At 70.3% G+C, this 56,290-nt stretch carries 57 protein-coding genes, 1 tRNA gene and 1 other RNA gene (2 of these 59 running past the window's edge); 37 read left to right on the top strand and 22 right to left on the bottom strand.

Going from position 1 to position 56,290, the window contains the following annotated elements; all coding sequences use genetic code 11:
- Positions 1–858, bottom strand: the 5' portion of a protein-coding gene (locus O7626_RS24340) for an alkaline phosphatase D family protein (RefSeq protein WP_278063425.1). It extends 795 nt beyond the left edge of the window; 858 of the gene's 1,653 nt are visible here — the first part of the coding sequence; the start codon lies at positions 856–858; the stop codon falls past the left edge of the window.
- A 202-nt stretch (positions 859–1,060) separates the two neighbouring features.
- Here O7626_RS24340 and O7626_RS24335 point away from each other — a divergent pair, with 202 nt between their 5' ends.
- The 5 genes from O7626_RS24335 to O7626_RS24315 all read left to right on the top strand — a co-directional run bounded on the left by O7626_RS24335 (position 1,061) and on the right by O7626_RS24315 (position 5,899).
- On the top strand, positions 1,061–3,562 hold the full coding sequence (locus O7626_RS24335; protein ID WP_278063424.1) for a transketolase C-terminal domain-containing protein: 2,502 nt from the start codon (positions 1,061–1,063) through the stop codon (positions 3,560–3,562).
- 110 nt (positions 3,563–3,672) lie between these two features.
- Complete coding sequence (locus O7626_RS24330; protein WP_278063423.1) at positions 3,673–4,110, top strand: DUF3052 domain-containing protein; 438 nt, start codon at positions 3,673–3,675, stop codon at positions 4,108–4,110.
- Positions 4,111–4,213: 103 nt separating this feature from the next.
- Positions 4,214–4,678 (top strand): peroxiredoxin, encoded by a 465-nt coding sequence (locus O7626_RS24325; RefSeq protein ID WP_278063422.1) that lies wholly within the window; start codon positions 4,214–4,216, stop codon positions 4,676–4,678.
- Positions 4,679–4,761: 83 nt separating this feature from the next.
- A tRNA-Val gene (locus O7626_RS24320) sits at positions 4,762–4,833 on the top strand.
- 367 nt (positions 4,834–5,200) lie between these two features.
- On the top strand, positions 5,201–5,899 hold the full coding sequence (locus O7626_RS24315; RefSeq protein WP_278063421.1) for a DUF4142 domain-containing protein: 699 nt from the start codon (positions 5,201–5,203) through the stop codon (positions 5,897–5,899).
- Between the two features lie 99 nt (positions 5,900–5,998).
- Here the strand turns inward: O7626_RS24315 and O7626_RS24310 are convergent, their stop codons facing one another.
- Together O7626_RS24310 and O7626_RS24305 are read right to left on the bottom strand one after the other, a co-directional pair.
- A complete protein-coding gene (locus O7626_RS24310) occupies positions 5,999–6,211 on the bottom strand; it encodes a hypothetical protein (protein ID WP_278063420.1) in 213 nt (70 codons plus the stop codon).
- Positions 6,212–6,268: 57 nt separating this feature from the next.
- Positions 6,269–6,592: a zinc ribbon domain-containing protein gene (locus O7626_RS24305; RefSeq protein ID WP_278063419.1), complete on the bottom strand. Its 324-nt coding sequence runs from the start codon at positions 6,590–6,592 to the stop codon at positions 6,269–6,271.
- A 270-nt stretch (positions 6,593–6,862) separates the two neighbouring features.
- On the opposite strand from O7626_RS24305, the gene O7626_RS24300 reads away from it, so the two are divergent.
- Together O7626_RS24300 and O7626_RS24295 are read left to right on the top strand one after the other, a co-directional pair.
- Positions 6,863–10,051 (top strand): DEAD/DEAH box helicase, encoded by a 3,189-nt coding sequence (locus O7626_RS24300; protein WP_278063418.1) that lies wholly within the window; start codon positions 6,863–6,865, stop codon positions 10,049–10,051.
- Positions 10,051–10,968: an SWIM zinc finger family protein gene (locus O7626_RS24295; RefSeq protein ID WP_278063417.1), complete on the top strand. Its 918-nt coding sequence runs from the start codon at positions 10,051–10,053 to the stop codon at positions 10,966–10,968. Before O7626_RS24300 ends, O7626_RS24295 begins: the two co-directional genes overlap by 1 nt.
- Before the next feature lie 60 nt (positions 10,969–11,028).
- Here O7626_RS24295 and O7626_RS24290 read toward each other — a convergent pair whose 3' ends face one another.
- Both O7626_RS24290 and O7626_RS24285 read right to left on the bottom strand, forming a co-directional pair.
- Complete coding sequence (locus O7626_RS24290) at positions 11,029–11,283, bottom strand: DUF3040 domain-containing protein (protein ID WP_278063416.1); 255 nt, start codon at positions 11,281–11,283, stop codon at positions 11,029–11,031.
- Between the two features lie 565 nt (positions 11,284–11,848).
- A complete protein-coding gene (locus O7626_RS24285) occupies positions 11,849–12,502 on the bottom strand; it encodes a bifunctional DNA primase/polymerase (protein WP_278063415.1) in 654 nt (217 codons plus the stop codon).
- 260 nt (positions 12,503–12,762) lie between these two features.
- Here O7626_RS24285 and O7626_RS24280 point away from each other — a divergent pair, with 260 nt between their 5' ends.
- From O7626_RS24280 to O7626_RS24260, 5 genes are all read left to right on the top strand, one after another.
- Positions 12,763–13,995, top strand: a complete 1,233-nt coding sequence (locus O7626_RS24280; RefSeq protein WP_278063414.1) for a helix-turn-helix domain-containing protein — start codon at positions 12,763–12,765, stop codon at positions 13,993–13,995.
- A 22-nt stretch (positions 13,996–14,017) separates the two neighbouring features.
- The gene (locus O7626_RS24275; protein WP_278063413.1) at positions 14,018–14,587 is read left to right on the top strand and encodes a flavoprotein; all 570 of its coding nucleotides are present in this window, start codon (positions 14,018–14,020) and stop codon (positions 14,585–14,587) included.
- Between the two features lie 155 nt (positions 14,588–14,742).
- The gene (locus tag O7626_RS24270) at positions 14,743–15,606 is read left to right on the top strand and encodes a Nif3-like dinuclear metal center hexameric protein (protein WP_278063412.1); all 864 of its coding nucleotides are present in this window, start codon (positions 14,743–14,745) and stop codon (positions 15,604–15,606) included.
- Positions 15,603–16,343 carry a C4-type zinc ribbon domain-containing protein gene (locus tag O7626_RS24265; protein WP_278063411.1) on the top strand — a complete coding sequence of 247 codons (741 nt, stop codon included), beginning with the start codon at positions 15,603–15,605 and terminating at the stop codon, positions 16,341–16,343. Before O7626_RS24270 ends, O7626_RS24265 begins: the two co-directional genes overlap by 4 nt.
- A gap of 33 nt (positions 16,344–16,376) precedes the next feature.
- A complete protein-coding gene (locus O7626_RS24260) occupies positions 16,377–17,546 on the top strand; it encodes a bifunctional RNase H/acid phosphatase (protein ID WP_278063410.1) in 1,170 nt (389 codons plus the stop codon).
- A gap of 24 nt (positions 17,547–17,570) precedes the next feature.
- On the opposite strand, the gene O7626_RS24255 is transcribed toward O7626_RS24260, so the two are convergent.
- Positions 17,571–18,431, bottom strand: a complete 861-nt coding sequence (locus O7626_RS24255) for an alpha/beta hydrolase (protein WP_278063409.1) — start codon at positions 18,429–18,431, stop codon at positions 17,571–17,573.
- 292 nt (positions 18,432–18,723) lie between these two features.
- Here O7626_RS24255 and O7626_RS24250 point away from each other — a divergent pair, with 292 nt between their 5' ends.
- Both O7626_RS24250 and O7626_RS24245 read left to right on the top strand, forming a co-directional pair.
- The gene (locus tag O7626_RS24250; RefSeq protein WP_278063408.1) at positions 18,724–18,975 is read left to right on the top strand and encodes a DUF3311 domain-containing protein; all 252 of its coding nucleotides are present in this window, start codon (positions 18,724–18,726) and stop codon (positions 18,973–18,975) included.
- Between the two features lie 6 nt (positions 18,976–18,981).
- Positions 18,982–20,694 carry a sodium:solute symporter gene (locus tag O7626_RS24245; RefSeq protein WP_278063407.1) on the top strand — a complete coding sequence of 571 codons (1,713 nt, stop codon included), beginning with the start codon at positions 18,982–18,984 and terminating at the stop codon, positions 20,692–20,694.
- A gap of 183 nt (positions 20,695–20,877) precedes the next feature.
- Here the strand turns inward: O7626_RS24245 and O7626_RS24240 are convergent, their stop codons facing one another.
- Entirely contained in the window at positions 20,878–21,741 is an 864-nt protein-coding gene (locus O7626_RS24240) for a LysR family transcriptional regulator (protein ID WP_278063406.1), read from the bottom strand.
- 104 nt (positions 21,742–21,845) lie between these two features.
- Between O7626_RS24240 and O7626_RS24235 the strand changes: the two genes are divergently transcribed.
- Positions 21,846–22,454: a dihydrofolate reductase family protein gene (locus O7626_RS24235; protein WP_278063405.1), complete on the top strand. Its 609-nt coding sequence runs from the start codon at positions 21,846–21,848 to the stop codon at positions 22,452–22,454.
- Between the two features lie 42 nt (positions 22,455–22,496).
- On the opposite strand, the gene O7626_RS24230 is transcribed toward O7626_RS24235, so the two are convergent.
- The gene (locus O7626_RS24230; RefSeq protein WP_278063404.1) at positions 22,497–23,300 is read right to left on the bottom strand and encodes a sulfite exporter TauE/SafE family protein; all 804 of its coding nucleotides are present in this window, start codon (positions 23,298–23,300) and stop codon (positions 22,497–22,499) included.
- 225 nt (positions 23,301–23,525) lie between these two features.
- Between O7626_RS24230 and rnpB the strand changes: the two genes are divergently transcribed.
- From rnpB to O7626_RS24210, 4 genes are all read left to right on the top strand, one after another.
- Positions 23,526–23,967: RNase P RNA component class A (gene rnpB, locus O7626_RS24225), an RNA gene on the top strand.
- A gap of 1,077 nt (positions 23,968–25,044) precedes the next feature.
- A complete protein-coding gene (locus O7626_RS24220) occupies positions 25,045–26,691 on the top strand; it encodes a hypothetical protein (protein WP_278063403.1) in 1,647 nt (548 codons plus the stop codon).
- 625 nt (positions 26,692–27,316) lie between these two features.
- Complete coding sequence (locus O7626_RS24215) at positions 27,317–28,072, top strand: XRE family transcriptional regulator (protein WP_278063402.1); 756 nt, start codon at positions 27,317–27,319, stop codon at positions 28,070–28,072.
- A gap of 2 nt (positions 28,073–28,074) precedes the next feature.
- Positions 28,075–28,542 carry an NUDIX domain-containing protein gene (locus tag O7626_RS24210; RefSeq protein ID WP_278063401.1) on the top strand — a complete coding sequence of 156 codons (468 nt, stop codon included), beginning with the start codon at positions 28,075–28,077 and terminating at the stop codon, positions 28,540–28,542.
- Positions 28,543–28,600: 58 nt separating this feature from the next.
- Here the strand turns inward: O7626_RS24210 and O7626_RS24205 are convergent, their stop codons facing one another.
- Entirely contained in the window at positions 28,601–29,290 is a 690-nt protein-coding gene (locus O7626_RS24205) for an HAD-IA family hydrolase (protein WP_278063400.1), read from the bottom strand.
- The gene (locus O7626_RS24200; protein ID WP_278063399.1) at positions 29,287–30,129 is read right to left on the bottom strand and encodes a GntR family transcriptional regulator; all 843 of its coding nucleotides are present in this window, start codon (positions 30,127–30,129) and stop codon (positions 29,287–29,289) included. The genes O7626_RS24205 and O7626_RS24200 overlap by 4 nt, the downstream gene beginning before the upstream one ends.
- Positions 30,130–30,268: 139 nt before the next feature.
- Between O7626_RS24200 and O7626_RS24195 the strand changes: the two genes are divergently transcribed.
- The 10 genes from O7626_RS24195 to O7626_RS24150 all read left to right on the top strand — a co-directional run bounded on the left by O7626_RS24195 (position 30,269) and on the right by O7626_RS24150 (position 38,699).
- On the top strand, positions 30,269–30,670 hold the full coding sequence (locus O7626_RS24195; protein ID WP_278063398.1) for a transcriptional regulator: 402 nt from the start codon (positions 30,269–30,271) through the stop codon (positions 30,668–30,670).
- 298 nt (positions 30,671–30,968) lie between these two features.
- Entirely contained in the window at positions 30,969–32,567 is a 1,599-nt protein-coding gene (locus O7626_RS24190) for an FtsK/SpoIIIE domain-containing protein (protein ID WP_278066291.1), read from the top strand.
- Entirely contained in the window at positions 32,564–32,815 is a 252-nt protein-coding gene (locus O7626_RS24185) for a hypothetical protein (protein ID WP_278063397.1), read from the top strand. The genes O7626_RS24190 and O7626_RS24185 overlap by 4 nt, the downstream gene beginning before the upstream one ends.
- A 50-nt stretch (positions 32,816–32,865) precedes the next feature.
- Entirely contained in the window at positions 32,866–33,462 is a 597-nt protein-coding gene (locus O7626_RS24180) for a DUF2637 domain-containing protein (protein WP_278063396.1), read from the top strand.
- Entirely contained in the window at positions 33,459–35,210 is a 1,752-nt protein-coding gene (locus O7626_RS24175) for a replication initiator (RefSeq protein ID WP_278063395.1), read from the top strand. Before O7626_RS24180 ends, O7626_RS24175 begins: the two co-directional genes overlap by 4 nt.
- On the top strand, positions 35,210–35,392 hold the full coding sequence (locus O7626_RS24170; RefSeq protein ID WP_278063394.1) for a helix-turn-helix domain-containing protein: 183 nt from the start codon (positions 35,210–35,212) through the stop codon (positions 35,390–35,392). Before O7626_RS24175 ends, O7626_RS24170 begins: the two co-directional genes overlap by 1 nt.
- On the top strand, positions 35,392–36,588 hold the full coding sequence (locus tag O7626_RS24165) for a tyrosine-type recombinase/integrase (protein ID WP_278063393.1): 1,197 nt from the start codon (positions 35,392–35,394) through the stop codon (positions 36,586–36,588). The genes O7626_RS24170 and O7626_RS24165 overlap by 1 nt, the downstream gene beginning before the upstream one ends.
- Positions 36,589–36,704: 116 nt before the next feature.
- On the top strand, positions 36,705–37,238 hold the full coding sequence (locus O7626_RS24160) for an SLATT domain-containing protein (RefSeq protein ID WP_278063392.1): 534 nt from the start codon (positions 36,705–36,707) through the stop codon (positions 37,236–37,238).
- Complete coding sequence (locus tag O7626_RS24155; RefSeq protein ID WP_278063391.1) at positions 37,238–38,110, top strand: hypothetical protein; 873 nt, start codon at positions 37,238–37,240, stop codon at positions 38,108–38,110. Before O7626_RS24160 ends, O7626_RS24155 begins: the two co-directional genes overlap by 1 nt.
- Positions 38,111–38,381: 271 nt before the next feature.
- Entirely contained in the window at positions 38,382–38,699 is a 318-nt protein-coding gene (locus tag O7626_RS24150) for an Arm DNA-binding domain-containing protein (protein WP_278063390.1), read from the top strand.
- Between the two features lie 420 nt (positions 38,700–39,119).
- Here the strand turns inward: O7626_RS24150 and O7626_RS24145 are convergent, their stop codons facing one another.
- Positions 39,120–39,725 carry a hypothetical protein gene (locus tag O7626_RS24145; protein ID WP_278063389.1) on the bottom strand — a complete coding sequence of 202 codons (606 nt, stop codon included), beginning with the start codon at positions 39,723–39,725 and terminating at the stop codon, positions 39,120–39,122.
- Positions 39,726–40,628: 903 nt separating this feature from the next.
- Between O7626_RS24145 and O7626_RS24140 the strand changes: the two genes are divergently transcribed.
- From O7626_RS24140 to O7626_RS24120, 5 genes are all read left to right on the top strand, one after another.
- On the top strand, positions 40,629–41,045 hold the full coding sequence (locus O7626_RS24140) for a hypothetical protein (protein ID WP_278063388.1): 417 nt from the start codon (positions 40,629–40,631) through the stop codon (positions 41,043–41,045).
- Entirely contained in the window at positions 41,042–41,638 is a 597-nt protein-coding gene (locus tag O7626_RS24135; RefSeq protein WP_278063387.1) for a DUF3558 family protein, read from the top strand. The genes O7626_RS24140 and O7626_RS24135 overlap by 4 nt, the downstream gene beginning before the upstream one ends.
- 328 nt (positions 41,639–41,966) lie before the next feature.
- On the top strand, positions 41,967–42,221 hold the full coding sequence (locus O7626_RS24130; protein WP_278063386.1) for a hypothetical protein: 255 nt from the start codon (positions 41,967–41,969) through the stop codon (positions 42,219–42,221).
- A complete protein-coding gene (locus O7626_RS24125; RefSeq protein WP_278063385.1) occupies positions 42,218–42,388 on the top strand; it encodes a hypothetical protein in 171 nt (56 codons plus the stop codon). The genes O7626_RS24130 and O7626_RS24125 overlap by 4 nt, the downstream gene beginning before the upstream one ends.
- A 1-nt stretch (position 42,389) precedes the next feature.
- Positions 42,390–43,118: a reverse transcriptase domain-containing protein gene (locus tag O7626_RS24120; RefSeq protein ID WP_278063384.1), complete on the top strand. Its 729-nt coding sequence runs from the start codon at positions 42,390–42,392 to the stop codon at positions 43,116–43,118.
- A 66-nt stretch (positions 43,119–43,184) separates the two neighbouring features.
- Here O7626_RS24120 and O7626_RS24115 read toward each other — a convergent pair whose 3' ends face one another.
- From O7626_RS24115 to O7626_RS24090, 6 genes are all read right to left on the bottom strand, one after another.
- Complete coding sequence (locus O7626_RS24115; RefSeq protein WP_278063383.1) at positions 43,185–43,643, bottom strand: HPF/RaiA family ribosome-associated protein; 459 nt, start codon at positions 43,641–43,643, stop codon at positions 43,185–43,187.
- A gap of 367 nt (positions 43,644–44,010) precedes the next feature.
- Positions 44,011–44,346: a DUF4387 domain-containing protein gene (locus O7626_RS24110; RefSeq protein WP_278063382.1), complete on the bottom strand. Its 336-nt coding sequence runs from the start codon at positions 44,344–44,346 to the stop codon at positions 44,011–44,013.
- Positions 44,336–45,709, bottom strand: a complete 1,374-nt coding sequence (locus O7626_RS24105) for an acyclic terpene utilization AtuA family protein (protein WP_278063381.1) — start codon at positions 45,707–45,709, stop codon at positions 44,336–44,338. The genes O7626_RS24110 and O7626_RS24105 overlap by 11 nt, the downstream gene beginning before the upstream one ends.
- Before the next feature lie 29 nt (positions 45,710–45,738).
- On the bottom strand, positions 45,739–47,403 hold the full coding sequence (locus tag O7626_RS24100) for an FAD-binding dehydrogenase (RefSeq protein WP_278063380.1): 1,665 nt from the start codon (positions 47,401–47,403) through the stop codon (positions 45,739–45,741).
- On the bottom strand, positions 47,400–48,452 hold the full coding sequence (locus O7626_RS24095; protein ID WP_278063379.1) for a phosphoglycerate dehydrogenase: 1,053 nt from the start codon (positions 48,450–48,452) through the stop codon (positions 47,400–47,402). Before O7626_RS24095 ends, O7626_RS24100 begins: the two co-directional genes overlap by 4 nt.
- Positions 48,452–49,711 (bottom strand): MFS transporter, encoded by a 1,260-nt coding sequence (locus O7626_RS24090; RefSeq protein ID WP_278063378.1) that lies wholly within the window; start codon positions 49,709–49,711, stop codon positions 48,452–48,454. The genes O7626_RS24095 and O7626_RS24090 overlap by 1 nt, the downstream gene beginning before the upstream one ends.
- Positions 49,712–49,809: 98 nt before the next feature.
- Between O7626_RS24090 and O7626_RS24085 the strand changes: the two genes are divergently transcribed.
- On the top strand, positions 49,810–50,499 hold the full coding sequence (locus O7626_RS24085) for a GntR family transcriptional regulator (protein WP_278063377.1): 690 nt from the start codon (positions 49,810–49,812) through the stop codon (positions 50,497–50,499).
- A 67-nt stretch (positions 50,500–50,566) separates the two neighbouring features.
- Positions 50,567–51,673 (top strand): tartrate dehydrogenase, encoded by a 1,107-nt coding sequence (locus tag O7626_RS24080; RefSeq protein WP_278063376.1) that lies wholly within the window; start codon positions 50,567–50,569, stop codon positions 51,671–51,673.
- Positions 51,674–51,767: 94 nt separating this feature from the next.
- On the opposite strand, the gene O7626_RS24075 is transcribed toward O7626_RS24080, so the two are convergent.
- Positions 51,768–53,336: an alpha/beta hydrolase gene (locus tag O7626_RS24075; protein ID WP_278063375.1), complete on the bottom strand. Its 1,569-nt coding sequence runs from the start codon at positions 53,334–53,336 to the stop codon at positions 51,768–51,770.
- Between the two features lie 123 nt (positions 53,337–53,459).
- Positions 53,460–53,939 carry a hypothetical protein gene (locus O7626_RS24070; protein ID WP_278063374.1) on the bottom strand — a complete coding sequence of 160 codons (480 nt, stop codon included), beginning with the start codon at positions 53,937–53,939 and terminating at the stop codon, positions 53,460–53,462.
- Positions 53,940–54,126: 187 nt separating this feature from the next.
- On the opposite strand from O7626_RS24070, the gene O7626_RS24065 reads away from it, so the two are divergent.
- Positions 54,127–54,711, top strand: coding sequence for a TetR/AcrR family transcriptional regulator (locus tag O7626_RS24065; RefSeq protein ID WP_278063373.1), 585 nt, complete (start codon positions 54,127–54,129; stop codon positions 54,709–54,711).
- Between the two features lie 103 nt (positions 54,712–54,814).
- Here O7626_RS24065 and O7626_RS24060 read toward each other — a convergent pair whose 3' ends face one another.
- The 3 genes in view from O7626_RS24060 to O7626_RS24050 are tightly spaced (at most 47 nt apart) and all read right to left on the bottom strand, a layout consistent with a single transcriptional unit that may run on beyond the window.
- Entirely contained in the window at positions 54,815–55,807 is a 993-nt protein-coding gene (locus O7626_RS24060) for a MerR family transcriptional regulator (RefSeq protein WP_278063372.1), read from the bottom strand.
- A 47-nt stretch (positions 55,808–55,854) separates the two neighbouring features.
- Positions 55,855–56,283 carry a DUF6188 family protein gene (locus O7626_RS24055; RefSeq protein WP_278063371.1) on the bottom strand — a complete coding sequence of 143 codons (429 nt, stop codon included), beginning with the start codon at positions 56,281–56,283 and terminating at the stop codon, positions 55,855–55,857.
- A protein-coding gene (locus O7626_RS24050) for an acyltransferase (protein ID WP_278063370.1) crosses the window boundary here: on the bottom strand, positions 56,249–56,290 show its 3' portion. 1,317 nt of this gene lie beyond the right edge of the window; only the last 42 of its 1,359 coding nucleotides appear in the window; the start codon falls outside the window, past its right edge; its stop codon occupies positions 56,249–56,251. Before O7626_RS24050 ends, O7626_RS24055 begins: the two co-directional genes overlap by 35 nt.

Here is a 56,290-nt window from a genome sequence, read left to right as displayed (position 1 = left end):
CGAGCTGCGGCGCAGCGGCATGTTCTCGTAGTACGCCTGGAACGCCGCCGCCCGGCGGGCCAGGAAGTCCGGCTGCGGGATCTCCGGCTTCTCGTGGACCTCGTCGGCCCAGTTGTTGTCCAGCTCGTGGTCGTCCCAGACCACCACCCAGGGCGCCACCTGGTGCGCGGCCCGCAGGTCCGGGTCGGACTTGTACTGCGCGTGCCGCTGCCGGTAGTTCGCCAGGGTGACCGTCTCCGGCCCCTCGTGGTCGCGCGGGTTGCCGCCCGGGGCGACGTAACTGCCCTTGGCGTACTCGTACTGGTAGTCGCCGAGGTGCAGCACCAGGTCCGGCTGCTCCTCGGCGAGCCGGCGGTAGGCGGTGAAGTAGCCGTGCTCGAACTGCGAGCAGGAGGCGAACGCCATCGTCAGGGCGCCGCCGAGCGTCCAGGGCGCCGGTGCGGTGCGGGTCCGGCCGACCGGCGAGGTGTGCCGCTCGGCGTGGAACCGGTAGAAGTACTCGCGTCCGGGCGGCAGGCCGGTCAGTTCGACGTGCACGGCGTGCCCGGACTGCGGGCGGGCCACCGCCGTACCCCGGCGTACCACATGTCGGAACCGCTCGTCGGCGGCGAGTTCCCAGCGGACCGGGACGGCCCGGTCCGGCATCCCGCCGAGGCCGTCTTCGGCCAGCGGGGTCGGCGCGAGCCGGGTCCAGAGCACGAAGCCGTCGGCGTCCGGGTCGCCGGAGGCGACGCCGAGGGTGAACGGGTCGGCGGCCAGCGGCCGGGCGGCGGCGGCCGCGGCGGGCAGGCCGGTCACCGCGCCGGCGGCCCCGACCGCGGCGCCGGTGAGCAGGAGGGTACGGCGGGACAGAGCCATCGAGATCTCCCAAGATCCGGTGGACGGGCTGGAAGCAGCCTGGCGACCACCGGTTCATCGATTCGATAGTCCTGACGACGCCGGATGGAACAGGAGGTGAACCGAAGACGCCCGGCCGCCCAGGGTCGGCCGGGGCCGGCCGTCGGGGCGGACATGGGCGGTTGTGACGTGTCTGAGTGGTCACGGGTGGCCGGCGTCGGTAATGCTGTCGGACGTGACCACCCCCCAAGATCTCGACGAACGGTTCCGGGAGGCGGTCGGCGCCATCGAGGTGTCGGCGACCGGACGCACGGCCGCCGAACCGGTCCGGGACGGCGGCACGCTCGACGGCCGGACGGCGCTGGAACTCTTCGACGCCCAACTGGTCAGCCGGCATCTCGATCTCGCGGCCCGCTGGCTGCGCAGCTTCGGCGAGGGTTACTACACCATCGGCTCCTCCGGGCACGAGGGCAACGCCGCGGTGGCGCTGGCGGTCCGGCCGACCGATCCGGCCCTGCTGCACTACCGCTCCGGCGCCTTCTACTGCGCCCGGGTCGCCCAGGCCGACGCCGAGGACCCGGCCACGCCGAGCGGCCGGGCCGACGGCGCGGTGCACCGGGTCGGGGTCGCCGAACGGGTGGCCGAGGTGATGCGCGGCCAGGACGGCAACGCAAGCTCCGGCGCGAACCCCGCCGACCCCCGGTCCGACGACGAATCCGAGGCCGGCGCGCCGGCGGCGATCCTGGAGGCCGCCCGGGACGTGCTGCGCGGGGTGGTGGCCTCCGCCGACGAGCCGATCGCGGGCGGCCGGCACAAGGTCTTCGGCAACGCCGCCGTCGCCGTCGTACCGACCACCTCCACCATCGCCTCGCACCTGCCCCGGGCGGTCGGGATCGGTTTCGCCATCGAACGGCTGCGCCGGCTCGGCGACGGCCGGGGGCGGTCCGCCGGCGGCCGTCGGGTGGCCGGTGCCGGTGCGGCCCGGCAGCGCGGCGAGGCCGAGTCGGCCTGGCCGGCCGACGCCATCGTGGTCTGCTCGTTCGGCGACGCCTCGGTAAACCACGCCACCGCCGTCGCCGCCTTCAACACCGCCGGCTGGTGCGACCACACCGGACTGCGCCTCCCGGTGCTCTTCGTCTGCGAGGACAACGGGCTCGGCATCAGCGTCCGGTCGCCGGACGGCTGGGTGACGCAGGCGCTGCGGGCCAAGCCCGGCATCCGGTACTTCTCGGCGGACGGCTGCGACCTGGTCGAGACGTACGACGTGGCGGTCGAGGCGGCCGCCTGGGTGCGCCGGCACCGGCGTCCGGCCGTACTGCACCTGTCGACGGTGCGGCTGATGGGGCACGCCGGGGCGGATGCCGAGCTGGCGTACCGCAGTGCCGCCGAGATCGCCCGGGACGTGGCCCGGGACCCGCTGGTGGGCAGCGCCCGGCTGCTCGCCGAGGCGGGCGTACTAACCCCGGAGGAGTTGATCGCCCGCTACGACGAGGTCGGCTGGCAGGTCCGCAAGGTCGCCGAGGAGGTGCTCGGGGAGCGCAAGCTGGACAGCGCGGCGGACATCGTGGCGCCGCTGGCGCCGAGGCGCCCGGTCCGGGTAGCCCGGGCGGTCACCGACGCCGCCGGCCGGGCCGCCGGGCCGGCCGCCGCCGCCCGGAACGCCGCCTTCGACGGCAAGCTGCCGGAGCAGGCCGGGTCGCTGACCCTGGCCCAGACCATAAACGCCGCGCTCGCCGACGGGCTGCTCGACTATCCCGGCATGACCGTCTTCGGCGAGGACGTGGCGGTCAAGGGCGGGGTGTACGGGGTCACCAAGGGCCTGCGGGACCGGTTCGGCGCCCCCCGGGTCTTCGACACGCTGCTGGACGAGACCTCGATCCTCGGGCTCGGTCTCGGCGCCGGGCTGAGCGGGATGCTGCCGGTGCCGGAGATCCAGTACCTCGCCTACCTGCACAACGCGGAGGACCAGCTCCGGGGCGAGGCGGCCACCATGCAGTACTTCTCCCGGGGCGCCTACCGCAACCCGATGGTGGTCCGGATCGCCGGGCTGGCGTACCAGGACGGGTTCGGCGGGCACTTCCACAACGACAACTCGCTCGCCGTACTCCGGGACGTGCCGGGGCTGGTGCTCGCGGTGCCGTCCCGGGCCGACGACGCCGCGCCGATGCTGCGCTCCTGCCTGGCCAGTGCGGCGGTGGACGGCAGCGTCTGCGTCTTCCTGGAGCCGATCGCGCTCTACCACACCCGCGATCTGCACACCGACGGCGACGGGGAGTGGCTCGCCCCCTACCTCGGGCCGGGCGGCTGGACGGCCAGCCACGTCCCGATCGGCCGGGGCCGGGTGTACGGCGTCGGCTCGGCCGAGGACGTCACGATCATCACGTTCGGTAACGGTGTTCGCATGTCGCTGCGGGCGGCGGCGAAGCTGGCCGAGGAGGATGTCGGCACCCGGGTGCTGGACCTGCGCTGGCTGGCACCGCTGCCGGTGGCGGACATCATCCGGGAGGCCCAGGCCACCGGCCGGGTGCTGGTCGTGGACGAGACACGCCGGTCCGGCGGGGTCGGCGAGGGGGTGGTGGCGGCGCTGGTCGATGCCGGTTTTGTCGGATCTGCCCGTAGGGTAGCTGCTATCGATACCTTTGTCCCGCTGGGTCCGGCCGCCAGTACCGTGCTGGTCTCCGAAGAGGCCATTACCCAGGGTGCCCGAACGCTGCTGGCACGGTAAATTCCCTTCGACTCGGTGTGCCACTTGCGCGCGGCGGGACAACTGTGTGGACTTTGCGTCATCGGCGTCACCCGGATGCCGCTGGCAGGGAGATGAGGAGGCACGTGACAGTGAGCGCGACCGCTGGTCAGGCCGCCGACGGCGTACGGAGCGTGGCGGACCGGTTCGGCATCGAGTCGGGGATGGTCGTCATGGAGATGGGGTACGACGACGACGTCGACCAGGATCTCCGGGACGCCCTGACCGATCGCTGCGGAGAGCTGGTGGACGAGGACACCGACGAGGTCGTGGACTCGGTGCTGCTCTGGTACCGCGACGGCGACGGTGACCTGTTCGAGATGCTCGTCGACGCCCTCGGCCCGCTGGCTGGCAACGGCGTGGTGTGGCTGCTGACTCCCAAGGCCGGCCGGGACGGGCACGTCGAGCCGAGCGAGGTCAGCGAGACGGCGGTCACCGCCGGCCTCCAGCAGACCTCCACCGTCAACGCCGGCAAGGACTGGAGCGGAGCGCGACTGGTCCTGCGTCGAGGCGCCAAGGCGAAGAAGTAGCCGGGCCGGGGCCGGAGAAACAGCCCGGACGCCGCACCCGTACGGCCCAGCCGGCCGATCCGCGTGATCAGCCGGTCAATGCCCCACGACCAGGGAGGACCGCATGCCGATCGACGTCGGTGCCGAGGCGCCGGACTTCGTGCTCAAGGACCAGAACAACCAGCAGGTGCGCCTGTCCGACCTGCGGGGTCGGCGGGCGGTGCTGCTCGTCTTCTACCCGCTCGCGTTCACCGGCACCTGCCAGGGTGAACTCGCCGAGGTGCGGGACAACCTGCACGAATACCAGAACGACGATGTCCAGGTGTTCACCGTCAGCGTCGACTCGGTGTACGCGCACAAGGTCTGGGCCGAGCGGGAGGGCTACCAGTTCCCGATGCTCGCCGACTTCTGGCCGCACGGCGGGGTGGCCCGGGCGTACGGCGTCTTCAACGAGAACGCGGGCTTCGCCGACCGGGGCACGTTCGTGATCGACAAGGCCGGTACGGTGCGCTTCGCCGAGTGCAACGGCCCCGGGGAGGCGCGTGACCAGGCCGGTTGGCGCAAGGCCCTGGCGGCGGCGCTGGCCTGAACCCGGCCCGCTGGGTGAACTGGGTGGAGCGGGTACCGGGGCGGCAGGTAAGCTTGCCGCCGCCGGTGGCCGTCAGGCACTCCGGGCGCGTAGCTCAGTGGGAGAGCACTCGCCTTACAAGCGAGGGGTCGCAGGTTCGAAACCTGCCGCGCCCACCCAACCCCTTCTGTCCGCCGGAGACCCTGCCGGGAATTGTCACCCCGGGTCATCGCCGTACTGCGCGACGTGGTCGGCCGCCTCGCTTCCGGTGGACTTTCCCCGTCCCGTCCGGCTGGCCGGCGCGACGCGGCGGGAAAAGCGCAGGTCCGGCCCGTCGTCCGTGGTTCCGCCCGGCGGCGCCGAGGCTACCCGCCGGTATAAATTTCCTTTAAATATGCCCTAAGCTTCGCTCTGCCCGGCCTTCCGAGATTGACTCATAAGCGCGCGCCGCAATACCGTCCTGGCCGACAACTCCATTGCCACTCTGGCGCCGCTTTATGGGAGGTTGAGTACGTGGCCACGGCCCGATCTGCGGTAAAGGGAATGCGCCGGACGGCCGGCCTGCTGGCTGGCCTGGTAGTCGGTCTGCTCGTGCTGCCCGGTGCGGCCAACGCAGCCCCGGCCGGGCCGACCCAGCTCGGCGCGGCCGACATGACACTGCTCAGCGGGGTCCGGCTGGCCGGGCTCTGGGAGATGCCGGCCGGGCAGATGGCCGCCGAGAAGGGCGAGAGCCAGCGGGTCCGGGAAATCGGCGCCGAGATCGCCAAGCAGCACGTCGAACTGGACCAGCTCACCGTCGAGGCGGCGAACAAGCTCGGCGTCCAGTTGCCGACCGAGCCGACGGCCCAGCAGAAGGGCTGGCTCGACGAGATGACGAACGCCACCGGGGCGCGGTTCGACCGGATCTTCGTGGACCGGTTGCGGGCGGCGCACGGGGCGATCTTCCCGGTCATCGGCGCGGTCCGGTCCGGCACCCGCAACGAGACCGTACGCACGCTCGCCGAGCAGGCGAACGGCTTCGTGCAGACCCACATGACCCTGCTGGAGAGCACCGGCCTGGTGCGGTACGCCGAGCTGCCCCCGGTGGTGGTGCCCGCCCCGCAGGACCAGTCGCTGGCCGCCAACGCCAAGGCGAACGCGGAGTTCGGCACCGGCCTGAGCACCACGATCATCTGGGCGGTACTGCTCGGTGCGCTCGCCCTGGGCGGCGTCGCCACGGTCCGGGTCTTCCGCGGCAAGTAGCGGCGGAACGGACAGAGCCGGTCCGGGGGACGACCCGGGCCGGCTCGACGCGGGTCCACGGACGGAATCCGTGCGTGGCGACGGGCGGGAAGGGACTGCTCAGGACGGTGCGGGTCCGCGCCACCGGTACAGCCAGGGTGGCCCCTCGCCGGTGTCCGCCGCCTCCAGCTCGTAGATCTCCGCCTGGGCGAGTCCGTCGTCGATCAGATGGTGGTGGGTGAGCGGCGGACGGCCGTGCACGTCGAGGTCGACCAGCACCGTGCCACCGTCACCCACGCCGCCGACCAGCGGGATCTCCGTGGAGCCCTCCATGGGGCCATCCTGCCGCCGGAACGTCCCCGCCGCAGGGGATCGCCGCACCCGGGCGTTTCACCGCCACTGGTAGTGCAGGTCGGCGACCCGCACCCCGACGCTGACCCGGGCGAGCAGGGCGGCCAGCAGCGCCGGTCGCCGGTCCTGCGGCACATCCCGGGCCGCGTCCCCGTACGTCGCCGTGACGTGCGCCCAGACGGCCTGCTCGGCCTGCTCCGCCGGAATCCACGGCCGGGGGCACTGCCGGCGGGGGCAGCCGTAGTAGCGGCGCCCGCTCGACGAGAAGGACGGGATCAGCAACTCGTCGCAGGGCCCGCAGGAGAGCAGTCCGCGCAGCAGGTAGCGTCCGGGCGTCGCCCGCTTCACGATGGGGAAGTCCATGGTCACCGCCTCACCTCGTGATGCCGACGCATCCATGCCTGTCGTCATCTTCTCCGTTGGTACGGCCAGCGGGGCGGAACTGTTCGATTCGTGACTGGGTAAATGCCGGAATTCGCCAGTCGGGTGTGCACGCCCGGGGCGGGAGCGGCCGGCCGGCAGCGCTCCGGGACGTCGACGCTCGCCGTGCCGGCGAGGCCCCGGCGGCGGTGACGGGCGGGGTGCTAGAAAGGGAGCCGCCCGCTGACCCCACGGCCGAGAAGGGACCTCTGCGTGCTGGTCGTCCACGCGTCGTGGCTGGCCGGGGGCCGGCTCGCGGTGTGGGGTGAGAACTCCACGCTGCCGGTCCGGCCGCCGCGCCGGCCCGGCCGCCCGCCCCGGCACCGGCCGCACCCGTTCGCCGCCGGCCACGCCGGGCTGGCCGGTGTGCTCGGCGAACTCGCCGCAAAGGCGACCACCGGCAGCGTGCTGCTCGCCCTGCCGACCCGGGCCGGCGCACCCGTCGACTCGGCGGAACTGGTCCGGACCGAGCCGGCCGAGCCGGGCCGCGCTTCCGTCGGACTCGCCCCGTGGCGGGTGCCGGTGCTGGAGTACGACGCGGACCACGCGCTTCCGGTGCTGCTCGCCTGCGGCCCGGACGAGCCGCTGGGTGCCGGGGGAGCACCCGCCGACCGGCGGCGGCCGGCCGGCCGGAAACCCGACGGCTCGGCGAGCCTGCCGGTCCGGGGTGCGTCGTTGCGCCACCTCGCCGGGCTGGCCGGGTTCGCGGTCGAGCTGGTGCGCCGGGGCAGGACCCTGCCCGGCCTCGCCACACCGGACGGGGCCGGCTCGGCCCGCGCGGTGTGGCGCCCGCTGCTCAGCGGGGCCGACGCCCGCTGGGCCCGCGCGTTGGCCATGGCGCTGCCGCCCGCGGCCCGCGCCGCCCTGCCGGACGGCGATCCCGGCGCGGGTGGCTCGGCGGCGGAGATCGTCGCGGACGCCCTGGACGCGCTCACCGACGCCGCCGCCCGGACGGCCCTTGAGGGCGTACGGCTGATCGGGGCCGGTCGGGCCGGTGCCGCCGACGCCGCCGTCCGGAGCTGGCTGCGGGCGCTCACCGGGCGGCAGCGGGAGTTCACCGCCGCACCGGAGGCGGTGGCCGTCCTCGACCGGGAACTACGAACCTGGCAGCGGGACGCTGCCGGCAGCCCGGTACGGGCCTGTTTCCGGCTCGTCGAACCACCCGCCCCGATCGAGATCGACCTCGGGGCGGGGGAGCTGGCTGAGCTGGTCGAGTCGGGCGGGGCAGAGCGGTGCTGGCGGCTGGAGTTCGCGCTCCAGGCGGCCGACGAGCCGAGCCTGGTGGTCGGGGCGGACCGGATCTGGGCCGCCCGGGGCGACCTGCGGGCGCTGGCCCGGCACCTGGCCGCCCCGCAGGAGACCCTGCTGACCGAGCTGGGCCGGGCGAGCCGGCTCTGGCCGGAACTGGACGACGCGCTCCGGACGGCTGCTCCGGAGGCGCTGGAGCTGGACACCGAGGGAGCACACCGGTTCCTCCGGGACGGGGCGCCGGTGCTGCACGCCGCCGGGTTCGGCGTGCTGCTGCCGTCCTGGTGGCAGCGGCCCGGCGCCCGGCTCGGTGCCCGGTTGCAGGCCCGGGCGCGTACCGCGCCGACCGCGCCGGGGACGGTCGCCGCGCGCAGCGCACTCGGGATGGAGGCGCTCGTCGACTACCGGTGGGAGCTGGCTCTCGGCGACCAGCCGCTCTCGGCCGCCGAGCTGCGGGCGCTGGCCACGCTCAAGACACCGCTGGTCCGGCTGCGCGGCCAGTGGGTCGAGCTGGACGCGAAACGGCTCGCCGCCGGGCTCCGGCTGCTCAAGGCCGGTGGCGAGCTGACCGTTGCCGACCTGCTCCGGCTGGGACTGGCCAGCCCGGACGACGATCCGGAGGCGTTGCCGGTGCTCGGGGTCAGCGCCGACGGCCCGCTCGGGGACCTGCTCGCCGGCCAGGCGGAGCGGCACCTGACACCCCGGGACGCGCCGGAGAGCTTCCGGGGGACGCTACGGCCGTACCAGCGGCGTGGGCTGGCCTGGCTGGCCTTCCTCCAGTCGCTCGGGCTCGGCGGCATCCTCGCCGACGACATGGGGCTGGGCAAGACCATCATGATGTTGGCGCTGCTCGCCGGTGACCCGGCCGAGGCCGGCCCGACCCTGCTGGTCTGCCCGATGTCGCTGGTCGGCAACTGGCAGCGCGAGGCGGCCCGGTTCGCGCCCGAGCTGCGGGTACACGTACACCACGGTGCGGAACGGCCGCGCGGGGCGAAGTTCACCGCGGCGGTCCGGGACGCGGACCTGGTGCTCACCACCTACTCGGTGGCGGCCCGGGACGCCGCCGCGCTGGCCGAGGTCGACTGGCACCGGATCGTGGTGGACGAGGCCCAGGCGATCAAGAACGCCGCGACCCGGCAGGCCGCCGCGATCCGCTCGCTGCCCGCCCGGCACCGGGTGGCGGTCACCGGTACGCCGGTGGAGAACCGGCTCGCCGACCTCTGGTCCATCATGGAGTTCGCCAATCCCGGCCTGCTCGGCGCCGCGACCGCCTTCAAGAAGCGGTACGCCGAACCGATCGAGCGGCACGGCGACGACGAGGCGGCGGCCCGGTTGCGCCGGATCACCGGCCCGTTCGTGCTCCGCCGGGTCAAGACGGACCGCTCGATCATCACCGACCTGCCCGAGAAGCTGGAGATGGAGGTCCTCTGCAACCTCACCCGGGAGCAGGCGTCGCTCTACCAGGCGGTGGTGGACGACATGATGGCAAAGATCGAGTCCTCCGAGGGCATCGAGCGGCGCGGGCTGGTGCTGGCCACCATGACCCGGCTCAAGCAGGTCTGCAACCACCCCGCCCAGGTGCTCCGGGACGGCTCGGGGCTGCCCGGCCGCTCCGGCAAGCTGGCCCGGCTGGAGGAGATCCTCGACGAGGTACTGGCGGCCGGCGAGAAGGCACTGGTCTTCACCCAGTACGCCGAGTTCGGCGGGATGCTCCGGGCCCACCTCGGCGCCCGGTTCGGTCGCGAGGTGCTCTATCTGCACGGCGGCGTCGGCAAGGCGGACCGGGACGCGATGGTCGCCCGGTTCCAGGACCAGGCCGCCGGCCCCGCTCTCTTCGTCCTCTCCCTCAAGGCCGGCGGCACCGGGCTGACCCTGACCGCCGCCAACCACGTCGTACACGTCGACCGCTGGTGGAATCCGGCCGTCGAGGACCAGGCCACCGACCGGGCGTTCCGGATCGGCCAGCGCCGCGCGGTGCAGGTACGCAAGTTCGTCTGCGCCGGCACCGTGGAGGAGAAGGTGGCGGCGATGATCGCCGAGAAGCGCGGACTGGCCGCCCGGATCGTCGGCGGCGGCGAGCAGTGGCTCACCGAACTCTCCACCTCGGAACTGCGCCAGCTGTTCGCCCTCGAGCGCGGGGCGGTGGTGGAGTGATGGCCGACTTCCGCGAGTACGGCCGGCCGCGCAGGGTCGACGGTGGACTGCGCGCCCGTACCGCCCGGGGGGCGATCGGGCAGTCCTGGTGGTCCCGCCGCTTCCTCGACGTACTGGAGTCGTTCGCGTTGGGCACCCGGCTCACCCGGGGCCGCTCGTACGCCCGGGCCGGGCAGGTCGTCTCGCTGGACGTGGCACCGGGCGAGGTGACCGCCGTGGTGCAGGGTTCCCGGGCGAGGCCGTACCAGGTGTCGATCCGGTTCCGGCCGCTGCCCGAACGGGTCTGGAGCCGGCTCGAAACCCTGCTCGCCGCGCAGGCGCTGTTCAGCGCGCGACTGCTGGCCGGTGACGTACCGCCGGAGCTGGAGTCGGTCTTCGCCGAGGCGGGTGCGCCGCTCTTCCCGGCCGGCGTCGACGAGTTGACCCAGCGCTGCGACTGCCCGGACTTCGCCGTGCCGTGCAAACATCTGGCCGCGGCCTTCTATCTGCTTGCCGAGGCGTTCGACGCGGACCCGTTCCAGCTGTTGCACTGGCGGGGGCGCGACCGTGCGCGGCTACTCGCCCGGCTGCGGGCGCTGCGCGGCACCGGCCCCGGCGACGGAGAGCACGACCGGTTGGCCGGACGCGTCGACGCCGATGCGGTCGACGCGGATGCGGTCGAGGCCGATGCGGTCGGCCCGCCGTCGGTCGGTGCCGGGCTGGCCCTCGCCGACCTGCCGGGCGAAGCGCTGGCCGGGCTGCTCGACCGGTTCTGGGTCGCCCCGGTGCCGCTGCCGGACCGGCCGCCCACCCTGGCGACGGAGCCGGACCTGCTGCTGCGCCAGCTCGGCCCGCCGGGCGCGGCGATCGGCGGGCCCGGCCTCACCGAGCGGCTGCGTCGTGGCTACACCCGGTTCGGTGCCGGCGACCCGGACTGACCGACCGCCCGGCCGTCGCGACCGGCCGGGGCGGCTGGGCGGGCGCCCGCCGTTCCCGGCTCAGCGGTTCCGCCGGGCCTGCCACATCAGTAACGTGGCCGCCACCAGCACCGCCGGGGCGATCGCGACGGCCAACCAGCCGCCGAGCACGACCAGGGCCGGTACGGTGGCCCAGAGTACGAAGGTCAACACGAGTATCAGCCGAGCGCGGCGCAGTCTGCCCCGGTCGCCGAGCCGGGCGACGAACCCGGGGTCGGTCATCCGGAGCTGGTGCGTGATCTCGTCGAAACGGCGCTGATCCTCTTTGCTGAGCATGGCGTGGGCCCTTTCCTCAGGCGTCAACCAGTCCGGCGCCGGATTACCCGGTCAGGGGCGGCTCTCACGCTGCTCCTGGCCCTGCTACCAGGCCGTACGGCTGCCCTCCACAGCCGTACCGGCCCGCGCCGGCCCGGTCCGGCCGATAGCGGCAGAACCGGCGCAGGTCGGTCGGAACCGGGCGTCCGGCCCGGCAGCCATCCGGCGTCCGGGCCTGGACGGCCTCGGTGTCCGGGCCCTGGCGGCCGCCGCCCCTTCGGCCCGCCCCTTCGGCCCGCCCCTGCGGCCCGGTGCGTGCGGCCCGGTGCGTGGGCCAGGCGCGTCGCCGACCCCTTGCCGGCCGGAGGGTGATACCTCGCAGGAAGACTGTCGAGCTGGGCGCACAGACGGGGCGCGACAATCCGGACATTGGCCCGGACTCGCCGGACTCGCTGACTCGCCGGACTCGCTGAATCACTGAAGCGCTGGGCGCACAGGCGGGGCAGCTCGACAGTCTCCGTGCGGACAACCGTCCAGCCCGGCGTTGATCGCGGGCTCGGCGGCCCTGGCCTACGGGCGCAGCGCCTCAGCGGCCCTGGCGCGGGGCGGGCAGGTGCGCCGGGAAGAGCGGCTCGGGCAACGACGGTGCGACGGCGTCCAGCGCGTCGACGAGAAGCTCCTGGACGGCGTACGGGTCGGCGAGGCGCCAGCGGGTCTCCTCCGGCGAGACCACCCAGCGCACCGTCCCCTCCGGCAGCCGGGTCGGCGGGGCCGGGATCCACGAAGCGAGGCCGTGCCGGAGCACGTCGAGACTCTGCTCCAGCTCGGGCCGGAGCGGCTCGCCGGGGCGTACCAGGAACATCCACCGGCCGCCCGGTGTCACCGCGACCGGCCCGTGGACCTCGTCGGAGACGGTGCCGAACAGCCGGGGTCGGGCCTGCTCCAGCGCGAACCGGCCCAGGCAGGCGGGTGCCTCCAGCACGTCGAAGGCGCGGCCGGTGGCGAGCAGGATCGAGTGTGGCCGCAGCCGCCACCAGGTGGCGACCCGGGCCGGGTCGGCGGTGGCATGCTGCTCCCACTGCTCCAGCGCCGGATGACAGCCGGTGGTCGGGCAGCCGGCCCGGCCGCACACGAAGCGGTGCCGGGCCAGACATGCGCCGGGGGTGACCTGCCAACCGTGCCCGGCGTAACGGAGCGCGATCCGGCGCAGCCGGACCCGGTCGAGCTGGACGAAACGCACCGAACGTGGACGGACTCTCTCCCACATCTCCGTGAATCCCTACTCTCATCGATTTCCGCCGGTTCCGCAGGTCGAAGCCCGTCACTGGCGTATGACGCGGTCGTTTGTCCGGGCAGACAGCCGCAAGTTGTATCGGAAGCTATGAGCGGTCGTCTCCGGAGGGACGTACACGTTGTGCGACCGGCACGGACGTGAGTCGCACCCCCGTTTCGCACCGGCTCGGGCCCCCTGACCCGCCGACGCAGAAAGGAGGGCCGGACGTGGACGAACTGCCGATCGGGCGACGCGTCGCCTACTGGCGCGGTCGCCGCAAGATGTCGCAGCAGGTGTTCGCCGATCGGCTCGGGAAGTCGAAGAGCTGGGTGGACAAGGTCGAGCGCGGCGTACGCCGGCTGGACAAGTTCTCCGTGCTGTACGAGATCGCCGACGTACTCCAGCTCGACGCCCAGCTTCTGCTCGGCAAGGCGCCGGAACGCCAGCCCGACGGGCTCACCTGCATCGACGAGGTGGAGGTGGACGAGATCCGCTCCGCCCTGGAGCGGTACGACTCGATGAGCTCGTTCTTCGCCGCCGCCCCGCACCCGCCCTCGCTCGCCGAGATGGCCAAGTCGGTGAACCACGCCTGGCTGACCTTCCAGTACGCCCGGTACGGCGTACTGAGCCGGGCGCTGCCCAAGCTGCTGCGGGACGCGCAGGCGCTGGACAGCCTCACCGGCGGCGACGACTCCGGCAAGGCGGCACACCTGCTCGGGCAGGTCTACCAGATCGCCTCGTCGGCGCTGCGCAAACTCGGCGAGTACGAGCTGGCCTGGCTCGCCGCCGACCGTTCGATGGCGGTCTCCCAGCGGGCCGACGACCCGCTGCTGGCCGGGGTGGCGACCTACCGGGTCGGCAACGCCCTGCTGGCGCTCGGCCGGGCCCGGCCGGCGCTGGAGGTGAACGTGAGCGTCGCGAACCGTCTCGCGCCGGGCGGCGCCAACGACGCCACACCGGCCCGGCTCTCGGTCTACGGGATGCTGCTGTTGCAGGGGGCGATGGCGGCCGCCCGGATGGGCGACAACAACACCGTCAAGGACCTGGTCAACGAGGCCCAGGAGGCGGCCGACCGGCTCGGCGGTGACCAGAACCTCTACTGGACCAGCTTCGGCCCGACCAACCTGGAGCTGCACCGGGCGGCGGCGGCGGTGGAACTCGGCGAGGGCGGGAACGCGGTGCAGACCCACGAGCAGACGATCATGCGCGGGGACGGTTTCAACGCGCTGCTGCCGGAACGGCGGGCGCACCACATGCTCGACCTGGCCCGCGGCTTCGCCCAGATCGGCGACCTGGACCGGGCGGGCGAGGCGCTCGTCGACGGTGACCGGCTCGCTCCGTCCGAGATCCGTTGCCGGCCGATCGCGCACGAGGTGATGTCGAACGTACTGCGTCGCACAAGGGGTGCGCCGCCGGCCCCGATTGCGGAGTTGGCTGAGCACATGGGAGTGGGAGTATGACCGCGCTGCGGGGGATCGTCCGGTGACGGGGTCGGACGGATCCCGCGTACTGTACGTGCTCGCCTGCGGCTCGCCGCTGACCCGGCACGTCGGACGGCTGGTGGGTGCTGCCCAGCGGGACGGCTGGGACGTGTGCGTGGTGTTGACGCCGGACGGGACGAAGTTCGCCGACGTACCGGCGCTGGGGCGGCAGACCGGTCATCCGGTGCGGTCGACGTACAAGGACCCCGGTGATCCCGACGTGCTGCCAGAGCCGGACGCGATGATCGTCTCCCCGGCGACGGTGAACACGATCAACAAGTGGTCCGCCGGGATAGCCGACACGCTGGTCCTCGGCCTGCTGGTCGAGGGGCTCGGCAAGGGGTTGCCGATCGTGGCGATGCCGTTCACGAACGCCGCGATGGCGGCCCATCCGGCCTTCCTGACCAGCCTGGCCCGGCTGCGCGACTGGGACGTCACGGTACTCTTCGGCGACCACGTCGTGCCGCTGCACCCGCCCGGCACCGGGGAGCGCTACCTGGACAGGTTCCCCTGGGAGATGGGGGTGACCGCGCTGCGGTCCAGGTTCTCGGTGAGCGGCCAGCTCGGCTGAGCCCGGTCGGCTCGCGGGAGCCGGTCAGCTTGCCGATCCAGTACCCACCGCCCTGCTTGTGCACCGGCGACGGGCCGCCGGCACCCGGCGTCGCGACCGGGCCGGCGCCGGTAAGCTGGGCCGCCGTGGGTGCATCCGGTTCTGGGGCGGTCGGCGTGGCCGAGGTCGTGGCGGCGCTGGACCAGCGTTATCCGCCGGCCTGGGCGGAGGGATGGGACCGGGTGGGACTGGTGGTCGGCGACCCGTCCGCACCGGTACGCCGGGTCGCCCTGGTGGTGGACGTGGTGCCGGAGACCGTCGCCGAGGCCCTCGGGTACGGCGCCGACCTGATCGTGGCGCACCACCCGCTGCTGCTGCGCGGCGTCTCCTCGGTGGCCGCGACGACGTACAAGGGCCGGATCGTGCACCAGTTGATCAAGAACGACGTGGCCCTGTACGTCGCGCACACGAACGCCGACGTCGCGAATCCGGGAGTCTCCGACGCGCTCGCCCGCAGGCTCGGGCTGACCGACCTGCGCCCGCTGCGTCCGGCCGACCCCGCCGGCCCGGCCGCCGGGCAGGGGCGGGGCTTCGGGCGGGTCGGCCGGCTGCCCGAGCCGGCGACGCTTGCCGAGTTCGCCGGGTACGCGGCCCGGGTGCTCCCGCCGACCGCCTGGGGCGTACGCGCCGCCGGTGACCCCGGGCGGACCATCTCGACCGTGGCGGTGAGCGGCGGGGCCGGCGACTCCTTCCGCGGCGACGCCCTGCGGGCCGGTGTCGACGCCTTCCTCACCGCAGACCTGCGGCACCACCCGGTGAGCGAATACCTGGCCGAGCAGGGGCCGGCGCTGCTGGACGCCGCGCACTGGGCCACCGAGCGGCCGTGGCTCGACGACCTCGCCGGGCACCTGCGCGAACGGCTGGGCGTCGAGACCCTGGTGTCCGACCTGGACACCGATCCGTGGACGGTGCAGGCGGCGTCCCCCGTACCACCCGTGCTGTTCCCCGCATCCCCCGTGGACAAGGAGCCCTCCCGATGAAGGCCGACCCGAAAGACCAGCGTCGCCTGCTCGACCTCCAGGCGATCGACACCGGGCTCGCCCAGCTGGCGCACCGGCGCCGTACCCTGCCGGAGCACGCCGAGCTGGAGAGCCTGGCCCGGGAGCTGTCGGCGCTGGAGGACGAGCGGGTCCGGGCCCAGGTGGCGGTGGACGACCTGGACCGGGACATCGCCCGGCTGGAGCGGGACGTCGACCAGGTCCGGGTGCGCAAGGACCGGGACCAGGCCCGGCTGACCGTCGGTTCGGGGCCGGCCCGCGAGTTGGAGGCGTTGCAGCACGAGCTGGCCTCGCTCAACCGCCGGCAGACCGAGCTGGAGGACGCCGAGCTGGAGCTGATGGAGCAGCGGGAGACCGCGCAGGGCGTACTCGACGGGATCGAGCAGCGACTGGCGGCGGCCCGGGAGCGGCGCGCGGAGACCGAGCGGCGGCGGGACGAGACCCTTGCCGAGATCGGCAAGGAGCAGGAGTTCAAGGCCGGCTCCCGGCAGCCGCTCGCGGCCGACCTGCCGGCCGACCTGGTGACGCTCTACGACAAGATCAGGGAGTCGTCCGGCGGGCTCGGCGCGGCGCTGGTCGCCGGAGGGCGCTGCGGCGGCTGCCGGTTGGAGCTGTACGGTGCGGACCGGGCGCGGATCAAGGCCGCCGCCCCGGACGAGGTGGTGCGCTGCGAGGAGTGCCGCCGCATCATGGTGCGTACCGCCGAGTCCGGGCTGTGATCCGGGTCGGTGGCGGAGTCGGGGGGTGGACCCGTGTCGGGTCGTAAGGTCGTGATGGAGGCGGACGGCGGCGCCCGGGGCAATCCCGGCCCGGCCGGTTACGGCGCGGTGGTCCGGGACGCGGCAAGCGGCGAGGTGCTGGCCGAGCGTTCCGAGTCGATCGGGACCGCCACCAACAACGTCGCCGAATACCGTGGCCTGATCGCCGGGCTGGAGGCGGCCGGTGCCGTCGGGGCGTCCGCGGTCGAGGTGCGGATGGACTCCAAGCTGGTGGTCGAGCAGATGGCCGGCCGCTGGCAGATCAAGAACCCGGGGCTGCGTCCGCTCGCCGCCCAGGCGGCCGGGCTGGTCCGGAAGTTCGACTCGGTGACGTACACCTGGATTCCCCGGGAGCGCAACCGGCACGCGGACGCGCTGGCGAACGCGGCGATGGACCTGGCCGCCGGCCGGGTGCCGGCGGCTGCCCGGGACAGCGCCGCCGAGCCGTCGGCCGCGCTGCCGGCGGGTGCCAGCGGCCGGGCCGAGGCGCACGAGGTCGCCGCGCAGGGTTCGACGGCGAAGAGTTCCTGGGAGCCGCGCCCGGCGGAGACCGCGACCCGGTTGCTGCTGCTGCGGCACGGCGAGACGGAGTACACCGCGCAGGGCCGCTACTCGGGCCGGGGTGACGTGCCGCTCTCCGACCGGGGCCTCCGCCAGGCGGGTGCGACGGCCCGCCGGGTGGCCGGGCTGGTCGACGAGGTCGCGGCCGTGGTCAGTTCGCCGTTGTCCCGGTGTACGTCGATGGCCGGCATCATCTCCGGTGGCCTCGGCGGCGTACCTGTGGTGGTCGAGCCGGACCTGGTCGAGTGCGACTTCGGCGAGTGGGAGGGCCGCACCTTCGCCGAGGTACGCGAGCGCTGGCCCGCCGAGTTGGACGCCTGGCTCGGCTCGCCGGCCGTGGCCCCGCCCGGCGGTGAGTCCTTCGTCGAGGTCGGCACCCGGGTCAGCCGGGCGATGGCGAAGTTGCTGGCCGGCTATCCGGGCGAGACCGTCGTGGTGGTCTCGCACGTCTCACCGGTGAAGATCGCGCTGCGCGACGCGCTCGCGGCCACCGACGCCTTCCTGCACCGGCTCTATCTCGACCCGGCCGGCATCTCGCGGCTGGACATCTGGCCGGACGGCGGGATGGCGGTACGCAGCGTCAATGACACCGCCCACCTGTAGCGGCGCACTCCTCGCCGAGGGGGCTCACTCCTCGGTGAGGAAGGTGAGCACCGTCTTGACGAACCGGGCCGGGTCGTCGAGCCAGGGGAAGTGGCTGGTGTCGTCCTGCACCACGACCTCGGCGTGCGGGAAGAGCGCGCCGAGGTCGTGGGCCGCCGCCGGGCTCGGCGCGGGATCGAGTTCGCCGGCCACCACCAGCACCGGGGCGGCGAGTCCGGCCAGCGCCGCGCGGACCGCCGGGGTGTCCGGGGCGAAGCCGGCGTAGAAGCCGGCGCTCGCCGCCTCCGGCCGTTCCCACTCGTCCGCCTCGGCGTGCAGGCGGGCCCGCTCGTCCCACCGGCCGTACGCGAACGCCGCGGCGCCCTTGCGCAGCGGGTTCACCTCGTCCGGGCCGGCGCCCCGGGCCGCCGCCTCCTGCCAGCCGTCCATCGCGGCCTTCGCTTCCGCGTACCACCATTCGGTGCCGCGGGCGGCGACCGCCTCGGCGAAGCCGACCGTTTCCACCCCGACCGAGCGCAGGCCGGGGGTCACCAACACCAGTCGGGAGATCCGGTCCGGGTGCCGGGCCGCGTAGAGTTCCGCGAGGTTGCCGGCGGCCGAGTGGGCCAGCAGGTCCATCCGGTCGAGTCCGAGGTGGACCCGGAACGCCTCGACGTCGTCGACCATCCGGTCGCACCGGTAGCTCGTCGGGTCGTCGGGGACCGCCGAGTCGCCGCTGCCGCGCAGGTCGAGCTTGATCAGGGTGCGTTCCCGGCTCAGCCCGCCGAGGTCGCCGAGATAGCTCGACGCCCTTGCCGGCCCGCCGGGCAGGCAGACCAGCGGCGGCCCGGACCCCAGTACGTGGTACCCGAGTGCGGTGCTGTCGTACGAGGGAAATCGGGGCACCCGGCCAGCATGGCAACCGGCCGACCCCCGAGCAAGAGTAATCGTCGTACTTCGATGTATTAATTGCCCTGATAGGACCGTTTGGCCGGACGTTATTTCGGTCGTTGATCACCGTTCGGCGCACCATGGTCACCGCTCGGCGCACCGTCGGAGTGCCGGCGGGGTGACCGCCGTCACTCTGTCCTAACCTCCGGCGTCACATGTCAACGACGACACGTCACGTCACACGGACGTCGATGACTCCCTGGCGTGACGGGGTGGACCAGCAGGTCGAGCGCAGCGAGGAGACGGCATGAGCGAATCTGATACGCCGGCGGCGCCGGCCGGCAAGGTGGTGGCGGCGAGGTCGCGGGCGAAGGACCACAGCCCGTGGAACTGGCTGCTCTTCCTGCCGATCGTGATACCGCTCGTCACTCCGCTCTTCAACGCCGACTCGCCCCGGCTGCTGGGCTTCCCGCTCTTCTACTGGCTCCAGCTCGCCTTCATCCTGCTCGGGGTCGGCACCACGACCGTCGTGTACCAGATGACGAAGAAGCGGGGCTGATCGGCGATGTGGCAGGACCATCTCACTGAGATCATCGTCTTCACGCTGCTGTTCCTGCTGGTCAGCGGGATGGGCTTCGTGGCGGCCCGGTGGCGGGCGCCGAACGACATGGCGCACCTGGACGAGTGGGGGCTGGGCGGGCGCAGCTTCGGCGGCTGGATCACCTGGTTCCTGGTCGGCGGTGACCTCTACACCGCCTACACCTTCGTCGCCGTACCGGCGCTGCTGTTCGGGGCGGGCGCGGCCGGGTTCTTCGCGGTGCCGTACACGATCATCATCTACCCGCTGGTCTTCCTGGTGCTGGTCCGGCTCTGGTCGGTGTCGCACCGGCACGGCTTCGTCACCCCGGCCGACTTCGTCCGGAAGCGGTTCGACTCGCCGACCCTGGCGCTGATCATCGCGATCACCGGCATCGTCGCCACGATGCCCTACATCGCGCTCCAGCTCGTCGGCATCGAGGCGGTGCTCAAGACGATGGGGGTGACCGGGGAGAGCACCATCGCCCGGCACCTGCCGATCATCGTCGCCTTCGCCATCCTGGCCGCCTACACCTACCAGTCCGGGCTGCGGGCACCGGCGCTGATCGCCTTCGTCAAGGACACGCTGATCTACATCGTGATCCTGGTGGCGATCATCTACCTGCCGTACAAGCTCGGTGGCTGGGGGAGCATCTTCGACGCGGCGGACGCGAAGTTCGACGCCAGTCCGAACCCGAACGACGGCATCACGCTCAACGCCAACAACCAGTTGCAGTACATCACCCTGGCCCTAGGCTCGGCGCTGGCGCTCTTCCTCTATCCGCACAGCCTCACCGGCGTACTGGCCAGCCGCAGCCGGGACGTGATCAAGCGGAACATGTCGGCGCTGCCGGCGTACAGCCTGCTACTCGGCCTGATCGCCCTGCTCGGGTACGCCGCCATCGCCGCCGAGGTCACGCCGCTGCCGGGCGCGACCGAGGGCTCCGTGGACAACAACACGGTGGTGCCGCTGCTGTTCGAGCAGCAGTTCCCGAGCTGGTTCGCCGGGATCGCGTTCGCCGCGATCGGGATCGGCGCACTGGTGCCGGCCGCCATCATGTCGATCGCGGCAGCCAACCTCTTCACCCGGAACATCTACAAGGAGTACCTGCGCAAGGACGCCACCGCGGCCCAGGAGGCGAACGTCTCCAAGATCACGTCGTTGGTGGTGAAGATCGGTGCGGTCGCCTGCATCGTCTTCCTCGACCCGCAGTTCTCGATCGACCTCCAGCTCATCGGCGGCGTCATCATCCTGCAGACGCTGCCGGCGGTCGCCCTCGGCCTCTACACCCGGTGGTTCCACCGGGGCGCCCTGGTCGCCGGCTGGGCGGTCGGGATGGGGCTGGGGATGTGGATGCTCTACCAGATCCCGAACCCGGCCACCAAGCGGGCGCACTTCGGCGGGTCCGCGTTCCCGCTGGAGAAGCTCGGCTTCGACGGCTCCACCAAGACCATCTACGTCGGCCTGGTCGCGGTCGCGCTCAACCTGCTGGTCGCGGTGATCGTCACGCTGGTCCTCCGGGCCGCCAAGGTCGCCGAAGGGGTGGACGGCACCGCCCAGGACGACTACTTCGCCGACGAGGGCGACCCGCGCCTCGTACCCGGACCGAAGGAGTCGCGGCCGGAGTCGGAGTCGCGGCCGGAGTCGGCCGGGGCCGACGCGGCAGCCGGTGAGGCCGTCGAACCCGCCCCGAAGGTCTGACCCGCGCCGACCGCACCACTCCAGCCCTCCGGGGAGATCCCCGTGGCCGGGACAGCCAACCCCTTCCGGGTACGCCGACCAGGTCACGGGGATCTTCCGTCCGGACTTCGCGTTCGAGGTGCCGGAGTGCCGGAGTGCCGGAGGAGTGGGGTGCCGGGGTGGCGGGGGTGGCGGATCAGTCGTTCACCCGGCCGACTCCTGGACGGCCCGGATGAGTGCGGTGCTGGCGGGTGGGTCCGGCGGTTCGCCGTAGGTGACGGCGTAGAGCCGCCGGCGGTGGCCGGCGAGTTCGGTGGCGTGGATGTCAGGATGCCGGTGCGCCCGGAGCGCGAGACCAGGCAGCGTCGTGACGCCGATGCCGGCGGCTACGAGAGCCTGCACTACGACCATGTCGTCGCTCAACGAGACGATGCGCGGGGCGAAGCCCTGCCGTCGACAGACGGCGGCCAGCTCGTCCTGGCACCGTGCGCAGCCGCCGATCCAGGCGGAGTGGCGGTGGTTCGCCACGCTGTCGTCGGGTCGCCGGCTGATCAGATAGATCGGATCGTCGTCGAGGTGGACCAGTCGGAAGCCCTCCTCCTCGGCCGGGGCGTCGGCATACCGGAAGACGAGCGCGACGTCGATCTCACCGTTCCGCAGCGCCTGTAGCGCCTCCACCGGATGACGCTCGACCACCGCCAGTTCGAGCCCCGGATGTGCCTGGGCCAACCTGGCGGCAGCCTTCGGCACGACAGTGCTCAGCACCGAGGCGTTGGCGGCCAGCCGGACCCGCCCCGCCTGCAAACCGACCTGTGCCGCGAGCTCGTTCGTCGCGGCGTCGACACGTCCCACGATCTCGGTGGCCCGGCTGGCGAACAGCTGCCCTTCCGGCGTCAGCCGGATGCCCCGGCCGACCCGCTGGACCAGCCTGACGCCGGTGGCCGCCTCCAGGCGCGACAGGTGGTGACTGACCGACGGTTGGGAGTAGTGCAACTCCTTCGCGGCCTCGGTCACCGACCCGTGCCGGGCCACCGCGGCCAGAACCTTGAGATGGACCAGATTGAGCACTGATCAACAATATCAATGAGAGTCGTGCGAGTTTGGCATTAGACGTCATGACTGCCCTCGACCATCCTGAGATCCACACAGGAACACGCCCCGCGAGGAGTGAAATGACCAAGGTGACCTGCGATCTTACGATCTCGCTCGACGGCTATGCGGCCGGGCACAACCAGACCGAGGAACGCCCGTTCGGCGAGGACGGCGGAGACGGCTGGGGCGACCGGCTGCACGCCTGGTACGCCGACAGCCACCAGGAGAACCAGGCCGAGATCGCCCGGATGACGACCGCCAGGGCGTTCATCATGGGCCGCAACATGTTCGGCCCGGTACGCGGCGACTGGGACCGCCAGTGGAAGGGCTGGTGGGGCGACAACCCGCCGTACCACGCCCCGGTCTTCGTGCTCACCCACTATCCGCGTGACCCGCAGCCGATGGAGGGCGGCACCACGTTCCACTTCGTCACCGACGGGATCGAGTCGGCGTTCAAGCGGGCCCGCGAGGCGGCCGGGGACGGCAACATCTCGATCCACGGCGGCGCGACAACGGTCAACCAGTACCTCGCCGCCGGCCTGATCGACGAGGTGCGGCTGCACATCGTGCCGATGACGCTCGGCGCCGGCGTCCGGATCTTCGACGGCGTGCCGCCACTGAACCTCGAACAGGTCCAGTCACGGGCGGCGAACGCCGTCACGCACCTGACCTATCGGGTGCTCCGCTGACCCGAGCACGCCCGGTGGAGCGCGGCGTGGTGAGCCGTGGAGTCAGGTCCAGGAGCGGTAGAGCAGCAGCAGACCGATCGCAGTGCCGAAGAGCACGATCACCGTCTTGAGTACCTCGGGCGGCAGCCGGCGGACCAGCCGCGCTCCCGCGTACCCGCCGATTATGGTCGCCGGGGCGACCACCGCGACGGCCGCCCAGTTCACCGGGCCGAAGACGGTGAAGGCGGCGACCGTGGTCAGCCCGACCACGGCGGAGAGCAGGTTCTTGATCGCGCTGATCCGGGTCAGGGTCTCGTCCAGCACCAGTGCCAGCCCGGCGACCAGCATGACCCCGAGCGCGGCGCCGAAATATCCGCCGTAGACCGCACCTACCACGACCATGACGTGCAGCGCGAGCGTCTGCCGGGAGATGCTCCGCACCGTCGTCCGTCCGCTGCCGGCACCTTCGCGGCCGGCTTGTCCGCTGTTCACCCGGACAAGGCGGCGGAGCTGGTCCTGGAACGCCAGCACGGCGGTCGCCCCGAGCACCAGGAACGGCACGGCCAGTTCGAAGGCTCGGGCCGGAGTGGAGAGCAGCAGTGCGCAGCCGGCGGCGGTGCCGAGCACGGTGCCGGGGACCAGCCGGAGCAGCCAACGCCGGTCCGGCAGGTCCGCCCGGCTGCCCCAGACGCTGGCCAGATAGCCGGGAAAGACCGACATCGAATTGCTGACGTTGGCGGGCACCGGCGGCAGCCCGATCGCGATCAGGGCGGGAAAGGTGATCAGCGAACCGCCGCCGGCCACCGCGTTGACCACCCCTGCGGCGAGCCCGGCGGCGAGCAGCAGCAGCGCCTCGGGAAAATCCATAGCCTGTCGAGGCTAGTCCGCAGGGCTTGCGGGCCGCGTGATGGCCCGCCTGGTCCTGATCCGGCGGCCGGGGCCCGCTCGTGCCGCCGGGGGGTGACGCCGGGGAGGGATGGTCGGAACGGAGACTGTCGAGCTGCCCCGTCTGTGCGCCCGGAAGCCCTGCGGTGGCAGCCGGCCCGGTGGATCGCTCTTCGGGATCATCGCTACCATTGGGTACGCGACGGACGAGTCGACCGGGCGGTCGCGTCGGCGGGCCGCGAGCCCGCCGCCGAGGAACGTCCGGACTCCACAGGGCAGGGTGGTTGCTAACGGCAACCCGGGGCGACCCGCGGGAAAGTGCCACAGAAAACAAACCGCCGGATCAGGTCGTTTACGCGGAAACGCGCCGATCGACCGGTCCGGTAAGGGTGAAACGGTGGGGTAAGAGCCCACCAGCATCCCGGGTGACCGGGATGGCTCGGTAAACCCCACCCGGAGCAAGGCCAAGAAAGGGCCGCCGCCGAGAGGCAACGGCCCGCGCAGGCGATCGAGGGCGGCCCGCCCGATGCCTGCGGGTAGGCCGCTGGAGCCTGTCGGCAACGGCAGGCCGAGATGGATGGCCGCCGCCGGCACCACCGGCAACGGTGCGTACCGGGCACAAAATCCGGCGTACAGGTCGACTCGTCCGTCGTACTACAGGTCACGGTCCTGATCAGGGCTGTGACCTGCTTCTTTGTTTGGTGTCGTTGGTTGACCTTGGTCAGCGTTGGGCGGCGTCTGACGGCCCGGTGACGGCCCAGACGGCCCAGAGACGGCCCAGGAATGATCTTTAAGCCTCTTCCCGCACCTGCCCTGGGCTCGGCCCGTCCGCTGGGGCGGTGGGCGACGCTCGGACGGAGGTCGAGCACGTCCTGGCGGTGGAGCTGGTGGCCGGCCCGGTGACTCGGTGGCAAGCCAGTCCGGGGTGTGGACTGGCGCGGCAGCCGGAAGCCAAGCGCTCGACGGCGGCCGGCTCCGCCGGCTTCCGTCCCGCCGCAACCTTGTGGGATTGTCGAGGGATGCAGACCACTCGAAAGGACCGTGCCGCGTAGGCGCCCGACGCAGGTGCGAGCTTCCAAGCTTCGTGCCCGACCGCTTGATGGCCGTACGTCTCAAGTAGCCGGCCTCTCATTTCGTGGGCTCCAAGCCATCGCCTACCTGGAACGTTCCCGTTTCAGGGAGGGCGCTGTCGCGAGGGCGCTTCGGGCGTGGGCGGACTTCGTCCAGGATCCGTGGCACCGGCTGTGGGACCCCGAGTACGGCTGCGGCGTCATGGAGTGCTGCCCGGACCTGCGAGAGGTCCGTCAGATCCTTGAAGCTGCGGCTTCCGTGCTGCCAGCACCGGACGCCCGTCGATTCAGGGCAGAGGTCGCCAAGATTGACGAGTTGTGGTGACCGTCTGGGAGCCAGTCAGGGCGCGGGGCGGTACCCGCCAGGTTTCGGCGGCTTGCCGCCCCGGCCGCGGAGCGGTCCGGGGCGGTGTTCCGCCGGGCGGCCTGCCGCCCCGGCGCGGCGCCGCGCAGCGGCGCTCTTGATCCAAGACAGAGTAATTCGGCAACAATCAATGGACAGGAAGCCAGGGGCCGATCCGAAGCGTCGTGAGTTCCGGAAACGTACTTGTTGTTAGCAATTGTAGGCTCTCTGGGTATGCGGGTATCTGCCGAACCAGCGTTACGGGTAGAGTCGGTGGGCAACACTTCAGGACTCCGTACGTCAGGAGTTAGGCATGATTCGTTGGCAAGATCATCGAGACCGTGTAGAGCGTGCAGTCAAGCTGCTCATTCGCGACCTGCACCCCACAGCCCAAGGAATTGACGGGTCGGGAGGGGACGACGGGCGGGACATTCGTTGGGACTCTCCTGACGGCCTCGTGATCTTCGAAGTAAAGAGCTACACAGATCGTCTGGGTGCCAGTCAAAAGCGCGGGATTAGGAATTCGCTAAAGAAGGCGGCCAAGCATAATCCCATTCGATGGGTCCTGGTTGTTCCCCTTGAGTCATCCCCGTCTGAAGAGAAGTGGTTTGACGGTCTCCGGGCAGAGTTCCCTGCGCTTGAGCTCGAATGGAGGGGGCGCGATTGGCTGGATAAGGAGTTCGCGGAGCGGGAGGATTTGATCCGATATGTCGAAGGGCCGCTTTATGTGCTGGCTCAGCGCGCCAAAGAGTTGGGGCATGAGCAAGCGGCAATGGCGAATGGGATTCGGGATGCCATAGAACGTCTTGGCGTTTTTTCGGCTCGGGTGAATGAATTGTCGCCATACTGGCGCATCGATGTGGCGACCAGGCCGGGCGGCTACATGCTGACTTACTCGGCGAAGCGCCCAGATTCCGCCGAAGTTGATCCGATTTCCATAACTCCGATCTTCTCCTTCGATGCTAAGGACCCTGAAGCGGAAGGCGTGTCCCGTCAGCTAAGACGCGTCTTGGAGTATGGCGGAAGTATCACCGTTCCGGGCGATTACATCCAGGGGTTCGATATCCACGCTTCCGAAGAAACCCGTCGTGCCTTTGCGTGGGATTGGCCAATCACTCCTCACAAGCTTGAGATTCATTCCGAGGAGGACAACGCAGGTTTGCCTCTTCCCTGTGTGATAGACGTCAAATCGCCAAATGGAAGTTGTATATCATCCATCGCGGTTCAATTGAGCAAGCGCGTTCGAGGAAGCCGAGGCTTTACCCTTTCCGGGCAAGACCTGTCCGGAATGATGACGCTTAACCTTCTGACAGGCAAAAGTGAACCGGCTCCTACGGGAGCCTTCGAGTTCGAGATCTCTTCTCCGGTTGGACTCTTTCCGTACGCGGTGAGGCCAGTCGCCGACTTTATTCGCGCTCTCGTTTCGGGAAATCGTGTGGAATTCCGTATGGGGCACAGGGTATTTGGCTTCTGTGAGATTGATGAAGACGTTTTCCCGGAAGGTCAGCCGGCGGCGCGTCTAGCGATTGCGCTGGACGAGCTACAGCAGTTCTTTAATATGGTGTTCCCGATTCCTGATGGGCTAGGAGCGAAGGACCTCCGTGAGCTCGAAATGCTGAGGGAACTCGTCCGAGAAGGTGAGGCGCAATGGCCTTACCGTGGCTTGAAGATGCACTTTCGAAGGGATAGACTTGGGGATTTTCTGGCTGACCCAAGATTCAACGATGGTGCAGCACTCCTAGCTAGATTTGATTCCTTTGGTATGGAGTACTGCGGTAATCGGTTTGAGCTCGGTCACGTTCAGTTCTACGCGCCAAAGATGCGTCTGGTGAATCGCAAGGAGTTGGCGGCGGAGGTCGGCAAGCCGGTGGATCCAGAGGGACGGTGGGAGTGTCTCGATGGCGAACACATCCGCATCCGGCGATTGGCCAAAGAGGAACGGGAGCCATCTCTTCTGTAGTTATCGGCAGAAGAGAGTTCAGGTCGGACTGCACTGATCGGGGTGGCCGTATCGGAGGGCGCAACGGGTTCCGTCGAGGATTCGTCGATCGCAGATGACCTGGTAATGCCTCTCTTGATCACCTTGGCGGGTCACCGTCAGATCACCTTGTTCGAAGTCTGGCAGAAATGTGAAGACATCAGCGACTAAGGCGGCTCTTTCGAGAGCTGCACTGAGACCGGAGGCGGAGAAGGGTATGTGGACGACGAATTGAATGTCCTGCTCGGCTGGCTCCGTCATCCATGATGGATACTGGCTCGCCCTAGGGTGGATGAAGTTCCGGGGCGGTCGGTCTCTGGAAGCTCGGTAGTCGGACACGTCCCCTTCTCCTCTCGGTTCCAAAGGCCGGAGCACGGGCTGGCTGGGAAGGCCCGCACCCCGACCGATGGTGTCGTACTCACCTGCCCTCGCGGCCATGGCGGCGAGCACGGAGACAGGGACAATTCCGTACGACGGTGTGTAGTCAACGGCTGGTGGCGGGTACGGCGCATCCGCCCTGGTGGACTGCTGGCCGACGTCCGGGGGCGTTGGGAAACGTCCTGTGACGGGCTTGAAACGTCCGGTGCAGGAAACGTCCAATAGAGAGATGAATGAGCGTCTGCGGACGGTGATGGTTCGTCGTGGGGTGCGCGTTGAGGACCTAGCCGATGAATGCGGTGTAGATCCGAAGACAGTAGAGCGGTGGATCAGTCTCGGTCGGGTTCCGCATCGGCGGCATCGGTGGGCGACGGCACGGCGGCTGGGTGCGGAAGAGGCGTACCTATGGCCGGCTGTGCTCGCGTCGGTCGCCGGCAAGCGAGAGGAGGCCAGTCGCGCGGAATTGATCGAGGTCTTCCCGGATCGGGCGTCGGTGCCGCGTGAGACGTGGCTACGGCTCCTCACCGAGGCCCAGGAGCGCATCGACGTGCTGGTGTTCTCCGGGACCTTCTTCGCGCAGACACAGCCGCGCGTGGCGCGCATGCTCGCTGACCGCCTCTCGGCCGGGGTGCAGGTCCGGCTGTGCTTCGGCGACCCGGCGAGCGACGCGGTAGCGGTCCGGGACCGGGAGGAGGGGCTCGGCGGCACGCTGGCGGCGAAGATCCGGGCGTCGTTGACGTACTACCGGGAGCTGGCCGGCGTGGACGGGTGTGAAGTTCGACTTCACCCGACGACGCTCTACGCGAGTCTGTTCCGGTATGACGACGAGATCCTGACCAACCCGCATGCGTACGGTGAGCCGGCGTCGGCCAATCCGACGTTTCATCTCCGTAAGGTCGACGGTGGCGGGCTGTTTGAGCACTATGCGGCCAGCTTCGACCGGGTGTGGGCTACGGCGGTGCCGTGGCTGGGGACGGAGGTCTGAGGATGGGTCGTGTCGAGCACTGGAACGACCCGGACGCGCCGAAGGCGAACACGCTCGTTCCGGCCTGCGGGGTGCTGGCGGTCGACGACCAGGGCGCGATCCTGCTGCAACGGCGGCGCGACACCGACCAGTGGGCGTTGCCGATGGGCAAGATGGAGATCGGCGAGACTCCGTCAGAGTGCGCGGTCCGGGAAACCCTGGAAGAGACCGGAGTCCAGGTCGAGGTGACCGGCATCGTCGGCGTCTACTCCGACCCGGGGCACATCGTGGCGTACTCCGATGGTGAGGTCCGGCAGGAATACGAGGTGACGTTGCTGGCCCGACCGGTCGGCGGTGCTCCGGCGGCGAACGATGAGGCGAGTGACGTTGCCTGGTTCCTGCCGGATGAGCTGGCAGGGCTGGACATCCATCCGACGATGCGGCGGCAGATCGCGGACTACCTCGCGGGTCGGGTGCCGCACGTCGACTGAGGGCACGAGAAACGCCCCGGGAATGATCACCGGGGCGCTCGTGTGCGGGGTGGTGCTGCTACAACTCGTCGACGGCGAAGGCGGCTACCAGGTCGGCCATGCTGTCGATGACCGCGTCCGCTGCGGCGAACCGTTCGCGTTTGCCGGGCTTGTTGGCGTACCCGATGGCGGCGACTCCGGCGGCGCGGGCGGCTTCGATGTCGCTGAGTGAGTCACCGACCAGGACGCAATCCCGTGGGTCGGCATGCAGCTCGCGGACGGCGTCCAGGACCGGTGCCGGGTTCGGCTTCATCCGGTCGGGGTCGGCGGGGGCGCGGCCGATGACCGGGTGCACGTAGCTGGTGAGCCGGCGACCGGTCAGGTAGGCGTGGACGGCGTCAGCGGAGTTGTTCGATACCACGGCGACCCGCCGGCCGGTCTGGTGCGCGGCGACGATGACCTCACGGCCGTACGGGGTCGGGTCGGCGGTTCGGGCCGCGGTGACCTCTTCGCGGGTCAGCGCCTCGTCGACCTGGCGGACGACGGCGGGTCGACCCAATGTGGCGGTGAAGCGTAGGACGGCCAGCGGGTCGGGCTCGTGCAGGATGTCGACGGGCAGGGTCACGCCCTGGTCGACGAGCAGGCGCCGCAGCTCGTGGGCGACGGTCGAGGCGGGGCGCTGGGCGAAGATGCTGCACACCGGTCCGTCGAAGTCGAGCAGGATGACGCGGGCGCGGTCGACGGCGGCGGCGAGGTCGGCGCGGCTCACGAGGCGTACTCGCGGGCGATGGTGGTCCACATGCTGTCGAACCAGGCGCGGGCCTGCTCGACGTAGAGGGCGTCATTGGAGGAGTCTTCGTCGCTGGGCGTGAACGGGAAGAGGATCGCGTCCTTGCCCATCGCGTCGTAGATCGCCATCGGCTTGCCGTCGACCATCACGGTGTGCTCGACCACGGGGTAGAAGCCGAAGAACGCTTCCTGCTCGTTGATGATGAACAGCTTGAACAGCGGGGCTGCCTTGTGTACCCGTACCTCTGCGGTGGCGGTCTTGACCAGGCCCAGGTCTGCGAGTTCCTGTACGGCGTCGGTCACGGCGTGGATCGACCGGTCGGTGATCCGGCGGGCGCGTTCGCGGATGGCGGGGTCGTCGGCCTGGTCCTCGGCGCGGCAGGGGATCGCCATCGGGGCGGTCATGTCGGAGATCAGTACCCGTAGCCGGATCGACTCCGGGGTGAGCCGGCCGATGCGTACCTTGTCCAGGGTTTCCTGAATGGCGTTGTAGAGCGTCTCGCCGGAGAAGCCGGCGAAGTCGATCGTGACGTTCGTGGCCTCGAAGGCGCGTTCGACGTGCGGACGGAGTCCTACCGGGCGTTCAGTGTTGGCGCGGACGAAGGTGCCGCTGCCCTGCCGGGTGACGATCAGGCGTTCCTCTTGCAGCTTCCGTAGTGCTGCCTTGATCGTCTCGCGGGCGACGCTGAACCGCTCGACCAGGTCGTGTTGTGACGGCAGCTTCTCGCCGGGGGCGAACCTGCCGGTCTTGATCTCGGCGCGGAGTACGGCGGCGATCTGCTGCGACGGGGTGCGCGGGTCATCAGGGTCAAGACTCATGGCCGGACACTACCGCTGACTAGCCAAGCTAGGAAAGTTCCCCAACTGTCATTGACATGACTAGCCAAGCCGACCTACCTTTGATCCACATAACCTGGCTAGTCAAGCCAGCCAGGGTGAGAGGTGGAGGTACTGAGCGATGGCTCTGCGTGGCGGTACGAGGTTCGCCGTGCGTTGTGAGGACGTGTTCCCGGCGGGGTGCGCGTTGGTGCCCGAGTCGCTGGGTGAGGTGGAGGACTACGACGAGAAGACCGGCCGGCGGTCCCCGGCAAAGGACAAGGTGACCGGTCAGCGGGTGTGGCAGGTCCGGGTGATGGACCTTGACCCGGAGCTGGGGAAGCGGTCGCGGGAGACGACGGTCAAGATCTCGGCCGACTACCAGCCCGTCCCGCCGACCGGTACCCCGTTCGAGGCGGTCGAGTTCGAGGGGATGACGGTCACGCCGTACGTGGCGAGCAACGGCCGGATGGCGTACTCCCTGCGGGCTACCGCGATGCGTGCCCCGGCCGGCGTGGCCGGCAAGCAGAAGGCGGCTGCGTAACCGCTTCAAGTGTGGGCGGGGCTGTCTGATCTTGGCGGAACGGCAGCCCCGCCCCTCTCTGTCTTCCCCCTGCTCGTGACGAGAGAGGTAGTGACGTGTCCAAGCGTAGGCGTCCGGCTGGCCAGAACCGGCCCCGGTGCAACGTGTGTCAGTCCCGATTCGACCCCGCCACCGGCGATGAGGGCCAGTGCGGTAGCTGTGCGAATCAGCTTGTCCTTCCGCTGCCTCCGGTGCGGGACGCATCGGGCCGGTTCGTGTCCCTGCGGGGTGCCAAGTGATCGGGCGGCCTCGCGGTGAAGTGGTGACGACCTCGGCGGGTGACCTGCTGATCGCCCGACCGAAGCGGTTCGAACTGCCGGTCTGGGCGGTGCTGCTCGGCCTGCTGCTGCGCTGGTCCTGGCGGGCGGCCTGGTGGTGCCTGCGTCACCCGGTCGCCACCGGCACGGCGACCCTGGCTGTCTGGCTCTACGTCGAGCACGGCTGGCCCGGCCTGGTCGTGCCGGTGGTCCTGCTGTCGGCGGCCTCGGCGGTGTGGCGGTGGCGGCACGAGTCGTCCTGGTGGGCCTGGTTGGCGGGTCCGCTGCTGGGCTCGTTCCGGCGGGTGTTCGTTTACCGCCGGGTGTGGCGGGAGGCCATGACCCTGTGCGGGCTGTCCGCGAAATACGACCATCGGATCGTCCTGCCGGAACTGCTGGCCGTCCGTTCAGATCCGGCGCTCGACGTGCTGACCATCCGGATGGTCCGGGGCCAGACGCCGGAGGAGTTCCAGGCGGTTACGGCAAACCTGGCGTACGCCTTCGGCCGGCGGCATGCCCGCGTCTACTCCGAGCGCCCCGACGATCCGCCGATCCGTACCGGCCGGGCCGCGTGGCTGCTGCGGGCGGTCGACCGGGTCCGCTTCCGGGACCGTCCGACGATCGTTTACCTGGCGCTGGTACGAACCGACGCGCTGCGTACCGTCGTCCCACCCTTCCCGGTTCCGACGGTGCCGGACTTCACCGCGCTTGACCTGGCCCGCCGGGAAGACCTGCGTACCTGGTCGCTTCACCTGCTGGCGACACACGTCCTGGTCGGCGGCGCGACCCGGCGCGGCAAGGGTTCCGTGCTCTGGTCCCTGGTTCGGGCACTCGGCGGCGGGGTCGCCTCCGGCCTGGTGCGGCTGTGGGTGATCGACCCCAAGGGCGGGATGGAATTCGCCATCGGGCGGCCGATGTTCGCTCGGTTCGCCTGCAAGTCGTTCGAGGCGATGGCGGACCTGCTCGACGAGGCGGTAGCGGTACTGCGGGAACGGCAAGCCCGGCTGGCTGGCGTCGTCCGGGTACACACCCCGACCGAAGCTGACCCCCTGGTGGTGGTCGTCATCGACGAGATGGCCGCGTTGACGGCGTACCTGCAAGATGCCGACCTGCGTAAGCGGATCGCGTCGTCGTTGGGGGTGCTGCTCTCCCAGGGTGCCGGCGTCGGGGTCCTGGTCGTGGCCGCGTTGCAGGACCCGCGCAAGGAGGTACTGCCCTTCCGGGACCTGTTCCCGACCCGGATCGCGCTGGGTCTGACCGAGGCGTCGCAGGTCGACATGGTCCTCGGCGACGGTGCCCGCAACCGGGGCGCGCTGGCCGACCAGATGCCCCGGTGGGCCAAGGGCGTCGGGTACGTGATCCTCGACGGCACCCCGGAACCGATGCGGGTCCGCTTCTCCTACGTCACCGACGACGACATCCGGGCCATGGCCAGCCAGTACCCGGCGCCGGTCGACGCGGCGGACATCCTCGCCCAGGTCGGCCGGGAAACCGCCACCGAACCGACCCGCGTGCCGCTGCCCCGACGCCCGTCCGGACCGCTGCTGCCCGAATCGCTGCGGAACCTGCTCGACCGGGACAACGGCGGTGAGCGCCGATGACCGCCCCGTCCGGACGGCGGTTCTACCGGCTCCGCACCCCGGAACCGATCACGGCGGTATCCGTCCGGGTCGACCCCGACCGGCCCGACCCGTACCCGGTCTATCTCGCCGTCGGTGCCGGCCGGCGCCGGATGTCCCTGACCCCCGACGAGGCATGGGCGCTGTGGCGCTGCCTCTCCGAAGCCGTCGCGTCCCTCGGCGACCCGCCCGACCACATCCGCACCGACGTACGCCCGGCCCGGAGGTAACCGCCGTGCACCCCCTCACCACCCCCGAACAACTTGAACGGAGGCCAGCCGTGATCCGCCACCGGGCCGAATCCCTCGCACGGGTGCTGATCCTGCTCGCCATCGGCGGGATGGCCGGCGCCGCCGCGTTCACCCACGTCCATGACCTCACCGTCGCGCACGGCCAACCCGACTGGATCGGCTGGGCCAACGCGGTAGCCGTCGAGCTGATGGCCATCTACCTCGGCCTGGAGATCCGCGCCCGGCGTCGCAACGGCCGGCCCGTCGGCCTGGTCGGCGTCCTCCTGGTCGGGTTCGCCCTGCTGTCCCTGGCGGCCCAGGTCGCCGAAGCCGAACCGTCGGTGTGGGGCTGGATCGTCGCTGCCGTTCCCTCGCTGGCCTTCCTTGCCCTGGTCAAAGTCGTTCTCTCCAGCGCACCCGCGACCCCGGAAGCTGCTGCCGACCCGGCGCCCGTCGAACCGGTGGCGGCCGTCGTCGAGCAACCCGACCCGGAACCGGAAACCGTTCGGCAAACCGGCCCGACCGACCATCTACCCGTCCCCGTCCCCGTCCCCGTCGTCGCGTCCGAACCGGTCCCGTCGGCGGTCCGGCCTCCGCTGGGTGTGGTCCGCGCGGATCGGCCCCAGGTCATCGGGATCGTGCGATGACCGCTGACACGTTGCCCGGCCTCGCCCCGGCCGCCCCGGTCGTCGAGCCTCCTCGACCGGGGTCCCGGGCGGCACGGATGGGCCTGCCCCGTGCGGTGGACGTACTGCGGGACATCGCCACCGAATACGGCGTCTGCATCCGCCCCCTGGCCATGCGCCGCACCGACCTCGCCACCGGGTTGACCGAGGTGATCGACCTACCGTGCGGCGCGACCCGGGAGGACAAGTGCCCACCGTGCGCCAAGAAGAACCGCCGACTGCGGCAGGCACAGATCCGGGAGGGCTGGCACCGCGACGACGAACCGCTACCGCCACCGGAACCGGCGACCGAGGAACAGAAAGCGCTGATCCTGCTGCGCGGGCACCTGGAGTTCTCCCGCGACGAGGCATCCCGGGCGTCCCAGCTGGAGCAGGTCGCCGACCTCGACGAGGCAATCCGGGAGGTGGAAGAGGCGATCGCGGCGGAAGGGCTCCGGGGACGGGTCGCACCCCCGCACTCGACCGGCGACGACGACCAGGGCGACGAGGACACCGGCCGGCGACGGAAGCGGTCGACCAAGCGGCGGCAGGACGCGCCCGAGCTGCCCCGGCGCAAGGTCGAACGGCGCACGGTCGGGAAGACCTACACCGCCCCGGACGGCTCGACCTACCGGCCGTCGATGTGGTTGACGCTCACCCTGGACTCGTACGGCCCGGTCCGCCCGGACGGCACCCCGGTCAACCCTGACCGGTACGACTACCGGCGGGCGGCCTGGGACGCCGTTCACTTCCCCCGGCTGCTGGATCGGTTCTGGCAGAACCTCCGGCGCTGTGAGGGCTGGAACGTCCAGTACGCCGGGTGCGTCGAGCCGCAACGACGACTCGCCCCACACGCGCACTTCGCCATCCGGGGCACCATCCCCCGGGAGGTGCTGCGGACCGTGGCGGCGGCTACGTACCACCAGGTGTGGTGGCCGTCGACCGACGTGCAGCGGTACACCCTCGACCGGCTACCGGTCTGGGATGAGCAGGCGTCGGCGTGGGTCGACCCGGACACCCACGAGCCGCTGACCACCTGGACGGAAGCGCTGGACGCGCTCGACGACGACCAGGACGCGGAACCGGTGCACGTGGTGCGCTTCGGCGCCCAGGTCGACGCGCGTGGGGTCATGCCCGGCACGGAGGACGCGGAACGGACCATCCGGTACGTCACGAAGTACATCACCAAGCACACGGGCGACTGCCACAAGATCACGACTGGTCGGCAGCGGACGCACCTGGACCGGCTGTGGCAGGAACTCCAGGTGACCCCGTGTACCGACCGGTGCGCGAACTGGCTGCTCTACGGCGTCCAGCCGAAGAAGGCGCACGCCAAGCTCAAGCCGGGGCGCTGCAAGGGCAAGGTGCACCAGCGGGACAGTCTCGGCATCGGCGGCCGGCGCATCCTCATCTCCCGCGACTGGTCCGGCAAGACGCTCTCCGACCACAAGCACGACGCGCGGGCCTGGGTGCGGGCGCTGCTCGGCGTGACGGTCGGCCTGGACGGAGTCGACGACCAGGGCGCCACCGTCGAACCGGTCCGGCACGCGTGGGAACTCGCCCGACCCGACGATCCCGACGTGGGGCCGCTGGCCCATCGACTGCTGCGGTCGATCAGCGAGCGTGCCCGCTGGCGCTCCGAACTCCTCGCCGCGCGGGACCGGGCGGCCCAGCTACCGGAGGACGGATCGGCGACGGGAGCAGGCAGCACAACGGGGGAGGGGCTGTGATGGTGGCGAACGATGGACTTTGGACGATCGGGGACGTGGCGGCGTACCTGCGGGTGCCGACGGAGACGCTGTACCGCTGGCGCAAGGTCAAGTACGGTCCGCCGGCGGCCCGGGTCGGTCGACACCTGCGGTACGAACCGGAAGCGGTCCGGTCGTGGGTGCGTCAGCAGGCGGCGGCCTGATGGCACACGTCGAAGACCGCTGGTACGACGTCGTCCGACACCCTGGCGGCCGTAAGGAACGGGTCAAGTCCGACCGGTTCGGCAAGGGACTCCGGTACCGGGTCCGCTACATCGGGCCGGACGGTCGGGAACGTAGCCGGTCGTTCCCCGACCGTGCCAAGCGGGACGCTGAGGCGTTCCTCGTCTCGACCGAGACGGACAAGCTGCGGGGCTCGTACATCGATCCGATCGCCGGTCGGATGACCTTCGCCGAGTACGCCGAAACCTGGCTGCGGACGAGGTCGTTCGACGAGTCGACTCGGGAGGTCACGGAGTTCCGGGTACGCAAGCATCTGCTGCCGTTCTTCGGCTCTCGGCAACTGGCCTCGATCAAGCCGGGCCACGTCCGGGAGTGGGACGCCAGCATGGTCGGCAAGCTGGCCCCGGCGACCCGATCCGTGATCTTCGCGCACCTGCGGACCATCCTCGGCGCGGCGGTCGATGACGAGCGGATCGCCAAGAATCCGTGTTCGGCAAAGTCGATCAAGGCTCCGCGACCGGTGCAACGTCGGGTGGTGCCGTGGCGGTACGAACAGGTTTCGGCAATCCGCGGTGCCCTCGCCGAGCGGTACCGCGCCATGGTCGACCTGGGCGCCGGCTGCGGGCTGCGGCAGGGTGAGATCCTCGGCCTTGGGGTCGATGACATCGACTTCGACGCGGGGTGGGTGCACGTCTGCCGTCAGGTCAAGCTTGTCCGTTCCCGGCTGGTGTTTGGCCTTCCAAAGAACGACCGGGACCGCCGGGTACCGCTGGCTGACTCCGTCGCCCAGGCGCTGCGCCAGCACGTCGACGACTTCCCTCCGCTGTCCCTCACGCTGCCGTGGGAGAACCCGGCCGACGACGAGCGGGTCACGGCACCGCTGCTGTTCACCACCACCCGGCGCGGTGCGATCAACCGGCGTACCTTCGATGGCAAGAGCTGGCGCCCGGCGGTCGTGGCGGCCGGCATCACTCCGACCCGGGCGACCGGGATGCACGCGCTACGCCACTTCTACGCCTCGGCGCTGCTCGACGCAGGGGAGAGCATCAAGGCTCTTGCGTCCTACCTCGGCCACGCCGACCCCGGTTTCACGCTTCGGGTGTACACGCACCTGATGCCGGCAAGCGAGGAACGCACCCGCAACGCGATCGATGACCTGTTTGGTCAGGCTAGCTGAGCCATAACTGCGCAGCCGGCCGACGAACTGCATTTATATAAGTTAATCGATCCCTTTTGTCGATCTTCGGACAAGTGTTCGCCAGGTATCGACCGAAGGTCTAGGCTCTGGTGGCTGTGACCACAGAACCTGAAAATCCTATTAGTGGCGTTAAGCGGGCGATCAGGGACGAAGTGTGGCGTCTCGAAGAGAGTGTTATGTGGAGTGCGCAGTCTCAGTTTGAGCAAGCAAAGAGGTGGCGTTTCGTTAATCTCGCCTTAGGTATTCCTGCGGCGGTTCTTGCGGCGCTTTCGGGCGCTGCCGCTCTGTCGGAGACGACAAGTCCACTGGTTGTTGGTATTAGTGCCCTACTGGCCGCTGGTGCTAGCACGACGGCAACGACGTTGAACGCAGCCCAGAAGACCAACCAATGCTCTGCTGCCGCTAACGCCTATCTTGAAGTTCAGACCGCTGCTCGTCAGCTACGCCTTATTGACATGCATTCGCTCGGTGGGGAGGATCTTCGGGCTCGTCTCCAAGAAATCACGTCGAGGCGTGATGAGATCAATAAGACTGCTGAGGTTGTGTCGAAATTCGCGTACAAGCGTGCCGCAAAGAATATCAGCTCGGGTGGTCAGAGCTATGAAGCAGATGGGTCGGGTGATTCGTGATGGCGATGAGCGTCAATCAAGGGTTTGAGCTGTTCTTGTCAAGGCTGGTTCCAACTCAGGCAGAAGTTCAAGCTGCTGCCAGCCATCGCGCCTCTGTCGAAGCCAAGCTGAAGGCGAACTTCGGTATAAGTCGATTCTGGCAGAGCGGTTCGTTCTCGCACGGCACCGGCGTTCGTTACAGAAGTGATGTTGACTACTTCGCCTCGATGCCGCTCCCTCGACCCTCAAGTTCGACGACTGCGCTAAATAGCGTTAAACAAGCCCTCGTGGAAAGGTTCCCTGGTACGTCGATTTACGTGGACCGGCCGGCGGTCGTCGTGGCCTTCGGTGGTGGTGCCGAAACGTATGAAGTTATCCCAGCTTACTTGGCGGACGCGGACGACGGTTCTGACAAGCTGGCATACCAGATTGCTGGATCAGGTGGCTCGTGGATAAAGGCTGCACCAGATTCGCATCTCTCGTACGTGAACGACTGCAACAAAAAACCTTCTCTTGGTAAGGCCAAGGGGATGGCTCGGATTTTGAAGGCTTGGAAGTACTACAGGTCGGTCCCGGTATCCTCCTTCTATCTCGAGATGCGAGCCGCCAAGTATGTTGCAGGTGAGAGCCAGATTTTCTGGCTGATGGACCTTAAGTACCTATTGCGCGAATTGCGAGACGGTGGTCTCGCTTCAATGAATGACCCTACTGGCGCTTCGGGTCGGTTTGACGCTTGCAAAACGAGTGTGCAAAAGGAAGAGTCACTTTCTAAGCTGGATACCGCTATAAGCCGAGCAAACAACGCTTACGAGGCAGATCGCGCGGGCAAGACCTGGGAGGCGTTCTACTATCTGGGCCTTTTGTTCAACGGCGAGTTCCCGTCCTACGGATGATCGTCATGAACGGCTGACGCGAAGTCTGCCACTGGTCGGACAGTCGCCTGTCTGACGGCCCAGCGACGGCCCAGAGTGGTTGTCGCCGGGCTCCGGTCCTGGTCAGACCGGGTTCCACATTCATAATCCGGCGTACAGGTCGACTCGTCCGTCGTCTTACCGCTGATCTGCGGTTTCTCTGGACTCTTGATCTTGTGGTCACATCCGTGGTCACGGAGATCGACTACCGTCGTAGGGGTAGTCGTCATTCTGTGACCACGGGGAGGTCGTCGTGGCGGTTGGTCGTGATCCCAAGGGCAAGACGTGGTACTTCGTCATTGATCTACCGGCGAGTCCGGACGGCAGGCGGCGGCAGATGCGACGTCGCGGCTTTGCCAGCGAGCGGGCCGCCGGTGCGCGGCAACAGGAAGCGCTCGCGCAGTTCGGCCGCGTCGAGTTGGCTGCGGACGGCACGGTGGCGGCCGAGTCGGAGCGATGGCTGGATGAGCGTGAGTTGGACCTCTCACGGGGCTGTCGACCTATCGTGACTTCATCCGGGCGTACATCAATCCGCATCTTGGCTCGCGCCAGGAGGGTCATTCAAAAGTAAGTTGATGCTCCCAGATGTCACAGTGAGTGATGGTTGTGGGGGTGGTCAGAGGCGGCCACGATCACCCGCTACCACGAGATCCTGGGCCCGATCCTGCGCTGGGTGACCCGACCCGAGGTCGACGACCAGCTCGAACGTGCCCAGCGTGACGGCGTCCTGGCCGACGGTTCGTCGCCCCGGTCGGTGAACGTGAGCACTACGACGGCCTGTACGCCGGCAAGAAGCACGTCTGTGGGCAGAACGAAGGCCTTTGACGCTTCGCTTCGACGCCGAGCGTTTCCCTCGACGCCGCCAGCCTGCTACCGGGCTCCCTGGCGACTACCCGGACCGGACTCACACCGGCAGGCGACGCCGAGCTTCCGATCACTCATGGCCGCTGGGCAACCGCCCCCTGAGCGCTGGGCGCTTGAACGAGCAGGGCTAACGGACGCGGACCCGACCACCGGTGCGGGCCGCCAGCGCCTGGTCGATCGCGGAGACCGGTTGGCGTAGCACCCGTACAGCGGTCCGGAGCCCCTTGACACCCAGCACCTTGCTATTCAGCACGCGCTGGACGTCCGGGTGCTCCAGGCCGGTTACCCCGGGAGAGCCGGGCCCGACGCCCGGCGCGAGATCCAGTACAAGGAGCTGCTGACCGCGCCGGCGAACCAGGCGGACGCCCTGCACGGTGGACCACGGCAGGAAGATCGAGTCGGGTGCCGCGTCGATGCTGAGCCGCAGCCCGGCACCGGACAGCCGCATCGCCACCGGCGCGATGCCCTGGCGTGACCAGGTGGCGCGCAGGTTGCGGCGCCTGCGTAAGTTGTGCGCCCCACTCGCGCCTAGAAGCAGCGCCGGTACCGCGTTGAGCAGGAAGACCGGGCCAGCGGTCGTGAGGAGTCCGGCCGTCAGGGCGGCGATGATCCCCGCGCCTACCAGACTCACCCACGCGGACAGGGCCGTCGCCCTCAGGACCCTCGCCCTGGCCCGCCTTACGGCATCCTGGTCGATTTCGACCTCGAACTCGTCGACGGCTGTGTTTTCCATTCGCACAGTCTCCTTCATCGAGAGCCCACCCGGGCTGATGACTAGAGTCGCCGTTGGCGATCCCGCCGGCCAGCCAGGTCGAGGGCGACGACCTCCTCCAGCGACCTTCCGCTTCCTGGGGCCTTCCGGAGCTCGGACGCGAGGCTTTCCTCACGGCGGCGCCGAGGTAGCACAGGGCGAGGGCCTTCTGCCGAAGGGCCTACGGCGCCGGGCTGCGGCTCGGGCAGGTACTACGGGTCGGTGTGGACGGCGATGTGAGCTGGAGGGACGAGGGCATCCGGATGCGCCCCGACAGGAGAAGCTTGGTGACGGGTCGCCGTTCCGCCGCCGCGACAGGGTCCTTACGACTCCGTTGCCGGCACCAGCAGGTTGCGGAGCCCGGGGCAGGCATTGTAGCCGGGATCCGTTGCTGATGCAGCCCCAGGGTGACGGTCCGGGCGGCCAGGTCCGCCTGCGACCGCGTCGCGAACGACCGGATACCCGGGTGGGCAGGCACCTGCTGTTCGCGGAGGGTCAGCCCGCGTCGCCACCGTCTCCCCGCCGCACACTCGGATCAGCCAGCACGACCGCAGCATAGACAATCGCGGCTTCCTGCCGGCCTCACCTGCCGCAGACCCAGTTGGATTGCCCCTGAAGCTGATTAGAAGCCTGTGCGTGCTTGGCTAGCGTGCCATTCCATGCTCTCTGCGAGGAAGGCCGTCCGCACGGGGGTCGATCCGGCCGGTGCGCCGTGGAGCGGTGTGGAACCGCTCTTCCCGACGTCATGGAGTAATCGTGAGCTATCCGCCGCAGGTCAACCAGAATCAGCCGTATCCCGGGCCGGGCGGCCCCTACGGCCCCGCCGGTCAGCCGGGTGGACCGTGGCAGCAGAGTCCTCCCCGGCAGTCCCGGAGTTGGATCGGCGTGGTCGTCGGTGCCGCGGCCGTCATGCTGCTGCTTGTCGTCGGCGTCGTCGGGGTCGGCGGGTACCTGCTGTTCCGCGGCTCGGGTGGTGGCGCCGGGCCAGAAGGCGGCAACCAGGCCGGCGCTGCTACCTCGGCGGAGGACCTCAAGACCACCGCACAGGCTTACGTGGATGCGGTGAACAACCGTGACGAGGCGGCGGCCACGAAGCTGACGTGCAGGCAGACCGGCCCTGGCGTGTTGTTCGAAACAAACCGGGACGCGGCGGGCGACGTGGACGCGACCTGGACCATCGGCAGGACGGAGATCATCCGCGCCGACCTCGCAACGGTGGTCATCGCCATCGCGGACAGCACGGGTGAGGGCGTTCCGACGCCCTTCAACGTACGCGACGGCAGTTGGTGCGTGGCGGTATGAACACCGCTGGTTACCTGCGCTGGGCTGCGGCTCCGGTGAAGCGATCGGCTCGGCCGCTGCTGGTGTCGGCGATGGCCCTGTGGCTGTTCGCAGGCTGCACGATCGGCGATGTCCCGGCTCCGGTTCCGGAAGCCACCACCGACGCCGTGCCGCGGACGGCAGACCGGAGCGGCCAACCCGTCACCGAAGCACCGGACGCCGGAAGCGGCCCGCTTGCCGACGTCGACCCGTGCGGGCTGGTCTCGGCCGACGCCGCGAGCACACTGGACCTGAGCGGGGGCACCGCGAAGAAGGTCGGCGCGGCGCGGGTCTGTCGCTGGCGCCACGAGGGTACGACGTTGCGGGGAAGCTTCTCGGTCGGGGTGGAGATCTTCGACGAGCACGGGTTGGCCGACCTGGATGGCCCGCGCGACTCGTCGACGATCGGCACACATCCCGCCGCGACGGTGAGGGACGTGACCGGTGGCTGCCGGGTGGGCCTCGGCGTCGGTACGTCGGCCCGGGTGGACGTCACAGCGGTCGGCGGGGAAGCGGAACTCGGCTGCCGGCTGGCGACCCGGTTGGCCCACCTGGTCGAGCCCCGGCTGCGGTAACGGCGATCGGCAGCACAGCCGAGCACACGATCAACGAACTCACCGAGTTCCAGACCCAGGCCCTCGCTGCTACCCGGCCGCCAGCGGCGCGAACCGCATTGTCGGTACCGTCGAGAACAGCCGAGCCGCCCGGCTGCGGCTGTGGGGGCGGCACCGACCGGCGGACCGGCGGACCTGCGGGATCGCGTTCCTGGGATGCTGCGGCGGCGATCAGGGTGGATTCGACCTCTTTAAGATCACCTAATGACTCCGTGTTGTGCGTAGCCGCCATTCCGCTTCGCTCTGTACGTGTCGGTCATGGTCGTCGAGGGCTTGTTCCAGTGCCCTCTTGGCTTCGACGCTGGGATGCTGTCGGCGGGCCGACCGTACGGTCGGTCAGGTCGCGAAGGACTTCGACCTGACCGAGACGGCGGTCCGGGACTGGGTCAAACAGGCCGACCTCGACGCCGGCACACGTACCGACGGGCTGGCCAGCGCGGAGCGCGAAGAGCTGGCGCGGTTGCGGCAGGAGGACCGTCGGCTGCGCGAGGACGTGGACATCCTCAAGCGGGCCACGGCTTTCTTCGCGAAGGAGACCCGGTGAACGTGTACCCGTTCAACGAGGCGGAGAAGGCGCAGCAGGGTAACGTGGAGCGTGCCTGTGAGCTGTTGAAGGTCTCGAGGGCCGCCTACTACCAGCACCGCGCCGCCGGCCCGTCGCCTGTCGCCCCGCCGGCGGGTCGACACCGAGCTGGCCGAACGGATCGCTGACGTGCATGACGCTTCGGCCGGCACCTACGGCTATCCACGGGTGCACGCCGAACTGCGCGCGCAGGGCCGGCGACACTCCCGCAAACGGATCGCCCGGCTGATCTCGCCTTTGCTCTGTAACGTCTACCTGCACCGACTCGATCGGGCGTGGGACGTGCGAGCGTATGGGGTGTTGGTCCGGTTCGCTGACGATCTGCTGGTGATGTGCGCCTCCCGGGCGCAGGCCGAGGCCGCATTGGCGCGGCTTCGGGACCTGCTGGCCGACCTGGGTTTGAAGCCGGAGGACGCCAAGACCAGGATCGTGTACCTTGCCGTCGGTGGGGAAGGCGTGGACTTCCTCGGCTTCCACCACCGGCTGGTGCGCGCCCGGGCCCGCACGAGCGGCAAGCAAGTCACCTTCCTGGCCCGCTGGCCCGCGAACAAGGCCATGCGGCACGCCCGCGACCGGGTCCGGCCGTTGACGGTCCGGTCGCGGTTGCTGCTGTCGGTGGAGTGGATCGTGCAGGACATCAACGCGTTCCTGCGCGGATGGGCCGGGTTCTTCAAGTATGGCAACTCGGCTCGGCAATTCGAGAAGATCAGGTACGACGCGAAGCTACGGCTGGTGCGCGGAGCCGCGAAAGTGGGGGTCCCCCGGTCGGCGCCGCTGGCGTTTTCGGCGTTGATGGTCAACAGTTGGCGATATCACCGTCCGGGGTGCCCGGACTGGTCGAGACGGCGCTTTGTCTGACGACGCGCCGGGCCGGACCTACCGCCGTCCCGCCGGTCACGGCGTGACCGGCGGAACGGCAGGTTTTCAGGCGGTGGGTTCGGTCTTGCTCACCGGCTCGTCGGTCTTGCCCGCCGGCTCGTCACCGGCCAACAGGGCGGTCTCTTCCAGCGGCTCGGGCTCGGGCAGCCCGGTGTCGCGCAGATGCCGGTTGCGCCGGGGCTCCTGCCGGGTCTTCGCGTCGTTGAGCCGACGTCGGAGGTCGTCCCGGACGTCGTGCAGGCCGGCCTTCAGATCCTCCTCGGACGAGGTGGTGACGATCTTCGGGCGGCCGGCGATCCAACACTCCAGGGTGATCTTCTGCCCCTTGGCCTCCCGGTCCTTCACCGACACCTCGAGTTCGGTCCCGTCCGCCGGGAAGGCGGCCAGCCGCGCGTCCAGCGGGGTGAACTCCGCGGCGATCCAGTTCCGGTCGCCCTGCGAGAAGCCGGCACCGACCCGCAGGCAGTCTTCCACCGTGGCCGGGTTTCCCCGAGCGCCGCTCATCGCCGCGCCTCGCCCTGGCCGCGAACGGATGCGGTGACCCGGAACGAACTTCTCGTGCTCATTCTTGCTTACCCCTTCGTTCGGCAACGCGCTTCGGTTACCAGCGGTGGAGCGATTTGTACCCGGTAGCACCGGTTCCGAAAACATCCGGCGACCACTCCAGCGGCAACGTCACTGCCTCGAACCGCACAGGGCACCGAGCGTCCGACACTCTCGCCGAAGGCAACTCCAGCTTCCTGACCAGCGTCGCTGCCCTGGCTGGCCACTCGCCGGGGTCGTCGGCGAGCCGCTGACACCGCCGGCCCGAAGCCGGTCAGCGTTCCGCGCGTTCCGCGCCGGCACACCACCACGCCCACCGCCGTCGTCGTCAGGACATCTCCGGCAGTGGAAGGACGGCCAGGGGCACGTGATGCTGCCCGGCGTGGATGTCGCGGTCGCGCAGGCTGCCCTGCGCCACGGGACGCGGGAACGATATCTTGACGACGTTCAGTCCGGGTATCCGGAAGATGCGGACGGTGTCGGCCGGTACGCCGTACAGGCGCGCGATCACCGTCGCGTCCAGGAAGCTGGGGTCGGCCACCACGGCGTATCCGGCAGCGTCGCGCATGAACAGCTCCATCGTCACCCAGAACGGGCCGGCGTTCTTCGACCGGACCTCCAGGGCGAGATCGGCGACGGTACGGGGACTGGCGTTACCGGACATCGCTGCCCTCCGGAAGGTGGATGCGGAACAGGCTGGTGGGCGAGTCGACCTCGACGACGTGGTTGAGGACGAACTCGTACGCCGCCCCGCGCTCGGTCTCCGCGGGTGAGAACGGGAACGCGAGGCTGGGCAGATAGTCCATGTCGGGCGTGGGCAGGTGCAGCATCAGCGGATTGGCGATCTTCGCGACGGCCGTGGCCGTCTGCTGGTCAGCGGCACGGACCAGCAGCATCACGCCGACCTCTCGGGGCGGCCGGGTGTCCGGGTCTGCCGCCTCCAGCACCGCGTCGTAGCCGTAGAGCCGGATGTCGAAGGCGTAGTCGTCGGTGCTCAGCCCGAGCGTCTGGGTGACCCGGTCCACGGTGACCCGGCGGAGCAGCTCCGCCCAGGTGGTGATCTGGCCGAGGATGTGCGGGTCGCGGATGGCGGTGAACGACATCGTCTCGTAGCCGGTGATCCGGGCCCCCTCGAGCTTGTTCGTGTACGGGGCCGGCTCGAACCGGGAACCCTCCACGCGTATCCGTCGCTCGTCCAGGGCCCGGTAGGTGGCGTCGGCGACCATCAGCGTGCCGGCCGGCTCCCGCATCGAGAACGGGTCCGCGGTCTCGTAGAGCATGTGCGCCGCGACCGAGGTGGGCGTGCAGGCGACGGCCGGGTCGAGCGGCTCGATGGTGAAGCCGGTGGCATCGACGGTCGCGAAGACCCCGCTGGAGCGCGGGTTCGTGGTGCACTGCGCGCCGCACTCGACGATCTTTGCGGCGTGCCAGGTCGGGCCGGCCGGCATGCCCGCCATCAGCGGAAAGGCGGCGGCGACGGCGGTGTCGGTGGCCCGCCCGGCCAGCACCACGTCGGCCCCGCCCGCCAGCGCTTCCGCGATCGGCTCGTGCCCCATCATCGCGACGATGTGCTCGCAGCTCTCCAGCGTCGCCGGGTCGAGCTCGACGGCAGGCGGGAGCGGACGGATCCGGCCCTGGCCGAGGTGTTCCTTGAGGTCGGTGGCCCGCTGCTCGCTGTAGATGGTGGCCACCCGCAGCTCCAGCCCTTCCTCGGCCAGGATGCCGTGGGCGATCCCGGCGACCCAGTCCACCCCGGAGTCGGTGCCGCTGGTGCCGCAGGAGCCGACGATCAGCGGGATCCGCGCCTTCGCCACCGCCCGCAGCAGCAGCCGCAGGTCGCGGGCGACCGCCGCCGCCGTGGTCTTGGCCGTGCCGGTGCCCAGATAGTACGGGCCGGAGTCGGTCGACCCGCCGTCCAGGGCGATGACGTCGGCGCCGAGGTCCAGTCCACGGTCGACGATCTCGGGCGGGAATCCCGAGCCGAGCATGCCGGAGGGCACGAGAATGCGTACGGAGTCGCGGGTCACGGTTTCCTTCTTTCGCGGGTACGGGCCGGTCATGCGACGGTGCTGGCCACGGCGCGGCCTGCCTGGCGTCCGGAGAAGAGGCAGCCGCCCAGGAAGGTGCCTTCCAGCGCGCGGTAGCCGTGCATACCGCCGCCGCCGAATCCGCTGACCTCGCCGGCGGCGTAGAGTCCCGGCACCGGCTGCCCGGCTCCGTCCAGCACCCGGCCGTCGAGGTCGGTGTGCAGGCCGCCCAGCGTCTTGCGGGTGAGCACGTGCAGGCGTACGGCGATCAGCGGCCCGGCCAACGGGTCGAGGAACCGGTGCGGCGCGGCGGTACGCATCAGCCGGTCGCCCCGGTAGTTGCGGAAGTTGCGGATGGCCGCGATCTGCATGTCCTTGGTGAAGCTGTTGGTCAGTTGCCGGTCGCGGGCCTCGATCGTGCGCCGGATGTCGACCGGGTCCAGCAGCGGCTCGGCGGTGAGCGCGTTCATGCCCTTCACCAGCTCGTCCAGCCGGTCGGCCACGACGAAGTCGGCGCCGTGCCGCTTGAATGCCTCCACCGGTGCCGGCGCGCCGGCACGGAGGCGGCCGAGGACCTGCCTGACGCTGCGGCCGGTCAGGTCCGGGTTCTGTTCCGAGCCGGAGAGCGCGAACTCCTTTTCGATTATCTTCTGGGTGAGGACGAACCAGCTGTGGTCGTGGCCGGTGCCGCGCAGGTGGGCGAGCGTGCCGAGGGTGTCGAATCCGGGATGGAGCGGCACCGGCAGCCGGCGTCCGCGCGCGTCGAGCCAGACGGAGGACGGCCCGGGCAGGATGCGGATGCCGTGCGCGTCCCAGATCGGGTTCCAGTTCTGGATGCCCTCGACGTAGTGCCACATCCGGTCGGGGTTGATCACGGCACCGCCGGCGTCCTGCGTGATGGTCAGCATCCGGCCGTCCACGTGCGCGGGTACGCCGCTGATCATGTGTGCGGGCGGGGTGCCGAGCCGTTCCGGCCAGTTGCGGCGGACCAGGTCGTGGTTGCCGCCGATGCCGCCGGAGGTCACGATGACGACCTGCGCGGTGTAGGCGAAGTCCCCGATCTCCGTCCGCGAGCTGGCGGTGCCGCGGGCGGTCTCGCTCGGCTCCAGGACGCGGCCCGAGGCGCCCACCACGGCACCGCCGCTGGTGGTCAGCGCGTCGACCCGGTGCCGGAAGGCGAACCGGACGAGGCCGCGTCCGGCCGCCTCCCGCACGGTCGCGACGAAGGGTTCGAGGACGCCCGGCCCGGTACCCCAGGTGACGTGGAAGCGGGGCACCGAGTTGCCGTGCCCGGTGGCGTCGTAGCCTCCGCGCTCGGCCCAGCCGACGACGGGGAACAGCTTGATGCCGAGGCCCCGCAGCCAGCCGCGCTTCTCACCGGCGGCGAAGTCGACGTACGCCTCGGCCCAACGCCGTGGCCACGCGTCCTCGGGTCGGTCGAACCCGGCGCTGCCCTGCCAGTCCTGCCAGGCGAGCTCGGGGGAGTCGCGGATGCCCATCCGGCGCTGCTCCGGCGAGTCCACCAGGAACAGCCCGCCGAACGACCAGAACGCCTGGCCGCCGAGGCTCTGCTCGGGCTCCTGGTCGAGCAGCAGCACGGACCGGCCGGCGGCGACGAGTTCGGCGGTGGCCACCAGCCCGGCGAGGCCCGCGCCGATCACCAGTACATCGGCGTCCGCTGTCCGCGTGCTCATGCCGGCTCCTTCAGGTCGGTGCGCGAGTTCAGGTCGGTGTGCGAGTTCAGCTCGGTGCGCGAGTTCAGCTCGGTGCGTGGATTCGCTTCGGTGCCCGAGTTCCGGTCGGTGCGCGAGTTCGGGTCGGTGCGCGAGTGGGCGGGCCGGCCGTCCAGGGCGGCGACGAGTTCCCTGGCGCCCTCCATCCCGGCGGCCAGCCGGGCCTCGGCGGTCTGCCCGGCCATGTGCGAGTAGACCGTGATGCCGTCGACGCCGCGCAGGATGCTGTCGGCCGGCAGTGGCTCCACGTCCACGACGTCGAGGGCCGCACCGGCCAGCCGGCCGGACCGGACGGCGTCGACCAGGGCGGTCTCGTCGACGATCGGCCCGCGCGCGGTGTTGATCAGGTGTGCGCCCGGCTTCATGCGGGCCAGCGCCGCGGCGTCGACGAGGTGGTGGGTGAGCGGGGTCAGCGCGGTGTGCACCGAGACGAAGTCGGAGTCCCGCAGCAACTGGTCGAGCGGGACCCGGGTGACCGGCGCGGGCAGGCTGCCGGTGCAGAGCACCGTCATGCCGAAGGCGGCGGCAAGTGGCGCCACCTGCCGGGCCACCGCCCCCCGCCCGATCAGGCCGAGCGTCCTGCCGCGCAGTTCGCGGCCGTCGGTGCGGGGCCAGCGGCCGGCGGCCACCGCGGCGGCCATCGGCACCAGGCACCGGGCCTGGGCGAGCAGCAACCCGATGGTGTACTCGGCCACCGCGTTGGCGTTGATCCCGGGCAGGTTGCTCACGCTGATCCCGAGTCGGCCGGCCGCCGCCACGTCGACGGAGTCGTACCCGACCCCGGTACGCACGACGGCGCGCAGCTCCGTTGCCCGCCGAAGTACCTCGGCGGTCATCGGCTCGTTGGCGATCAGCGCCCCCTCGACGCCGGCCAGCGCCGCGATCAGCTGCTCCGGCCGGCGTGCGCCACGCATGGGGTCGTGTCGGGTCGTGAAGCCGAGGCCGGTCAGGTAGGTGTCCACCTCGTCGCCGGGGGCGAGGTAGTCGGTGGTGACGAGGATGGTCGACATCATTCGCTTCCGTTGAGGGTGGTGGCTCGGGCCGCCCGGTGCAGGCGCTGGAGACGTCCGAGGCGTACGACGACGAGGACGGCGAGCATGGCGAGCGCGGCGATGTAGAGCAGCATCCCGTCCCAGCCGACGAGGTCGACCACCGCGCCGATCAGGGCGGGGCCGCCGAAGCCGCCCAGGTACCAGGTGACCGCGTACAGCCCGGTGTAGGCGCCGAACACCCGGCTGGACGGCGCCAGGTTCCACAGCGCCACCGCCGCGTTGATCGTGAAGGCGGCGGCGCCGACGGAGGCCAGACAGAACGCGACGACCGTGCCGGTGGCCGTCTGCGCGGCGGTGCCCGCCGCCAGCGCGGCGGCGAAGACGATCATGCCGGCGGCGATGGTCCGCAGCCGTCCGAAGCGCTCGGCCAGCAGCGCGGCCGGATAGGCGGCGGCCACGTAGGCGATGCCGCTGGGCAGGGTGAGTCCGCCGGCCTCGCCGCGGCTCAGGCCCAGCGCCTCCATCCCGTACGGGGTGATCAGCGACCGTGAGGCGAACCATGCCCCGCCGAAGAGCAGGACGGTCAGCAGCAGCAGGAGCCGGCGGCGGTCCTGGTCGGTGACCAGACCGGCGACGATCTGCCGCAGCGCCGGGCCGGCCGGGGCGGGACCGGCGGCCGCGTCTTCGGCGACCGCTGCCTGGTAGCCCCTCGATCGGCTGTCGCGCACGTTGGCGAGCAGCACGACGGTGGCGGCCAGCATGATCACTGACGGGAGGACGAAGGCCGCCTTCGGATGCTCGTCCACCACGAGCAGACTGATCAGCGACGCGACGATGATGGTCAGCGCGGTCGCAATCTTCACGGCGGCGTTCGCCCGGCCGCGTCGTTCCGGGGGCAGGAAGTCCGGCACCAGCGACTCGGCCAGCGGTCGGGTGGTGTTGGCGATCAGCGCGTAACAGAACATCACCGCGACCAGCGTGGCCAGCGACGTGGTCCACGGCAGCAGTACGAAGACCAGCGCGGCCAGCGGCATGCCCACCGCGAGGTACGGGATGCGCCGCCCCCACCGGGTCCGGGTGTTGTCCGACCGGTTGCCGATCCAGGGCTGGACGAAGATCCCCAGCAGGTTGTCCATCCCCATCAGCGCGCCCACCAGCGCCGCGCTCGCCAGGTGCTCGCGGAGCAGGACGGGCACCTGATTGTCATAGAAGTTCCACGTCGACTCCTGCGCGAACAGCGCGAGGGCGATGAAGAACGTGATCCGCCGGTTGGACACCCGTCCACCCCCTGTGTCCCCGGTCACGTTAAATTGCTGTAGCAAACTCGTCAACAGTTGCAAACAGTCTTGCTATCTCATGCGCTAGAGTGCCATCCATGACCACAGCCGGGACGCTCGCCGACCAGGCGTACCGTCGAGTTCGCACCGCGATCGCCACCGGCGAGCTTCCGCCGGGGGAGAAGGTGACCGAGCGCGGCATGGCCGAGCGGCTCGCGATCAGCCCCACGCCGGTCCGGGAGGCCCTGCGCCGGCTGGAGCTCGACGGGCTGATCGAGCGGATCGGGCCGCGCACGGTGCTGGTCGCCGCCATCCGCGACGCGGCCATCGACGACCTCGCGGAGGTGGAGGTCGGCCTGCGCGGCCTCGTCGCCCGCTTCGCCGCCCGACACGCCACCGCCGACCAGCTCGACGCGCTGGACGCCATCCTCGACCGCGCCGACGACCTGCTGATCCTCCTCAAGGAGCGGGGCGCGCAGGGCCGACCGGTCGAGCGGCACCTCACCGAGCTGCTCGACACCATGCAGCAGTTCAACGACACGGTCAGCGCCTGCGCGCACAACCCGGTGCTGGTCCGGATGCTCGAGCAGAGCCGGGTGTTCTCCCGCCCGCAGCGCCGCGAACTGCTGCTGCGACGGGTGGCCGAGGACGACACGTTCGGCCTGGAGCGGTACACCAGCCACCGCGCCCTGGTCCGCGCGCTGCGCGCGGGCGACTCCGGCACCGCGGAGCGGATCGCCGTCGAGGACTCGCAGGGCGGTCTCGCGGCGCTCCGGGAGGCGCCGTGACCGCGAGACCGGATCGTGTCGCGAGCACGCAACCGGATCGTGCCGTGACCACGCAACGGATGCTGCCGTGACCACGCAGCCGGATCGTGCCGTGACCACGCACCGGATCGCCGTCATCCCCGGCGACGGCATCGGCCGGGAGGTCGTCCCCGCCGGCCTCGACGCGCTGCGCGCCACCGCCGCCCGGTTCGGCCTGACGCTCTCGTTCGACAGCTTCGACTTCGCCAGCGCCGACTACTGGCAGCGGCACGGCACGATGCTGCCGCCCGACTGGGAGCAGACGCTGCGCGGCTACGACGCCATCTACTTCGGCGCGGTCGGCTGGCCGGCGGTCGTACCCGACCATGTCTCACTCTGGGGCAGCCTCATACAGTTCCGGCGGGTCTTCGACCAGTACGTGAACCTGCGCCCCTGCCGGCTGATGCCCGGGGTCCGCAGCCCGCTGGCCGGCCGGGAACCGGGCGACATCGACTTCGTCGTCGTCCGGGAGAACACCGAGGGCGAGTACTCCAGCGTGGGCGGGCGGATCTTCGAGGGCACCGACCGGGAAACCGTCCTCCAGGAGACGGTCATGACGCGCGTCGGCGTCGACCGGGTCCTGCGCTTCGCCTTCGAGCAGGCGAGCCGCCGCCCGAAGCGGCACCTGACGTCCGCCACCAAGAGCAACGGCATCTCCATCTCCATGCCGTACTGGGACGAGCGGGTGGCCGCGATGGCCGAGCGGTTCCCCGACGTCCGCGTCGACAGGTTCCACATCGACGCGCTCGCGGCGCAGTTCGTGCTCCACCCGGAGTGGTTCGACGTGGTCGTGGGCAGCAATCTGTTCGGCGACATCCTCTCCGACCTCGGCCCGGCCTGCACCGGCACGCTCGGCATCGCCCCGAGCGCCAACATCAATCCCGAGCGGAAGCACCCGAGTCTCTTCGAGCCCGTGCACGGCTCCGCCCCCGACATCGCGGGCAGGGGCATCGCCAACCCGGTCGGCCAGATCTGGTGCGGCGCGATGATGCTCGAGCACCTCGGCCACCCGGAGGCCGCCGCCCACCTGCTCGGCGCGGTCGAGGACGTCCTGGCGTACGGGCCGGGACAGGCGCCCCTGACCCCCGACCTGCACGGCACCGGGACGACGGCGGAGCTGGGGCGGGCGATCGCCGAACGGGTCGACGAACGCTGACCCGCGCCGGTGGCTCGGCTCCGGGAGTGATCAGCGCCAGAACAGGAACCCCGATCCCCCAGCACCGCCGGGCGGCCACCTGGAGTCGAGCGTGTCACAGGCTGCATCGGGCGCCGGTGGGCGGGGATTCGAGGTCGAGGAGATATGCGTCGACCACGTCGTCGACGCACTCGCTGCCGCCGAGGAGGTAGGCGCCGTGCTGCTTGCCGTCGACCGTCAGCAGGCTTCCGTCGAGAGCCTGCGCCATCGCGATGCCGCCCTCGTGCGGCGTCGCGGGATCGCCGGTGACCGACACGACGAGCGTCTCGGGGAGGCTTTCCACATCGGCGAGCCAGGGCTCGCCGCGGGTCGGCGGCGCGGGCCACGCCTCGCATTCGCTGTGGTAGCTCCCCGCCGTGAACGTGTCGAGGTCGAACATCGGCGCGACCTTTCCGATCTCGCGTGCCAGCGCGGTCTGTTCCTCCGGCGTCCGGCGAGGGCTGTCCATGCAGCGCACCGCGATGTTCGTGTCGAAGTCCAGGCTGTAGGCGCCGTCCGCCGTGCGGCCGTAGAAGGTGTCGCGCAGCGCGAGCATCTCGTCGGCTCTGCCCGCGTCGAGCGCGGTCAGGGCGGAGATGTGTACGGGCCATCTCGCTTCGGAGTACAGCCCACCGCTGATGCCGAGGTAGACGTCCCAGACGCTCAGGTACCGGCCGTCGGCGGTCGCCGCCGGTGCCTCGACGAGCGGCTGGACGATCTCGTGCAGGCGGTCGTTCGCCGCCGCGGGGTCGGGGCCGAGAACGCAGTCGGGCGATTCCGCGCAGAGTGCGGCGAGGTCGTCGAACCGTGCCTGCAGGCCGGCGAACTGGGAGACGCGGAACCCGCTCGCCGTCAGAGCGGGCGAGACTGCCCCGTCGAGCACGATCGCGCGGACCTTTTCGGGAAACGTCGTGGCGTACATGGCGCCGAGTTCGGAGCCGTAGCTGTAGCCGAGGTAGTTCAGCTTGTCGTCACCGAGCACCTCTCGGATGATGTCCATGTCGCGCACCACGCTCGTGGACCCGGCGTTCACCAGGTTCGCGATGCCGCCGGAGCCGTCCGCGCAGCGCTCGGCCAGCTCGACCGCCTGCTCGGCGCTCGTGATGTCGTACACCGCGCCGAACCGCGGCACGTCGCCGGTGTCGTACTCCTTGTCGGTGTAGCAGTCGAGGGCCGGGGTCGACGACCCGATCCCGCGAGGATCGAAGCCGACGATGTCGAAGCGCTTGGCTACGGGGCTCGCCTGCCACAGTGGCAGGGTGGAGGCGATCAAGCTGGTGCCGGACCCTCCGGGCCCGCCCGGGTTGACCAGCAGTGAGCCCTCGGCCCCGCCCGTGGCGGAGAGGCGCGTGAGCGCGATCTGCGCCCGCTCGCCCTCCGGCTCGTCGTAGTCGAGCGGAACCTCGACCGAGGCGCACTCGAGCGCCGGGTTCGCGAACAGCTTGGCGTCCGCCGGGCTCGTAGCGGTGTCCTTGCAGGCGACCCAGTCGAGCTTCTGCCCGAGGTAGCCGCCGAGGTCCGCGCCCGGGTCCGGCGAAGAAGCGGCTGTGCACCCGGTGAGTAGGAGGAGTACGGCCGTGGCGGCCGCGGCGAGCACGGTTCCGAGATGTCGGGACCGATGTGGGAGCCGGGGATGTGATCGCATGCGTTTCTCCTCTGCCAGGCCGCGGTCGGGTACGAGGGCGCGGCGGCGGTTGACGGATCGTTCTCGGGGCGTGGGCGTCGAGATGCTCGACAGGGCGGCGACGTGACCGGTCGGTGCGGGGGGTCAGCTTCCGATCGCGTCGGTCTCGGCATTCAGGAGCCGGTGCCGGCGGAAGGTGAGTGCTCGTTCGGTCCCGGCGAGGCCGGCGGCGACGGTGAGCACCGTGTTCGCCCATCCCGGCAGGTCGACGGGGGAGACGAACGGGGCGAAGCGGTCAGCCCAGAGCGGCAGGTGGGTGACCACCTCGAGCAGCTGCGGGGCGAGGAGGACCAGATTCGTCGTCAGCACGATGACGGCGAACCTGGCGAGGGCGCGCCCGACCCCGGGATACCGGCGGGAGAGTTGGGTGCGCCAGTGTTCGGGCGTCCCTGGCGCGGGATCGAGGCGTCGCTGGCTGCCGTCCGCGCTGACCAGGTGGATGCGCTGCATGCCGTACCTGCTCGCGGCGACCTCGATGCGGTCCGGTCCGAGCGGGAACCGGACCGGCATGTCGGAGGTCTGCACGTGCCGGTCGTTCCGGTAGAGCGAGGCCCGGCCCGACATGTGATCGACATCGACCGTCGCAGTCGACGCATCGGGAAGGCCGATCGCGAATCGTGTGCGCTGCAGCGAGCCTCTCTAGCATGCTCATGCTAAAAAGTGTAGCACGGTAATGCTAGAAAGAGACTAGGATGGGATCATGCCCAAGAGAGTCGACCCGGATGTCCGCCGAGAGCAGATCGCCGACGCGGTGATCGACGAGATCGTCGCGCACGGGATCCGCTCGGTGACCCTCGCCCGGATCGCCGCACGCACCGGCCTGGCCATCGGGAGCATCCGGCACTACTTCGGCGACACTGTCCGCGAGGTCATGCGCTTCACGTTGGACGTCCTCGTGCAGCGCATCGTGCGTCGCGCCACGACGATGTCCGACGACCCGGTGGTCCGGATCACGGACGTGATCGCATTCGCCGCGCCGACAAGCGAGCAGGAGCGCCGGGAGCACACCGCTTTCGTGGAATACCGTGTGATGGCGCGCACGGACCCGGAGCTCGCGGCCGAGATCGCCGCGACGTCCTTCACGGGCGCGGAGGTGATCCGCTCCTTGCTGCGCGACGCGCTGGCCGACCGCACGATCGACGAGGAGGCGCTGCACCGCGAGGCACTCCTGCTGTTCGCACTGGTCGAGGGCTTCTCGTTCAGTTCGGCGCTGGTCTCCGCCCCGTTGCGCGAAACGGACGTCCGTGCCGTTGTGACGGCGACCGTGCAACGTCTGCGCGACGCCTATCCGCCTGCCGGAAAAGCCGTCGAGGCAGTGGCCGGCCGGAGCTCCTGAGTCGCACCTCGCGGCCGGCTTTCCGCGTGCACCGACGACTCGATCGATGGCGGTTGAGCAGCTGACCAGGGGTAGGCCGACCGGCTTAGCCGTGTACCGCCGATCAGGGAGCCGGTGGGACGGACGCACGCAGCGCGGCGGCCAGCCACTCGAACGGGAACCGCTCCGGCGGCACGTCGTTCACGGCGGCTACCAGCGCCATGTACCGGTCGAACGGTCCCGCCGGCTCCGGCGGCGTACGGTCCCACTCCGCGGCCGTCAGCATGTGCTCGGCCGCCTGTCGGCGGAACTCGGGCGTGTCCGGCATCCCGGGGCTGTCCGGTGTCGCGAAGATGCCGGTCAGCCACCCGATCCACCGGTCGGCGACCTCCCGCGCCCGCGGCGAGTCCGGCGGCACCCGCTCCCGTGCCGCGTCCATCGCCGCCTGACCGATCGGCGTGGCCGCCTCCAGGGTGTCCAACATCGGCGACGAGGTCATCAGCGGCCCGGCCCCGGTGGAGCACACCTCGGACAGCTCACGGCGCACGGCCTGCCGGACCTCGGTGTCCCGGACCAGCTCGGCCAGCTCTATCCACGCCTCCAACTGTGCCGCGGTGGGATGTTCGGGCAGCTCCGGGCGGGCCGCTCGCCACCACTCGACCATCCGCTCCGGCGGCTCCCAGCCGGTGGAAACCTCGGTCCAGAAACCGTCGATCAGCCGGTCGCGCTCCTCGTCCGACATGCCGACCAGCTTGTGCATCAGGGTGACCTGCTCGGCCGTGGAGTCCTGCCGCAGGATGGCCGACAGCACCGCGCGACGGCTGCGCAGCCGCGCCTCCTGCCGCGCCAGCAGGGCCAGGTGGGTGGCGGCCAGCTCGCGCAGTGTCGCCTCGCCGGCCAGCACCCGCCTGATCTCGTCCAGGCCGGCGTCCAGCTCCCGTAGCGTCCGGACCAGTTCCAGCCGGGCGATGGCAGCCACGTCGTACCGGCGGTGACCGGCCGGAGTGCTGACGGCCGGCGTGACGACGCCGACGTCCGCGTAGTACCGGACGGCGCTGACGCTGAGGCCGGTCCGCCGGGCGACATCCCCGATGCCGTACAGCTCGTTCATGTCCACGACGCCCACTATGCGATCTCAAGGGGCTTGAGATACAAGACCCCTGATCAGGTCGCCCGGAAGTCTCGGCGGACGGCGAGGTCGCCGCCTGGCATGCTCGTCACGAGCGTCCGGTCCGGTCCCGTGGCGGTCCACGCCGCACGGCCCGGATGGGGCGCGACCCGGAGCAGGTGGCCGTCGCCGAACACGAGCCGCAGTCCGCCGGACTTGAACGCGACGGCCGACAGCACGGTGCTGCCGAACAGCACGAGACCTGCCGCGACGTCCTGGTGCTCCGGGTCGAGCCGGACCTCGTCCGGCCGGTCGGCGAGGTTGACCCAGCCCAGTCTGGCGACGTTGCTGATCCGCACCCCGGCCACCTCACCAAGGTCGAGCCCGAACGCGGAACCGACCCTGATCCGAGTGACCACCAGGCCCCGGAACGGGAGGATCCAGCGGTCGTCATGCTCGGTCGGCACCGGTGGTGGGGCGGTCATCCGTGCA

The organism is Micromonospora sp. WMMD1102 (genome assembly GCF_029626265.1).
Taxonomy (GTDB): domain Bacteria; phylum Actinomycetota; class Actinomycetes; order Mycobacteriales; family Micromonosporaceae; genus Plantactinospora.
This window is presented reverse-complemented; position numbering and strand designations above follow the sequence as displayed.

Coding starts and splice junctions, on each gene's coding strand:
- O7626_RS24335 (WP_278063424.1), top strand. CDS start 1,061: ATGCTGTCGGACGTGACCACCCCCCAAGATCTCGACGAACGGTTCCGG.
- O7626_RS24325 (WP_278063422.1), top strand. CDS start 4,214: ATGCCGATCGACGTCGGTGCCGAGGCGCCGGACTTCGTGCTCAAGGAC.
- O7626_RS24315 (WP_278063421.1), top strand. CDS start 5,201: ATGCGCCGGACGGCCGGCCTGCTGGCTGGCCTGGTAGTCGGTCTGCTC.
- O7626_RS24310 (WP_278063420.1), bottom strand. CDS start 6,211: ATGGAGGGCTCCACGGAGATCCCGCTGGTCGGCGGCGTGGGTGACGGT.
- O7626_RS24305 (WP_278063419.1), bottom strand. CDS start 6,592: ATGGACTTCCCCATCGTGAAGCGGGCGACGCCCGGACGCTACCTGCTG.
- O7626_RS24295 (WP_278063417.1), top strand. CDS start 10,051: ATGGCCGACTTCCGCGAGTACGGCCGGCCGCGCAGGGTCGACGGTGGA.
- O7626_RS24290 (WP_278063416.1), bottom strand. CDS start 11,283: ATGCTCAGCAAAGAGGATCAGCGCCGTTTCGACGAGATCACGCACCAG.
- O7626_RS24265 (WP_278063411.1), top strand. CDS start 15,603: ATGAAGGCCGACCCGAAAGACCAGCGTCGCCTGCTCGACCTCCAGGCG.
- O7626_RS24250 (WP_278063408.1), top strand. CDS start 18,724: ATGAGCGAATCTGATACGCCGGCGGCGCCGGCCGGCAAGGTGGTGGCG.
- O7626_RS24245 (WP_278063407.1), top strand. CDS start 18,982: ATGTGGCAGGACCATCTCACTGAGATCATCGTCTTCACGCTGCTGTTC.
- O7626_RS24235 (WP_278063405.1), top strand. CDS start 21,846: ATGACCAAGGTGACCTGCGATCTTACGATCTCGCTCGACGGCTATGCG.
- O7626_RS24230 (WP_278063404.1), bottom strand. CDS start 23,300: ATGGATTTTCCCGAGGCGCTGCTGCTGCTCGCCGCCGGGCTCGCCGCA.
- O7626_RS24220 (WP_278063403.1), top strand. CDS start 25,045: ATGATTCGTTGGCAAGATCATCGAGACCGTGTAGAGCGTGCAGTCAAG.
- O7626_RS24215 (WP_278063402.1), top strand. CDS start 27,317: ATGAATGAGCGTCTGCGGACGGTGATGGTTCGTCGTGGGGTGCGCGTT.
- O7626_RS24210 (WP_278063401.1), top strand. CDS start 28,075: ATGGGTCGTGTCGAGCACTGGAACGACCCGGACGCGCCGAAGGCGAAC.
- O7626_RS24200 (WP_278063399.1), bottom strand. CDS start 30,129: ATGAGTCTTGACCCTGATGACCCGCGCACCCCGTCGCAGCAGATCGCC.
- O7626_RS24195 (WP_278063398.1), top strand. CDS start 30,269: ATGGCTCTGCGTGGCGGTACGAGGTTCGCCGTGCGTTGTGAGGACGTG.
- O7626_RS24185 (WP_278063397.1), top strand. CDS start 32,564: ATGACCGCCCCGTCCGGACGGCGGTTCTACCGGCTCCGCACCCCGGAA.
- O7626_RS24175 (WP_278063395.1), top strand. CDS start 33,459: ATGACCGCTGACACGTTGCCCGGCCTCGCCCCGGCCGCCCCGGTCGTC.
- O7626_RS24170 (WP_278063394.1), top strand. CDS start 35,210: ATGGTGGCGAACGATGGACTTTGGACGATCGGGGACGTGGCGGCGTAC.
- O7626_RS24165 (WP_278063393.1), top strand. CDS start 35,392: ATGGCACACGTCGAAGACCGCTGGTACGACGTCGTCCGACACCCTGGC.
- O7626_RS24155 (WP_278063391.1), top strand. CDS start 37,238: ATGGCGATGAGCGTCAATCAAGGGTTTGAGCTGTTCTTGTCAAGGCTG.
- O7626_RS24145 (WP_278063389.1), bottom strand. CDS start 39,725: ATGGAAAACACAGCCGTCGACGAGTTCGAGGTCGAAATCGACCAGGAT.
- O7626_RS24135 (WP_278063387.1), top strand. CDS start 41,042: ATGAACACCGCTGGTTACCTGCGCTGGGCTGCGGCTCCGGTGAAGCGA.
- O7626_RS24115 (WP_278063383.1), bottom strand. CDS start 43,643: ATGAGCGGCGCTCGGGGAAACCCGGCCACGGTGGAAGACTGCCTGCGG.
- O7626_RS24110 (WP_278063382.1), bottom strand. CDS start 44,346: ATGTCCGGTAACGCCAGTCCCCGTACCGTCGCCGATCTCGCCCTGGAG.
- O7626_RS24100 (WP_278063380.1), bottom strand. CDS start 47,403: ATGAGCACGCGGACAGCGGACGCCGATGTACTGGTGATCGGCGCGGGC.
- O7626_RS24095 (WP_278063379.1), bottom strand. CDS start 48,452: ATGTCGACCATCCTCGTCACCACCGACTACCTCGCCCCCGGCGACGAG.
- O7626_RS24085 (WP_278063377.1), top strand. CDS start 49,810: ATGACCACAGCCGGGACGCTCGCCGACCAGGCGTACCGTCGAGTTCGC.
- O7626_RS24075 (WP_278063375.1), bottom strand. CDS start 53,336: ATGCGATCACATCCCCGGCTCCCACATCGGTCCCGACATCTCGGAACC.
- O7626_RS24070 (WP_278063374.1), bottom strand. CDS start 53,939: ATGTCGGGCCGGGCCTCGCTCTACCGGAACGACCGGCACGTGCAGACC.
- O7626_RS24055 (WP_278063371.1), bottom strand. CDS start 56,283: ATGACCGCCCCACCACCGGTGCCGACCGAGCATGACGACCGCTGGATC.